Below are 57,671 nucleotides of genomic sequence, written 5' to 3' on the forward strand. Positions count from 1 at the left end.
TACTAAGGCACGTCAATAGCAGTAAATCAGACACAAAACTTCTCAGGAGAACTCGCAGCAAGACACGCGCACAGAGCCTCCGTTCCCAACGCTACAGATTGATTAACCAGATTGATGAAGTAGTGGTACGCAATGCGGTACGCATGAATCATGCTTCAGAGACGGGAGATAACAGAATGGTCGCGCAACTACTTAGATCTATCTGATACCTTGATGATTCGCCTCACGATTTTAGCGCTCCTGGCTAGGCGACGATCGCAGGTTCTCGAATCTTTGTAATCGTTATTGTTCTGCAATACTCCAGCAGGAATTTAGCCACGATCGCTCACAAGACGTTGGTGAAGAAGTTAAAAAAACATGACACGGCTTTCATCGCAATCGATTAACTGGCACATCTTTTCAGTTTTGCGAAACGACCACAGCTATAACAAAGCATCCTTGCTTCTCAGATCATCGGTGAGCTTTTATGCGAATCTTTCTCTGTTTGATCCTGTTAGTTATTTCCTTTGCATTTCCCTTCGCTTCGCATGGACAATCGCCAGAATTTGAATCTTACCTCATCAATGGCAAGTTCCAAGCAGGCGAAACCGCGCTTCTGGCAAAACTACAACAAACGCCCAACGACGATCTCACTCGCTTTAAGGTCGGGGTTCTGCAATTAATGGACGGAACCGAACGACTCATGCAGTCACTCTACCGCTATGGACTGCGTCAAAATACTCTGACTAGCTTTTTCCCGATTTTGCGCTTACCTGTCCCGCCCAACCCCAATCCCCAACCTGTTACCTACGAAGCGACGCGGCAGATTCTTCAGACGTTGCTCAACGACCTTGCAAAAGTTCGATCAACACTTGACCCGATTCAAGACCCAACCATAAAACTTCCGATGCGGATCGGATTGACTCGCATGGACTTTAATGGCGATGGCAAGCTTGACAAGACTGAATCATTTTGGAATGTTCTCACTCGCATCACCGAAATTCGAGCGACCGAGCAAGCTGCCAAAGCGTTCACGATTAACTTTGATGCTGGAGATGTGGCTTGGCTACGGGGATACTGCAACTTGTTAGCGGCGATCGGGGAAACGGTTCTTGCCTACGATGAGCGTCAATTATTTGATGCCACCGCCCATTTAATGTTTACCAAACCCCAAACGCCTTATCCGTTTCTTGCAGATGGTCGAAAAGTGTTTCAGTATGGGGATAATCTTGATCTCGTCGATGTGGTCGCATTCTTTCATTTGATCAATTTTCCATTGCTAGAGCCGCAACGACTGACGACGGCACTACAGCATTTACAAACCACGCTGACACTCAGTCGCGACTCTTGGAAACTGATTGTTGCAGAAAAAGATAACGATCGAGAATGGTTACCGAATCCGAAGCAGAAGGGTGTGATTCCCAATGCTGTTGTGACTCAAGCCATGATCGATAGCTGGATTAGTTTCGTGGGGGAATCGGAAGATCTGTTAGCGGGTAAAAAGCTCGTTCCGTTTTGGCGCTCCCGCGAAATTCGAGGGATCAATCTCAACAAAGCGTTTACGCAGCCGCGCAACTTAGACTTAGTACTCTGGGTACAGGGAACTGCACCTGCGCCTTATCTGGAACTGGGCAAGCAGACCGATGCCAATGTTTGGCAACAACTTCTATCTGTATTTGGTGGACGCTTTTTCGGATTCGCGGCTTGGTTCAACTAGCGAAAACGGTTTTGTCGCAAAGATGGTAGCTTAGGAAAGCTCAATTTTCTCTAACCTTGCTCAAAATGACGACTGCCTCGCTGTTCAAATAGCACCACTTTTTGCCTGAAATCATCTTGCTGAACGTGCGGTGGTATTGTCGCTACTCGTTGAGCTATCGGAATCTGGAGAGATGATAGCAAAAAGAGGAGTTGAAGTAGATCATGCCACAATCAAGATACTGTCCCATGCGTCCACGACTGACTCGAACCTGTTGCTGTAACTGTTCGAGCAATCCACTCTGATTCCAGTATTGTCCCACCAAAAGTGCTTCTGCCAACCAAGTTGGAATCGCAAGATTGGATTGTTCTGTTGCTGTGACTTCTAACAAACCTGCTACAGTATAGCTAACATTGTTTTCTGACATCGGGAACTGCCTCCATGCAGTACGACTCGATGTCTCTTTCTAGCGAATTAGTCGGGCTTTAGAACCCCCTCTGTGTCTTGTTTCCGGCATTTATCCTTGCACTGGTTGCGTATCTCGTGGGCATAGAAGGGAATCCTGAGTTTGAAGCCGAGGGGTCAATAGTACCCTGAAGGGTCTGATTAGGAGCGTGGTTCTGGGGTGTACTGGCAATGATATTGGTGAAGGGTGTAACCCTATCCCGTTTGAGAGATTAGCCATTCATTCTGCCCCAACTCAGGAGGTTCACCTGACTGAGGAGCATTATGGACAAGACCTCGCTAAAGCGGATGCAGCAGGAATCTGGGGCTCAAGCCTTACCTGCTGAATTTGCTCAACTTGAGCAACTGAATCTCCATGCTGCTTGCATTGATGTAGGGTCTGCTGAGCATTGGGTTTGCGTCCCTGCAGCAAGCAGCGAGAACAATGTCCGGGTGCTTTGGCTGCTTTACCCCAGACCTACAAGCAATAGCAACCTGGCTGAAAAGTTGTGGGGTGACAACGGTGGCGATGGAATCGACCGGAGTGCATTGGATTCCAGTCTTTCAGATTCTGGAGTCAGTCGGACTAGAGGTCAAGTTGGTGAATGCACATCATCTCAAAACCGTTCCTGGACGCAAGAGCGATGTGCTCGATTGTCAATGGCTGCAGAAATTACACACCTATGGTCTGTTAGCCGGGTCGTTTCGACCGGATGACCAAGTCTGTGTTTTACGCAGCTATGTTCGCCAACGCGAGCAATTGATTCAAAGTGCTGCAGTGCATATTCAACGCATGCAACACGCCTTGATTCAAATGAATCTGCATTTACATAAGGTGATTAGTATTCCGCCACGTTGATTATGAGGGAGAAATTATCGGGTAAAGACGCTTGAGTTTGGTTCTAGCATCCGTGCTGGTAAATTGCCAATCAATCGTGGCTATGGCGCGACAATAGTATTGGCGCAACCGACAATTACGTTGCCCACCCCAAACTTTCAAAGTTAGAGATCACCTTCTCATTTGCAAACCGGATCAGATCGCATTGCTCAATTCAGCGATTCTGATCCAACGAGATCACACACAAAAAGACACTAGGATTTGTCCCAACAGCAATTCGAGACTTCCTAGTGCCTGCATCAATAAAATATCAACAGGTTCAACTGTACATGAATGCGAAACAATCGGGACATTCCCGACAAACTTCGGCAGCCAAAGCTGGAATTTCACGACGCACCGCCCAGCGAATTGAAAGTGGGGCGCATCGACCGAAACGCGGGCGACCGAGAGATTGGAAGACTCGGCAAGACCCACTTGATGGGCATTGGGAAGCAGACTTACTTCCCATGCTAGAGCGCGAACCGCGCCTCACTCCCATCACCTTGTTTGAAGCGCTGCAAGAGCTACATCCGGGGCAGTATGACGACAAGATCAGAACCGTAGAACGACGGGTAAAAGACTGGAAAGCCCAACACGGGAAACCGAAAGAAGTCATGTTCAAAATCCAGCATTCTCCGGGAGTCATGGGACTATCGGACTTTACGCACCTCAAGGGTGTCACCGTAACCTTCAGAAAGCAGCCCTTTCAGCACATTTTGTATCACTATCGACTGGCGTTTAGCGGCTGGCAATATGTGCAGGTAATTCAGGGTGGGGAGAGCTTTGTGGGCTTATCCCAGGGTTTACAGAATGCGCTGTTTGCCTGTGGAGGAGTGCCCCAGCAACATCGCACCGATAGTCTCAGTGCGGCATATCGCAACACGGGTGGACGCAATCCGCAATTGACGCAAATGTATGCCGCGATCTGTGACCACTACCGGATGCAACCGACTCGAAACAACCCAGGCGTGGCTCATGAAAACGGTTCCATCGAGTCGTCTCATGGGTACTTCAAACGCCGATTGTGTCAGGCGCTGTACCGTCGAGGCAGCTTTGATTTTGAGAGTGTCGCTCAGTATCAGTCGTTCATCGCATCAGTGATAGCAAAGCTCAATGCCAAGTGCCAGCAAAAATTTGAGCTGGAACGTTCCACTTTGCAAAGCTTACCGCAATATCGGACGGCGGATTATGAGGTTTTAAGTAGTCGAGTCAGTGCCCACAGTACCATCAGTGTGCGTTGCATTCTTTACAGTGTGCCGTCTCGACTGATTGGGCAGCAACTGACATTACATCTCTATCACGACCAGATTGCGGGCTTTGTCGGCACGACTCAAGTCGTTGTGTTGCCTCGTCTTCATGTCCATGGCAGTGCAACGATTCGACGGGCGCGCTGCATCAACTATCGCCATATCGTCGAGAGTCTGCGTCGAAAACCCAGAGCATTTCTGCACTGCCAATGGCAGGAAGACTTACTGCCCGATGCCGACTGGCGCGAACTCTGGCAACAGATGAAACGCGGCACTGATCCCGATACTGCTGCTCGTTGGATGGTTGAGGCCTTGTACATTGCAGCCACTCAAGACCGAGAAGTCGAAGTGGCGAACTATCTCAAAACTGAGCTTGCAGCCGGTACATTCACCCTCTCTCGTCTCCAACATCGATTCAATCTGATGAAATCCCTACCTGTTCCCGAAGTTGCTTCAATGCAACACGCACTATCGAGCTATGACCAACTCTTCCAAACACAGAAACAATCCCCAGTCCCAGTTGAGTCCCTACCAAACCCTGACGACGGTGCTCAAACGCCTCAAGTTGAGCCACTTCCTGTCCGATTGGCAGACGGTCGAACATCAAGCCACTCAGGAGAATTGGAGCTACGCTCAATTCCTCTTAGCACTCGCCGAAGGGGAAGCAACCCGTCGCGACCAGGCTCGGATTGCCCGCGCGCTCACCGAAGCGCAATTGCCTTGCGGAAAATCCTGGTCTAATTTTGAGTTCGCTCATGTTCCTAGTCTCAATCCGGCAGTGGTGATGCAATTTGCCGAATCGACCAGTTGGTTGCAAACTGCCTCCAATATCCTCATCTTTGGACCGAGTGGAACTGGGAAAACACATGTCAGTTCGGCACTAGGGCGTTCCATGATAGAGTTGGGCAAATGGGTGAAGTTCCTGCCTGCCACCACGCTCGTTCAGCAACTTCAGCAAGCAAAACTACAACTGCAATTACCTGCTTTTCTTGTCAAACTCGATAAGTACGATCTGCTGATCATTGACGACTTGGGCTATGTCAAAAAGTCAGAGGCGGAAACCTCGGTGCTGTTTGAGTTGATTGCTCATCGCTATGAACGGCGCAGTCTACTGATTACAGCCAATCAACCTTTCAGCCAGTGGGATAGCATCTTTACGGACTCGATGATGACGGTCGCTGCCATAGATCGCTTAGTCCATCACGCGACCATTCTCGAAATGCAAGCCGAGAGTTTTCGCAAACAAGCCGCAATCTCACGCACTCACACGACTTAATTCAGCACTCCTATCCTGAACTCACTTTACCTTGAGGCTCTGCTTAAAAGTGCAGAAGTTCTTCCGTCCAGCCTGGATTTCAACGATTCAGTTTGACAATTTGTGCTGCTTTTTTGTCCCTGTACTACTCAGCTTGAGTCCATCTTCAGTCCATCCGAGTAGTACAGCATTTTTAGTTGTCGTTTGGAAACGTGATCATCTACACCTTACTTTCAACTTGGATGCGAACACTACCTGATTCCATTGATTTGAAGTTGAATTTTGTAGCAAAAAGGAGGAGAAAATTGATGCTCTAAATGTGCCAATGTAATTGACGGGAGACAATTCGTATTCCACACAAGAAACCGAGAGGAGGTGAGCTAAGCGAGGAACAGAAACAAGAAAATCGCAGTTTGAGCCAATCGCGAGTTGTCTGTGAAAATGCGTTTGCAGGCATCAAGCGTTATGGGGCGGCGAGTGCGATTTATCGGAATCGCACACAAGATTTTGATGACCGTTTGATGCTGACTGCTGCCGGACTCTGGAACTTTTACTTGATCGCTGCTTAACCTGATGGCAAAAAGCAGGAATTTCACAACTCTACAACTTATTCCCCAACAACTCTATTTTGGAAGCCAATGTGACCAGTGCGTATTGGGCGCTTCCACGGGGATCCAAAGTGATGGATCTGATGTAACTAAAACACTGGCAATCCGGGGGAAAGCAACTGTCCGACTCGGCGGCATATCCCATGTCGGATGATCCCACTCGTCAATGGTGAGCAAGTGCTGAAAGCCTGGGGGGATGAATTGCTGAATTTCAGCTTGCGAGGCTAACAGGCTCTCCTTGTATGTTTCAGCTAGAGCAACAGAGACCCAGAAGCCGTATTCTGGCTGAACATCATAGTTTGGCTGGATGACCAAGCTAGTCGGATTGGTGTCTTCTCCTCGAATGACGATGCTTAGAATGTTCTGATCATCATCCAATTGGATACATCCTGGCACAAGGAATCGATCATTATCAAACCCCTGCCTGCCGACTACACCTGTACCCACAACTTCAACCGTGGCTGTAAGTCCCTGACCAGCGGGCCACCAAACCACTGAATTAAAAAGCAACAACCATTGATCTGAACTGCGATAGGTCGATAAACGCGATGACACATAGTCAATATTCATGTTGCCAAAACAGGGCATGTCAATGCGCTGAAAAGCGTTATCGAGAAAGCTCAAAATGGAGTCTCTGTTGAACATGGAAGTCGCTTGCCTTTTTAACTACAAGTAGGCATTTCCGCAGGGGCTGAACGGAAGGGATGCCGAGCACAAATGCGGAACCATGCCATAAGTCCTACATAATTATAGGAAGATTGAATTGGCCACCCCGTTCAGATGGGCCTTTCAGCTTTGTAATGCAATCGTCAAGCTCTTCCAGCAGCCAGGTTTTATTTTCCTCGTTTAAATTCGGTAATTCATTTTCTGCAATTGATGCTCTAAGAGTCTGAAAAGTAGCTAGCCCAGCAGCGGCATCAAACCATACCATGTCATCAATTCCATAGGGATTCTCAGTTTCAGAATCAATCTCAGGATCTTCGCCGGTCTCATCATCGTCTCCTCGCATACATATTTCAAGATCAGTACTATCAAAGAAGGACGAAATCTTAGCCACCCCAAGTTTGTCACACAGCGAGTCGAGGTCGTCAGAGTGCCTATACATCAAGGTGTGATCTTCACTGTCTGTTGACATATCACGACCTTCGAGGGTGTGAATCCAAAGCGTCATGCCCATGAATCGCCTGCAATTGTTAAATGAGAATGAGCTAAAACAAAATATAGTGTGAACAGCATAACGGCTCTGGTCAGCGGTTGCCGAGAATTTTGCATTTCTACAAGCAGCTTCAGCCAATCCGCTGCACCAGAATTGCTAGGTTTCGGGGGATGCTCGGTTGTTACGTAGAGCATAGCTCCAACCATTATTGATGTACCCTTTACTTTCTCTGTTTTCTCTTTTTTCGACCTGCTTTTCTGAAAAGTCAATCAACAATTGATTCTCATCCTTATAGGCTGGTGCTTTATAATACTCAGCAGCAAAACGATTAAGTAAATTGTCATTGGTTAAAAACTTCTTTTCTCTATCAATAGCCGTCGATAATATCAAGAGATCATTGATAGTATTACGAACATTACCTTTACAGTTATGCTCAGATACAAACTCTGAAAACAAGCTTAAAGCCTTATCTACTGCTGACTTAGTAAGAGAATAACAGTAGTAATCACTATCAAGGATATACTTCAAACGTCTCAAAAGCCATTTCTGTTTCTGTTTAGCTAAATGGGCGATGCTAATTTTATATATTCCAAGTTTCTTTTCATTGATAATTTCGGAAATCGCTTCATTCCCAAATTCTCGATAAGCTGAAAACTGATTGCCAAAATCAATGATTATCTGATCTGTTCGGCGAGCACCCATCCTCGCCCATTTAGGATTTCCAAAGTGTTCAGGAACACCAAAACCACTTCCTTCTGCATATAAAAGATGAGAATATCTAGCTGGATGAATAATGTAGTAGTCAGGTTGTTCTGAGTTTTTTGGCTGGGCTACTAAAAACTCGTTAGCCGTAATTGATGAGATCGCCAAAACTCCGTCGTGAAGATATTTCTCAACACCCTTGAATCGGTATGACAGTATTTGTGTGTCAACAATCAGATCCACGATTCATTTTTCTCCAAGGACTAGAAACCTAACTATACTATTAGACTGACTATTTTCGGTCTAACGTCATAACATTCCGTCAGGGCGAGTTAGGTTGATGAAAGTCGGCATAACATCCCAAATTAGAGGATTAGACCGACTTTTCTGCCTAATACCGGGATTTGGAATGTTATGCCGACTCACGTTCTGCATATTACCTCTCGGCAGGAGAATTAGAGCGAAATCTTCCGTGTTTCTTCTCAAAGAAAGCTTGTACTATTCTGCCTAAGATCCCGTGCAACCTCATTCACCCGATGGCTGTTGAACGAGAGGACGCAACCACCCAAGAAGCTGTTAGATCGTAATTGCTCAACCAGGTTGACCTCAGCACGGCTTCGACAGAAGATGGTAAGCTTTTGCCATGAAAGAACTGCCCCCTCTCGATGGACTCAGCGATGCAGAAAAAGATGCCCTGATTCAAGGGCTGTGGCAGGAACTGCAAGCATTACGGGCAGAAGTCGAGAAGCTCAAGCAAAAACGGGTGAAGAAAACCTCGCGCAATTCAAGCTTGCCCCCGTCGAAAGGCTTCAAGCCGAATCAGAGCCGTGCTGAGTCAGCTTTCCCCGATGCTTCCGCAACAGGGAGACACCATTCTGGAGGGCGAGAATTGAGCCAACAGCCCGACCAAGTTGTGGTGGCTCAAGCCAAGCGCTGTCCTCACTGTGGCGTTGAAGTTGAATTATCGACACAGCGCATGAGCGGGATGTCTCCCGTCAATTACATTGGCACATTTAGAGCATCAATTTTCTCCTCCTTTTTGCTACAAAATTCAACTTCAAATCAATGGAATCAGGTAGTGTTCGCATCCAAGTTGAAAGTAAGGTGTAGATGATCACGTTTCCAAACGACAACTAAAAATGCTGTACTACTCGGATGGACTGAAGATGGACTCAAGCTGAGTAGTACAGGGACAAAAAAGCAGCACAAATTGTCAAACTGAATCGTTGAAATCCAGGCTGGACGGAAGAACTTCTGCACTTTTAAGCAGAGCCTCAAGGTAAAGTGAGTTCAGGATAGGAGTGCTGAATTAAGTCGTGTGAGTGCGTGAGATTGCGGCTTGTTTGCGAAAACTCTCGGCTTGCATTTCGAGAATGGTCGCGTGATGGACTAAGCGATCTATGGCAGCGACCGTCATCATCGAGTCCGTAAAGATGCTATCCCACTGGCTGAAAGGTTGATTGGCTGTAATCAGTAGACTGCGCCGTTCATAGCGATGAGCAATCAACTCAAACAGCACCGAGGTTTCCGCCTCTGACTTTTTGACATAGCCCAAGTCGTCAATGATCAGCAGATCGTACTTATCGAGTTTGACAAGAAAAGCAGGTAATTGCAGTTGTAGTTTTGCTTGCTGAAGTTGCTGAACGAGCGTGGTGGCAGGCAGGAACTTCACCCATTTGCCCAACTCTATCATGGAACGCCCTAGTGCCGAACTGACATGTGTTTTCCCAGTTCCACTCGGTCCAAAGATGAGGATATTGGAGGCAGTTTGCAACCAACTGGTCGATTCGGCAAATTGCATCACCACTGCCGGATTGAGACTAGGAACATGAGCGAACTCAAAATTAGACCAGGATTTTCCGCAAGGCAATTGCGCTTCGGTGAGCGCGCGGGCAATCCGAGCCTGGTCGCGACGGGTTGCTTCCCCTTCGGCGAGTGCTAAGAGGAATTGAGCGTAGCTCCAATTCTCCTGAGTGGCTTGATGTTCGACCGTCTGCCAATCGGACAGGAAGTGGCTCAACTTGAGGCGTTTGAGCACCGTCGTCAGGGTTTGGTAGGGACTCAACTGGGACTGGGGATTGTTTCTGTGTTTGGAAGAGTTGGTCATAGCTCGATAGTGCGTGTTGCATTGAAGCAACTTCGGGAACAGGTAGGGATTTCATCAGATTGAATCGATGTTGGAGACGAGAGAGGGTGAATGTACCGGCTGCAAGCTCAGTTTTGAGATAGTTCGCCACTTCGACTTCTCGGTCTTGAGTGGCTGCAATGTACAAGGCCTCAACCATCCAACGAGCAGCAGTATCGGGATCAGTGCCGCGTTTCATCTGTTGCCAGAGTTCGCGCCAGTCGGCATCGGGCAGTAAGTCTTCCTGCCATTGGCAGTGCAGAAATGCTCTGGGTTTTCGACGCAGACTCTCGACGATATGGCGATAGTTGATGCAGCGCGCCCGTCGAATCGTTGCACTGCCATGGACATGAAGACGAGGCAACACAACGACTTGAGTCGTGCCGACAAAGCCCGCAATCTGGTCGTGATAGAGATGTAATGTCAGTTGCTGCCCAATCAGTCGAGACGGCACACTGTAAAGAATGCAACGCACACTGATGGTACTGTGGGCACTGACTCGACTACTTAAAACCTCATAATCCGCCGTCCGATATTGCGGTAAGCTTTGCAAAGTGGAACGTTCCAGCTCAAATTTTTGCTGGCACTTGGCATTGAGCTTTGCTATCACCGATTCGATGAACACCTGATACTGAGCGACACTCTCAAAATCAAAGCTGCCTCGACGGTACAGCGCCTGACACAATCGGCGTTTGAAGTACCCATGAGACGACTCGATGGAACCGTTTTCATGAGCCACGCCTGGGTTGTTTCGAGTCGGTTGCATCCGGTAGTGGTCACAGATCGCGGCATACATTTGCGTCAATTGCGGATTGCGGCTACCCGTGTTGCGATATGCCGCACTGAGACTATCGGTGCGATGTTGCTGGGGCACTCCTCCACAGGCAAACAGCGCATTTTGTAAGCCTTGGGATAAGCCCACAAAGCTCTCCCCACCCTGAATTACCTGCACATATTGCCACCCACTAAACGCCAGTCGATAGTGATACAAAATGTGCTGAAACGCTTGTCCTCTGACTGTTACGGTGACACCCTTGAGGTGCGTAAAGTCAGACAGTCCCAGGACTCCCGGAGAATGCTGAATCTTGAACATCACTTCTTTCGGTTTCCCGTGTTGAGCTTTCCAATCTTTGACCCGTCGTTCTACGGTTCTCAGTTTGTCGTCATATTGTCCGGGATATAACTCTTGCAGCGTTTCAAACAACGTGATGGGGTGTAGGCGAGGTTCTCGTTCTAGCATCGGAAGCAAGTCTGCTTCCCAATGCCCATCGAGTGGGTCTTTGCGGGTTTTCCAATCTCTCGGTCGTCCGCGTTTGGGTCGATGCGTCCCATTTTCAATCCGCTGGGCGGTACGTCTTGAAATCCCAGCTTTGGCTGCCGAGGTTTGTCGGGAATGTCCCGATTGTTTCGCGTTCATGTACAGTTGAACCTGTTGATATTTTATTGATACGGGCACTAGGAAGTCTCGAATTGCAAGTTTGGACGCATCCTAGTGTCTTTTCTTTGAAGATCTCGTTGGATCAAGATTGCTGAATCAAGCTGCTCGATCTGATCCGGTTTGCAAATGAGAAGGTGTTCTCTTATTTGGAAAATTTGGGGTGGGCAACGTAATTGTCAGTTGAGCCAATACAATTGTCGCGCCATACGGGATTTACGAGCGGATTGAATTGCCCCCGATGACTCCTCACATCACACGGGTTGAACGCTATGGTGGGACTTGCCCGTGTTGCCAGCAGGGGTATGAAGCGCCAGTTCCCGTTGGGTTGGAACCCGGGTCTCCCTTCAGCAACAGTGTGGCGAGTCTCGTCACCTACCTGCGTTACAGTCATGCCATCAGTTATCAACGACTGAGCCAGTTGATGAGCGAACTTTACGGTCTTAGCTTGTCCGAGGGCGCGATTGCCAATCTGCTGCAACGGGTACAGGTGCAACTCGAACCTGCTGTGACCCAGATTGTCAACCGCTTACGCAGTGCCCGGTTAGTCGGCAGTGATGAGACGGGGGCGCGAGTGAATGGGAAAACCCAGTGGGAATGGGTGTTTCAAAATGACCAGGTGTGTTTGCATGTGATTCGTCCCAGTCGGGGTAAAGCCGTCATTGAGACAGTGATGGCAGGGCATCAACCGCAGATTTGGGTTTCTGATTTGTTTAGTGCCCAAGACGCGCATCCCGCACAAGACTGGCAGGTGTGTCTGGCACATCAACTGCGGGATTGTCAGTATGCAATCGATACAGGCGATGAGTTGTTCGCACCCCGGATGAAGCGGTTATTCCTCAAAGCAATTGCGCTGCAACGGCGACGACACACCCTCGCTGACTCGACGATTCAGCAGTATTGCAGTCGATTGCGCGGGTCGCTGCGGGAGATTTTGAATCTCAATCCTAAATCGGTCGAGGGACAGCAGTTGCTCAACCGCTATCACAAGATTCGCGATCATCTCTTGCTGTTTTTGACCGATGAGACGATTCCACCCACCAATAATGCCAGTGAGCAAGCGTTGCGCTGGAGTGTGGTGTTTCGCAAGGTGACGAACGGTTTCCGCTCTGATTGGGGAGCAGAGCTATTCGCTCAGGTGCGTTCTCTGGTCAATACTGCACAGCGTCAAGGCATTTCTGCTTTTAATGCCATTTCCCGTGCCCTGACCTCACCCCAGACCGATTGGCTACTCGGTTGAGCAATTACTTATGTTCTGCCTTTAGGACTACCGACACTCTTGTGAATTGAAAAGTGGCTCAGACAAAAGCCCAAATCATTGAGCAGGATTTAGCCACCAATCACTTCAACGAAACTAGAAAGACTTCTGTGGGTAGCTTGCCTAGACCTATAGGCAGAAGCTTGCGAACCTGAGCCAGGGAGATATTTACTGGAGTAATGATGTACTATTTTTGGATTGTACTGTTCTTAGGTGTGCAATTATTTTGCTTAGGATTGCTTTGGGTCAGTTGCTTTCCTGGAGCATTAACGGATGTTGAATGGAGCCTCATTTTGCCATTGTATTGGTTGCTGACAACTCCTCTCGGGATTCTCATCCTGCTGCTGGCGTTTGGGTTTGTGATTTGGTCGCGACGGCGTTGGAACAGTCAGATTCGCCCTCCAGCAGAATCATTACCCAAAAGACAACCCAGGCGATTTCTGAAGCAGCTTGTTGTTGTGACCTGTCTTGTTCTGTTTCTTACGTCTATTTTGATCCGGATCAATCTGCCCCAAACGATCGCATTTTCATTGTCTCGTCCTGCCTTTGATGCTTTTATTGCGAATGAAGCGAAGCTAGTCAAACTGTGTCGAGACCCTCTCAAGCCGCAATTAGGGATCTATCGAATCAAAGACTGTGATATCGATTCTCAGGGTGGAATCTATTTACAGACAGGTTGGCATGGATTTCTGTTTAATTCTGCCGCTTATGGATTTGTGCATCGACCCAATCCGCATGGAAGCGAGCGTTTTGGAAAAGATATTTATGAGTATCATCCAGTTGTAGAAGATTGGTATTGGTTTAGGGCATCTCAGGATTGGTAATCATGATGAAATTTAAAGTTGCGATCGCTGTGAGTGTCGTTTTAGTCGGGAGTCAGCTTGCGATGGAGCCTATCAAAGCGACTCCTGTACCCAATGCTAAATCTGCTCCTCCTCTACAGCCTCCAGCGGTGGTACTAGGATTTGCTGGAATCGCTCAACTCGATTGTGTTCAACAACTTGAGGCGGGTGAATATCGCTGTGCGAGGTATTGGGCAGAAGTAACCCATTTGCTCAAATCATCAGTTTATCGGGATGTTGAATCACAATTTCCTCCACACCTTCAGCGTCAACTTGCGATCGCAGATCAATCCTGGGCGAAGTTTCAAACTCAACACTGTCAGCAAATGACCCAACGTTTACGCAATCAGCCAGATTTCCCGCTGGCAATGTCTGTGTGTTTGGCGAAACTGAACAACGATCGCATTTTAGAATTGCAATGGGGAGGGCAGATCATCACCCGCCAATCTCGTGATCCTCGATTTGAATCCTTACTCGATCAACTCAAGCTGAGAAATTCATCAGTGCAACGCCAGTGGGAGGACTATCGAACTCAGCACTGCCAAGTAGAAAAAGCTATATTTCCATTCAATAATCTTAGATTGGCGGAATGTCATCAGCGTCTCAGACAGGCTCGATTGGAGCAACTTGAAGACTTTTTTGCAGCGCCTTCTCGCGGGTTGGATCTTTTTAGAGGTGATGCACTGCCTGGAATTCGGGAGCTAAATTGTGTGGATGGTACGCAGATAGGGTTGAATCGATGCGCAGTCTATTGGTCACAAATGACTCAGTCGCTGCGATCGCGCATTTTACAAGATTGGCTCAGAAGACTCTCTTGGCAGCATGGGCGAGCATTTAAGAATGCTGAGATGGTCTGGCAAGACTATCATAGAGCGCACTGTGATGAGTTGGTTGAACCCGTTAAAGAAGGTTCTATGGCACCGATGGTCTATCATCGCTGTCTTGCAAAGCTGAATAACGATCGCATTGCTGACTTGAAGGGAATCGCTGCTTACGAGCCAGACGAGGATGTGCGATCGCAGCTTACACCTCAGCAAGATAAGATTCAACAGCTTTGGGATCGTTACCAGGCTGAGTATTGTAAATTTGAATCACAGTTTTTTGGCAATCAAACGAGAACGAAACAATGTCCAACTCGTTTGAGTAAAGCGCATTTGCGTCATCTCAAGGAAATGATGAATGTTCGATAGGATGCCTGAAGAATGCGACTTCTATTGTTATTTGCCCTTTTTACTTGCAGCTTGACGCTCGTATTGAGCATCTATCCTGGATTGCTCAATGGATTTGTCGTCTTTGTTGCGATCGCACTTCTCTGGCTGATTCTAATTGGTTGGGTTGTGATATCGACGCTTCAAGCATGGCGCAATCAAAGTTCAATGCGCCCAGTGATTGCAATCGCTCTCATGCTTGCTATTTCCTATGGTCTGCTGAAGTTCTACGTGCCTCGACGGGTTGCTTTTGCACTCTCTCGACCTGCCTTTGAACAGTGGCTTGCGGCGCATCCTGAAAAGCTCCCAGAAGGACGAGAACTGAATTCTAAACTTGGACTCTATCAGGTTGAGGATTACTTTGCTGGTGATGGGGATGACCACTATTTCCGAACGTATCATCATGGAGATGGCTTAGGGCCAGACACTGTTTCCTATGGCTTTGCTTATCAACCCAATCTAGAGCAAAGCCCGTTGGGTGCGGCTGGATACAAGCTCCATCCATTAGAAGGAAAATGGTACTGGTTTATAGCTTCAAACGATTGGTAGTGAGAAGAACGATTGCAATTCCAAGAGTGTAAGCGATCAAATCTCGCCAATCGAAGGTAGATCCGATTGTGAGATGAGCGAGTTCGGAGTTGCGCCACCCGAGAATATCAATGAGATTCAGGAACTGAAGAAACTCGATTAAGTAAGCAAAAATGAGCGTTCCAATTGCAATTTTCCGAAGTGGAACCGCAACAAAAGCATGAACAAAGTAAGCAATCACCATGACGATCAGAACATCTCCTAGCAGCGGTCGAATCCAGTCATCTCGAAAGAAGAGGGCAATCATCACAACTATTGCAAATAGGATTGCAAACAGGGTGAAAGAACTTTGATTGAATCTCAACCAATTGAGCTTGAGGGATAGTTTTGGCATCAATGGTTCACTGGGCATAATTTGCTGAAATCATAACATCGTTTGTTGAAGATGATCTCAAAGTAGACTGATAGCAATATGGACAAAACTAGGGATTTCAATGCTGAATGACGATCGCATAACTCCTCTCTCAATTGCACTTACCCTTTGGGATATGGGTATTGTTTCCGAGCAAAGCCTGATTGCTTGGGCAGACGCTCAGATTTTGGCTCAAGAGAAACCTGCCTATGATTTGCTAGAGATTGCGACTAAAGGTGCGGAAGTATGCCTCAAACAAGGCGTGATTGAAACGGCTCAAATTTCGCTGAACTACTCAGAGGAATTTTTTATTCGAGCTTATTTGTTGGCTCTGGAGTGCGATCGCTCAGCAGAATCTTTCATCATCTGGGCTTCTAGCAACTGCTTCGGGAGTGCAGAAATTCCTGAAGGCTTACTAGCATATCATTTGGAACATCTCTACTATGATTGTGAGGATGTTGATGCTGCGATCGCATTACTGCGGATTGAACTTCCAAAGCTCATGCCTCGCTGTGAATCCTTCGCGGTTCCACTTCTAGAGCAAGTTTCAGGGTTAGAGCTGTGTGTTTAATTTTTAGAGATAAGCATGGGAAAAACGTTTGTTGTAATCGATGGATATACATTAGCGATCGCACAGAACGATTCTGATGTGTTGTTTTCTGGTCGCCACAGTCGCAGAGCCTTGACTCGATATGACGATTCAGCGCTGATTGAGTTTTTGGCGCATCATGCACAGAATGAATCGTTTTGGCAGTGCTTTCAGGCGCATGAAATTTATGAAAATGAGTGCGATTTTTCAGAACTTGGCGGAGCCAATCACTTCTTGATCAGAGATAGCCAGCAACTGATTCGCGATCACAGTTGGAAATTACCGCAAACTTATCAAAATTGGGCGATTTGGGAACTGGTTGATCAGCTTCAAGGTCAGTCTTGCAATGAACCGATTTGTTTGTGGCATCCGGGGAGTTTCTATCGGATGTACTGTATTCCCTATCGCACTGCGTTCAAGATAATGCAGGTTGCTCGAAATTGGGCATGTCTTCCAGCGGTTGAGGGAATTGAAGTTCTGAACGAAATTCAATGGAATGTGCGCTTTGCATCCTCTGCTAGTTCCAATCAACCCTTGCTTATTCCTCAGATTTTAGATGAGCTTGAGGAAACAGCTAGCCTCTATCTCCTGCTCTTTGAAGATCAGGCTCGTTTGTATACGCCGAATCAGGTGGAAGGAATTCGATATGAATTGCTGAATCAAATGTCGATCGCGAACCTACTCGATCGCGAACTCTCTACGGAAATTCTCGGTTGCCTCGCTACTTATCCAAACCTTCAACGCTGTGTAATTCAAGCTGAGAAGCTATGGCGTTATTTAGATTGTGCTTCGGTCAGACAGGACAAAGACAGTTTGAGTTTAGATTGGATGTTTTTTGATCCGCCTTACTCTGAACCAGGATTTCACAAGCTCTGTTTACAGCAGTTGAAACAAGCAAAATTGCAGTATCCCCATACGATTCCTTTTGAGGCGTATGGCAAGCAATATCGACTTGTGACAGGTCGTGTGTATCATCATGCGATGACTTTATTGACTGTTTTAGAAATTGAAACGCCAGCAGATGCGATCGCGTTATTTGCTAATGTCAATGAACCTACTTACCTGGAGTTAGTCGCTTGGGCTGCGCTTGAATCCTGTTCGTCCCCGATAGAAGCTTGGGAAATGGCTGTCGATTGGAGGAATCGGGAAGATGAGCTAGCAACTTTGGCAACCGATCCCTCTTTACCGAAAGCTGAGTTTTTTCTGAATTGTTTATCCTCCCATTTAGCACGACTCTGGCAGAATGGCGATCGTCCTGCTTTGAGAAAGGGATTGCAGAGGTTGCACTATCATTTTTCTAAAGAAATCTGTTTTCTTTACTGTCGAGGTCAGATGCTCCTCTCTGGAACACTGCCATTTCACTATGCAGAATGGTTTGACGGGGGCTTTCTTCGGCTTTATCAATCAGAGCATTGAGCGAAATCTAAACATCAAGGAGGGAAACCTGAGTAGATAACTTACATGGACTGACTCACGATGAAAAATCAACTTTTATGGGCTGTGCTTGCGATAGCAGTTACAACATCAATCCCCTCGGCTTCCATCTCACCCGTCTATTCTGCGATACCTCCTCTATCGGAGCAAAACCTAAAATCGCTCTCGCACTACATCGTGATTGGAACTGTAATGTCAGATCAAAGCAAAGAAATTCCAGCTAATTACGGAACCATCCATGCTCATACCGCAACGATTCAGGTAGAAAGCATAGAGAAAACGAGATCGAGACAAACCCCACTTAAACCTGGACAAACGATCGAGGTTCGTTACGAAAGGCGTGGCAAAACTGGGGGACGGACGGGTTCTCAGCGACAGTCCAAGCCCTTAGAAATAGAGATGAAGGTCAAACTTTTTCTCGTCGAAGGGAAACAAGGCTTTTTTCTTTTAGAACCCAATGGCTGGCAACCCTATTTGCCACAAGCAAAAACACCCGCAACTCAATCTCGATTAGATGAGCAGTTAAAACGTGCAGGCTGGAACCCCGCAGTAACGAGAGCGTTTATCCATCAAATTCGGCTAGCAGCAGAGCAAGCAGATGCAAAAGCCTTCGCGAACCTAGTAAGATTTCCAGTGACAATATCGCAAAAGGTCTATCATGAACCGGAAAGTTTGATCCGTGACTTTCCACAAGTCTTTACAGAAGATGTTTTACAAGAACTCAAGCAAGTCGATGACTCCATGATTTCTGTACAACAGAAGCATGTCATGATTGGAGGTGGAACGATTTGGTTCGATCAAGAAGAAAGCAGTCCCAAAATTGTCTCGATCGCGAATTGGATTACGTTTCAACGTATTCTGGAATACGAATTCACAAAATTAAGACGTTGATGTCTGACCATTTTGCCATGATGTGAAACTAGTTTTAACTATAGAAATTTTTCCGGGACTGCTAGCAACAATCTGTAGTTATTCTAAATTAGGATTCACTGGCTCAAATGTTCTCAAAACTAAGATCGCGATCGCTTCTCTCTATTTTCCCCCTACTAGCCAGCGGAATTTACATCTTGCGTCCTGCCCCGCCTGAGCCTTGTGAGAGCTTGCGAAAATTTGGTGCGATCGAGCAAGCAGGACGCTGCATCATTAACCGTAGCGTCACCCTAGAAGGTAATCTCAAACGACTGCCCGATCGACTCACTATCAAAGGCAACTTGACCATTAGCGGCACGTACATTGAAGACCTTCCTAGTGCAATGATCGTTGAAGGAACCCTTTTCTTATACAAAACTAGCATTGCCAAGCTTCCCCCAGACTTGCAGGTTCAAGGAAGCTTCGATCAATATAGCGGATTTGGTTCTCCAGGCGTTAAATGTAGTGCAATCCCTAAAACTGCTTTCATCAAGGGACATCGGAACTGTCACTAACGCGCGATCGTAGTAGATGACCTTCAGCTTGGATAAAAGCCGCACAAGCTAGGTGAGAACTTATGGCGCTGCTGACCCTTTAGAAGGTGGTGTCGCTGGATATATCTGGGCAGCAGGTGGGAGCGAGAGGGATTGAAGATAGGGTGTTGTCGGATCGAAGTCAGCGATCGGAATCAAAATCAACCCATCATTTGTGATTGCGATGACTCGAAGCCGGTCGGCATCATATTCGATCTCATGAATAATCGATTGGGTTTGATATTCTGCAATGACTCGCCCATCCGTGACATTAATTTGAACGATCGCGAAACCTGCGCCGAATAGTAAGGTATCTGCATCGGGAAATGCTAAACAACTTCGCCACAAACCCTGACTCCGAGGATGCTGGATATAGGGAAAATTGATGCCCCACTGCTGATCGAGATAGGGATCACAAGATGAAAAACAATACTCGACTTCTGGAGCAGCAGGCAATTGTTCCGTCTGGAATGTATGATACTTGATCCGGCAATGATAGCCCGTCCAAACGATCGCATTTGTCCTCGGATGCAACTGCAATTCGCCCCGATGGCAGTCACTTACCTCCATAAATTGCCCAATCAGAGTCAACCGATTCTGCTCTAGATCATCAATGCGATAAATGCTATAAGCGAGATCGATATCCGCAGCTTCAACAACCATTAAGCGGAGTGTGCGATCGAAGATGATTTTGTGGTGACAAACAAAGCTCATGGCTGTTAAATGTAACCATCTATGTTGGGTCAAATGGTAGAGGCAAACTTGTCCATCTTCTCCAACAAGATACAGATAAGTCCCACAAGCAGTAACACTCAGATGGGTTATCTCAGGGTTCTGATCGTTCCTAGAAAGGAATTCATCCTCTAAATCTGGAGAAGAGAGCGGCGGAATTACGATCGACTCGATCAACCGGAAATCCTCCCAAGCGTAGATCTCCAAGTAATTTTGTTCAAGGTGGCATTGAACCACTGCAATTCGTTCTAAATCTGGTAAAAGAACAGCGGATGGGCTTGCAGTCCAATGCTTTGAGATCGAAGAACTGAGTTGCATCTCTCCTATGATTTTAGGCTGAGCAGTAATATCCCACTTCACCAATTGTTTGAGACTGATTTGGGTGATCACTTCCTGCCGTCTGGGATGATGTAATAGGCTTTTTGTGTATTCCACTGCCTTACTCTGGGATTATGACATAGAACGAATGGGAGTTGATTGTATATCGTACGCGCACTCGCTATCTTACATGCAATACTATGTGCCTTTCGCGAATTTGATTGTACCAAGTCAACGACAACACTGAGTGCGAACAATCCCTGACTGCCAAATCGATTGTTGTTTCATGGATCGACTTTTGAACCATTCACTTAATGATACTGAGTACGATTCATAGACGAAAAAATCTCCTGCTAGCTGCTAGCAAGAGATCACTTTATCTCAGGAAATCACTGGACTTTGATACAGCCGTTCTTGATTTCAATCTTAGAATCATCTTTGATTTCGACTTTGCCGCAAGCAGTTTCAATCGTTGCTTCTCGACCACTGCCTTGAATCGTGGCTGCCCCCGTTGTTCTTGCTTCAAATGTAACTTCTTTGTTTGAGCCATCCATGCGAACTTTCATCACATGCTTTTGGGAGTCTTGATTGGAGTACTTGATGTAAACAGTAGCCACTGACGGCATCGCAAAGGCAACAGTTGGCATGAGCGCAAGTGCTGCAAGAATGAACGTTTTTTTCATGGTTTTAGCAAGAATTTTGAATCAGAAGAGATTGGAACAGACAGAGTAATAGGTCTGTGTTTCACTACTCTTCTTGCTTGACTATGGCAAAGCTTTGCTCTGAATTCGGATGAGCAAAACACGGGAATCATAAGGCTTAGCGTGCAATGTATTCTGCTTTAATTCAGTACATTTCCTGAAATCGCTAAAATGCATCTGGAATTGCGAGTCACGAACTGTAGCTAGTTCAAATATAGCTAGGGTAAAAATTGCAAACAATCACCGCGATCTCGAATTCCAAAGACTTTTTTCATCTTCTCTGCTGAACGTAACCTTGACATAGAACCCAAGCGATCGCACTTAGGATCAATAACCCGCCAATCCAAAATGAAATCCGAATGGCAACAATTACCCCAATTGCGCAAGTTCAGGAATTGAAGCAGCCTCTACAGGCTTGCTTTCAGGTGTCGGCTCGTCCTCTTCGATGATTTGCCAAATTCCTTCAATATGTGCCACCCATCGGCAGGGTTGAAATTCGCCGAAACTGACCAGAATTAAATCCTTGACCTTAGCTTGATCCGTTTCGCGAATATAGTAGCGCAAAGGCAAATCGTCTTCGCCCCGATACGTAGAAAGTTCATTTTGAGGATGGACATACCCTTGTGTTTCTACGATCGTCTGAAAATTTGCGTCTCCCAATTGATCCCTGAGTTGCTTGAAATCTTGGCGATCGATTTCAGCTAGCGTAAAATCCCACCGCGAAATTCCCATCGGCACTTTGACAGGACAATTCCAATCCTCACCATCAGGACTGCCATCATAGGCATCCATTCGTCGGGTGAGATCAAAGGGTTTCACAGCGAACGCTGGGCGACGAGAGACTTGCGGTGGATGCGATCGCGCTCCCACTTCAACCCGACAAAGAACTAACCGCAGACCATCCTCATAACCTGTAACAAATTTGACTTGATAATTAAAAATGCGCGTAAACAGCATTCCCTCGCCCGCAGGAGCCGAGTCAGTCCAAATTCGCTCACACCGACTGAGGAAATCGAACTGATTCAATTCTTCAGGCACGATCGATGCAATGAACCAATCCATACAAATCGGGACATTGGTTCGACCCGGTTGGGTATCTGGGTTCCATTGCAAACGCTCAGGCGAACTAGAATATTCACGAATCTGGTAAAACGCCTGAAGCAGTATGACGAGATTGGGATAGCCTTGGGCTTGGATAGCTGCAATTTGTTCAGGCGTGATGCTATCTGGGGAAAGCCCTGCGACATCGAGTTCGACTAGAAAGAAGCGACGCTTGGCAGATAGAGTAGCTTGACTATCGGAGTCATGCTGTCGTGCCAGTTGCACAATGTCGCCCGATCGCTTTTCGAGGCTATCTAATGTCGCTTGCTCAGGAATTGTCACCATGAGATGAAATCCGGGATAGTAATAGGTAATAAATCATACTTCTTCTCAGACCTGCCCAACCTGCCAAGCCAAAGTTAACGCCAGTGTCCCCAGAGCCAGCGTTTGTTTGCAAGCACTCTTGATTGCTGAGGCTACAAATCTTGAAACACAATGCTGGTTTTGAGCGATTGACAGCCATCCCAAAGCAACTCCGATTTGCGAATACGAATGCGAAGACTCTCAAAGATTTCCCAGTCTCAATAAAAACCTCATAATTGTTTTTAGAGAGCAGGCGAAGATAGTCACGCTCGACAAATCAGATAAATTTTGAGAACGTTCCTCAGAATGGATTTTGCTCAACACTAAGCGCCTTATGATGACGGGAACGCTTCCCGAGTAACTTCAATCTCTTCATTGATGAACCTGAAGCAGCCCGATTAAGGTCTCTTTTGCTCCGAGGTCATATAGATTGCGGAGATGATGCGTCACTGCCTCAACGAAACGCGAGGACTGCGGGAGATCGCCAAAAAGTTCAGAAAGCCCGAAGAGACTACTGGGATCGGAACCGCCTGCTTGGGCACGTTGAGTGAGAGCATCTGCCATTGGATCGTCAATTGAAATCGGCTTCTTCTGGTCATCCAGTCCATTTAAGTAGCGGAACCAAGCAGCGATCATCAAACTCAGATAGTCAATGGATTCACCTTGCTGTAGTTTCTCCCGCAGTGGACTGAGCACCCACTTAGGGAGCTTAGCTGAACTATTGAAACACAAGCGTGGAAGCTGATCTCGGATTTTGGGATTTGCAAATCGCTCAATCAATGTCTTTCTATAGGTGTCCAAGTCAATTCCAGGAACAGGCTGGAGCGTCGATGTGACTTCCTCCATCAACTGTTCAACGGCTTGTCGAATGAGCCGATCTGCCATTGCTTCATGAACATAGGAATAGCCCATCAATGTGCCGAGATAGCCGATCAGCAGATGGCTAGCATTGAGCAGGCGAATCTTCATCATCTCGTAAGGATGAACATCATTTGTAAATTGAACGCCCACTGCTTCGAGTTCCGGTCTACCTGCACAGAAGTTATCTTCGATGACCCACTGAAGAAAAGGTTCAGCAACGACTGGAAAAGCATCTTCAATGCCAAACTGATTCCGAACCATTTCAATATCCGCTGGAGTGGTCGCGGGAGTAATGCGATCGACCATACAGTTTGGAAAAGCAACATGGTCAGCAATCCAACGCCCCAACTCTGGATCGTGCAGTTCTGCAAAAGCTGTTAGCATTTTTTTAACAATATTGCCGTTCCCCTGCAAGTTATCGCAAGACAGGACAGTAAAGGGTGCTACTCCCTGTTGACGACGTTGATCTAATGCAGCTGTCAAAAAGCCATAGACCCCGATCGGTTGATCTGGATGTTGTAAATCATGCTGAATTGTTGGGTGATTGACATCAAATTCACCGCTGCCCTCAATGTAGTAGTAGCCTCCTTCTGTAATCGTGAGTGTCACAATGCGACATTGAGGATGGGCTAAGGCATCAATCACAGCTTGCCGATTTTCTGGCGCGAATAGGTACTGTGTAATCGAACCAATGACTCTAGCATTATCGCTTTCGGGCGATCGCTCTACTAAGGTGTATAAGCAATCTTGTGACTTCAATGCATCTCGCATCCGCTGATCGAATTCCAGCAAGCCAACTCCGCAAATGCCCCAATCACTGTTGGGATGCTGGTGAAAGTAATTGTCAAGATAAAGGGCTTGATGGGCGCGATGAAATCCGCCTACCCCAATGTGAATAATTCCATTCTTGATTTGATGGCGATCGTATTGGGAAATGCGAACATCACTCGTTAAACGAGCAAGAGAGGCTTCATTCAGCTTGATGGCTGATTCGGTTTTGATATTGGGGTTCATGGGATTCATCCATTGTTAAGTGGTGACGACGAGCTTTGGGAACAGATTCACCGTTTTGATTAAACAGGTGGCACAGATCGCTATCTACATGAATAAATGCGCGATCGTGCATCCGGCTAGGATTGTCACCATCAGTTTGCACAACCAATGTGTCACCCCCCGCAATTCTGACGTAGAGAAATGTCTCTCCACCCAGTTGTTCCACGACAAGCACTTCACCTGTCAGAGTTGGATCATTGTGATCCAGTCTTAAGTGTTCTGGTCGAATTCCTAAGGTTGCTCCATCTCCAGTAGAGAGGCTTCCAGGTCTAACGGGAATGGTCACGCGAGCACCACCCGGAAGTTGAACTGTTGTCCCGGAGTCATTGACGGCGGATACCGTGACGGGGAGAAAGTTCATTTTCGGTGAACCGATGAATCCAGCCACGAATAGATTTCGAGGATGATGGTAGAGTTCCAGCGGTGATCCTACTTGTTCCACAATCCCGCCCTGCAAGACCACAATCTTATCGGCAAGTGTCATTGCTTCGACCTGATCGTGCGTGACATAAATCATCGTGGATTGCAGGCTATCGTGTAGGCTTGCAAGTTCTAGCCGCATCTGTACTCGCAAAGCTGCATCTAAGTTTGACAAAGGTTCATCAAACAAAAATACCTTGGGATTCCGAACGAGTGCCCGACCGATCGCCACCCGCTGACGTTGCCCCCCCGATAGCTCTTTCGGTTTCCGGTTTAAGAGGGGTTCTAACTGGAGGATGCGAGCAACATCTCGCGCCCGTTCCATTCGTCGCGCTTTTGGCATACCAGAAAGCCGTAGACTGAATGCCATATTTTCTGCCACAGTCATGTGAGGATAGAGCGCATAGGTTTGGAACACCATGGCTAATCCCCGTTTGTCTGGTGGCACATCATTCACCCGTTCTCCATCAATCAACAGATCCCCCGAGGAAATGTCCTCAAGTCCAGCAATCATGCGAAGTAATGTTGATTTCCCACAGCCCGATGGACCCACAAACACCACAAACTCACGATCGTTAATATCCAGATCAATGCCTTTGATGATTTCAACGTCAGTGTACCGTTTATGGATATTTCTTAAAGTAACTGTAGACATGAACTGCTCCTATCGATGATTAAAAACAAGCAGATGCTATTTCACGGCGCCAAAGGTCAGACCTCGAACTAATTGTCGTTGGCTTAACCAACCAAAGATGAGAATGGGTGCGATCGCTAACGTTGATGCAGCAGAAAGCTTTGCCCAGAACAATCCCTGCGGACTGGAGAATGAAGCAATAAACGCAGTAAGTGGAGCTGCATCAGACGTGGTGAGATTCAAGCTCCAGAAGGCTTCGTTCCACGACAGAATGATAGATAGTAGCGCAGTAGAAGCAATTCCCGGCAGTGCCAATGGCAGTAACACGTGGCGAAGTTCTTGTTGAGTACTAGCACCATCCATCCGATCGGCTTCTAGAATTTCTTTGGGGACATCTTTGAAGAAGCTATAGATCATCCAAACGACGATCGGTAAATTGGTCAGCGTGTAAATGATAATCAAAGCGAGACGAGTATCTAGCAGCCCCGCATTCCGACACAGGATATAGATGGGAACTAGAACGCCAACAGACGGTAGCATTTTGGTGGACAACATCCAGGTCAAGGTTCCCTTGGTGCGTTTGGTGGGGAAGAATGCCATCGCATAGGCAGCAGGAATAGCAAGCAGTAGTGCAAGAATCGTTGAGCCGAGGGAAACGGCTACGCTGTTAAACGCATAATTGAAGTAACTTGCCCGATCCTGGATAGTCACATAATTTTCCACGGTTGGCTGGAAGAACAACTGAGGTGGAGTCGCAACCGCAGCAACTTCAGTTTTGAAACTGGTGATAAACATCCAGAAGATTGGGAAGAACAGGAGTAAAGCAGTTAACCAGCCCAGCACTGCCCACAGCCATGTACGAGAATTTTTACGTGCCATTTTAAGTGCCCCAATTAGGTATCCAAATTACGAGCAACACTCCGCAACAAGAAGATTGCTACGATATTTGCCAAAATTACGGCAATCAAACCACCGGCTGAAGCACCACCGACATCAAATTCTAGTAGCGCTTTCAGGAAGATGTAATAGGCTAGGTTTGTTGTTGCTAAACCAGGCCCACCACCCGTCGTTACGAAGATTTCCGCAAAGATGGTGAGGAAGAAAATTGTTTCAATCATTGCGACAACGGCGATCGCACGGCTGAGGTGCGGCAGCATCACGAATCGGAATAGCGCGATCGCATTTGCGCCATCCATCCGAGCAGCTTCTAACTGCTCATGATCAAGCGACTGAATTGCGGTCAATAAGATCAGCAACGCAAAAGGAAGCCACTCCCATGACACAATGATGATGATTGCTAGTAATGGGAAATTGGCAAACCAATCGATCGCGCCTAATCCTAAGCCTCGTGTAATTTGAGCAAACAACCCATTGACCGGATGCATCAGCATATTCTTCCAAATCAATGCACTAACTGTAGGCATGACAAAGAAAGGAGAAATCGCTAGCACCCGCGCAATTCCCTGTCCGGGAAAGTCTTGATCAAACAAGATGGCGAGTAATGTCCCAAGTCCGATCGTAATTGCCAAAACGGCAGCAACTAGCACGATCGTAGTCCCAAGCGAAATCCAAAAACCTGAATCACCGAGGATAAAGGTGAAATTCTCAATCCCAATGAACTTTTGTGCATCTGGATTCAACAGGTTATACCGCTGAAAAGAAAACCAGATGGTCATCACCAGCGGCACAATCATCCATAGCAGCAGCGCAATGACGGAAGGCGCAACAAGCGGTAAGGTTGATGCCTGACGACGAGTTCGTCGTCTGGGTGGCGGTGTTTCGGGGTGACGTTCTACAACAATTGAAGACATAGTTTTAACGATCGCAAATTGAATGGTCTTTGAACCGCATTGGTCAGAAAGTAGGAACAGATCTCAAGCGATTGAGTAACCTTGAAAACTGCTGCTCAATCTGTCCCTACTGGATATAGCCTGTATGTCTCATGAAGCGCTCCGTTGTGCGTTGAGATTGCTGCAATGCTTGATCAACAGAGGTACTACCAGTCAGTGCAGCCGCGATCGTTTGTCCAGTCGATGATCCAATCGCTTGGAATTCTGGAATATCCACATACTGAATGCCTTTATAAGGTGTGGGTTGAGCCGCAGGTCGGGTGACATCAGCAGATTGGATAGAACGCAGCACGATCGAGGCAAAAGGAGCGGCTTTTTGATAGTTAGGATTCTGATAGGTGGAAGTGCGAGTACCCGGTGGTACGGCAACCCAACCATTTTGTTCAGCAACTAGCTGGATATACTCTTTCGAGGTTGCCCAAGCAATAAACCGTTCCGCTGCTTCTGGTGCTTTCGAGGTTTTAGGAACTGCTAAAGCCCAAGCCCAGAGCCAATTTGAACCATTGGGATATTTCTCGATCGGCGCACGAGCAAAGCCTAGCTTGTCATACACCTTAGATTCTTTCGGGTTCGAGAGGAGTCCCGCCGCAACGGTTGCATCAACCCACATTCCGCACTTGCCTGTTGAGAACAAGGCTAAATTTTCATTGAATCCATTAGAGCTTGCTCCAGGTGGACCGTAGTTCCGCATGAGATCTACATAGTAGGTGATTGCTTCTTTCCAAGCGGGTGTATTAATGGTTGGATTCCAGTTCGTGTCAAACCATTGACCTCCATAGGTATTCACGAGCGTTGAAATGAACCCCATATTTTCACCCCAACCCGGTTTCCCCCGTAAGCACACGCCATAAACCCCATTTTTGGGATCATGGATTTTACTTGCCCACTCTTTAATTTGAGGATAGGTGGGCTGTTCAGGAACCGTAATTCCTGCTTTTTCAAATAAATCCTTGCGATAATAAAGCATCGAACTTTCGCCATAGAACGGCACCGCATAGAGTTTGCCGTCATTAGAAAGTCCTTCTCGAATCGGTTTTAACAGGTCGTTGACATCATAGCTAGCAGGCAAATTTAGTGGTCTGAGCCAATCGCGTCTTGCCCAGATCGGAGTCTCATAAGATCCGATCGTCAAAACATCAAATTGCCCACCTTGGCTGGCAACATCAGTCGTGACCCGCTGGCGCAATACATTTTCTTCCAACACGACCCATCTCAGTTGAATGTCGGGGTTCGCTTTCTCAAACTGGCTGGAAAGCTCTTGCATGATCACCATATCGCCGTTATTGACGGTGGCGATCGTGAGTCTTGTTTTTTCTGCCGCTTGCGAACCTGAAGAACAAGCATGTAACAGTTGCGTCAACATCATGCCAATCAGGAACACAACGATGATCTTGGCGAAGCGAGGTGTACGCATCGCTAGCTCCTTATATTAAAGATCGAGCAAGTAATATCGAGTTTATGCTCCACTCTTGGGCAAAAGCTCAATAATAGAAATCATACTGATCTCAGTTCTAAAACTAAATCGTTCATTCGGATTTGAAACAATTCTTGATTAACAAGGAGATAAGACCGTGACGGCAAACGCAACTTATTCGTTTGAGGGAAAAACGATTTTAATCACAGGTGGTGCTGGAGATATTGGAAAAGCAACGGCACAACGCTTTGCAGCCAATGGTGCTGGAGTAGTTTTGCTGGATTTGAATGAAACCAAAATGGCAGAAGTGGTGCAGGAATTAGAGGAGTACAATGTCCCTCTTGGTGCATTTCAGTGTGATGTGACGCTTGCAGACAGTGTGGCAAATGCATTCTCGGATGCTGTGGCGCAGGTTGGACAGATTGACTACATCTTTAACAATGCTGGCTATCAAGGAGTCTTTGCCAAAACGGATGAGTATCCAGCGGATGATTTTCAAAAGGTCATAGATATCAATGTCATTGGCGTTTTTCATGTGCTAAAAGCTGCGGCTCAACATCTCCGGGATTCAGGGGGTGGCGCTATCGTCAATATGGCGAGCCATGCAGGAGTGGATGGTCCTCCGAACATGCTGGCTTATGCAGCTTCCAAGTTTGCCGTGATTGGCATGACTCAAACGACTGCAAAAGATTTAGCAGCTTACGGAATTCGAGTGAATTCTCTCTCACCTTCACTCATTGGACCGGGCGTAATGTGGACACGGCAAACTGAATTGCAGGCAGCCGTGGGTTCTCAGTATTTTGATCTCGATCCCAAAGTTGTAGAACAACAAATGATCAGCTCAGTGCCAATGCGCCGTTTAGGCAGTTTAGAAGAGGTTGCCAACGGGGTTGCTTTTCTCATGAGTGACGAAGCGAGTTATATAACAGGATTTAACCTGGACATTACGGGGGGACAATAGCGATCGCAGAATTTTGAGTAGATTTTTGTGAGAGAAATGTGATAAACCTGACAAAGAGATTTGAGCAAATGCTCTAGCTTTAGATATAGGCTCAAAAATCTCTTTGGGTAGATGCTTTTTTCTGGATGGTGAGATATGGGAGAACCTTTTATTGAGCGACGCGATCGTAAACTGGATCTTGCGGCTCATGCCGCTTGGCTCTATTACATTGGTGGCAACACTCAAGAAGAAGTTGCCAATAAGCTCAATGTCTCCCGTCAGGCTGCTCAACGCCTCGTTGCACTGGCTGTTAGCGAAAAACTGATCAAGTTTCGCCTTGATCATCCTTTAAAGGAGTGTATCGAGCTAGCTGAAATGTTACGGGACAAATTCCAATTGTCTTTGTGTGAAGTAGTGCCCAGTGATACCAGCAAAGTTGACGATCTGAGTGGGATTGGCGTGTGCGCTGCTGATTATTTAGAGACTTATTTACTCGCAAAAGCTCCAACCATTTTGGCATTTTCTTCTGGACGGACATTGCGTGCAATGGTGGAACAGATCCCATCCATGGATCAACCTCAACACAAAATCATCTCTATTATTGGCAACCTGTCCCACTATGGGCGTGCGGGTCGTCATGAAGTTGTTATGCATCTCGCCGATCGCGTCGGTTCTCAAGCCTATCCTGTTCCGACTCCAGTTGTTGCGACCAGCGTTGAAGAACGGCAGCTATTACAGACACAGCGATCGTTTATTACCGTAAAAACCTTAGCAGAGCAGGCGAAAGTAACATTTGTTGGGATTGGTCATATTGTTTGGAATGCTCCACTTCATCAGGACGGCTTTATTAACGATGAAGAAGTTGCGAAATTGATTGAGCTAGGAGCAGTTGGAGAGATTGCAGGTTGGGCATATAACTACGAGGGAGTTTTGCTACAAGAAGGTATCAATAGTCGCGTTGCCAGCGTTCCCTTACAGCAACCCGCTCAGCGTTTGGTCATTGGTGTTGCAGGGAGTGAAAAAAAGGCAGAAGCCATTCTAGCTGCCATGCGTGGCAAGCTGATTACAGGACTCGTCACTGATAAAGCCGTTGCTGAAGCCATTCTTGCCAAAGTGTAAGTGCGGTAGAACATCAGCCCAGGATTGATCAAGAACGACTGTGTGAATTGAAGCCTTATACAGTCGTTCTTAATCACTCTCAAGGCTGGAAATTAGTAGCCTATCCATCGATGTTCCATAAATTTGCCCGTGAGCGCCGATAGATTTGTCTATCTAACCACTCCATGACTGCTTGCTCATCCTCGAAGCGGATAGTGAGATGATGCAGAGGATCATAAGCCTGCCAGTATAGAGTGCCAGAGCTATCCATTTTCTGTCGAACCTTGGGTTCGCTAGAAGGTAATTGCCAGAGATTCGACAAAACCTCCCAAACCCAGCGGAAGCCTGAGGCAGTTAATTGATCAAGTTGTGGCGGAAGTTGTTCAAGCCGTTCGTAGTTTCGTTGCTGTTGAAACGTTCGCATCATTAAGCCTCCTTAACACTACAATCCCACCTTAGATTGTTTGAATCGTGAACAAACACCCTTATGATTGTTTGTCATCTCAACAAACCTGAAGTTGGATAGTTTCTTATGAAAGCAAACCTCAGTAAGAAACCCCTGGCGACGGATGCGAGCTTGCTGAAGCAAATTAACTTTACGCGAATTCTCAGCTTATTACGGTATTTGCCCCGTCTGACTCGTGCTCAGATTGCCCATCGAACTGGCTTGACTCGTTCAACGGTTACTCTCATTACGGCTGAATTAATTGAGGCTGGACTTGTACGTGAGGGAAAATCAACGGCATCTGGAACTGAAGGCGGGCGACCTGGCATCGAGCTAGAACTCAATCCAGAAGGTGCTTTTTTTATTGGAGTTGCGATCGAAGATGAAAGCCTACGAGTGGTTGAACTGAATTTTGCAGCTCAAGTGACCCGACGAGTCGAAATCCCGATTACCGACACGGCTCCAGACATTATTGCTCAGCAGTTAATTGAGTTAATTCAACAGGTCTGGGAAGCAAACCCAGAGAGTAAAGCGCGATCGCGGGGAATTGGTATCACGATTCCAGGGAGCTTAGATCGGCAAGGAATTGTCCTTCGTGCTCCCAGACTAGGCTGGAAGAATATCGACTTACGAACTTATTTGGATCTATATCTGGATGTGCCGCTCTACATTGAAAACGATGCTAATGCAGGTGCTCTCGCTGAGATGTACTTGAGTGGATCGATGCCCAGTCATAGTTTGCTTTACTTATTTCTCAATGTTGGTATTGGCGCTGGCATGGTCTTAAACAATCGCCTAGTCCGTGGAGCGGGAGGCACTGCTAGTGAAGTATCTGAACTGATGATTGACCCGCACGATTCTGATACTCCAGCCGATGTGCGTCCTGGAACCTTTGAAGCTTTGTGCAGCAAGCGAGGTCTATTACACGCCTATTACCGCCGCACTGGAGAAATCATCAATCTTGAAACTCTGCTGTGCTGTTTAGAAGGGGGTGACGCGATCGCTCAAGCTGTCGTGAACGAGTGGGGAAAATATCTGAGTTGGGGAGTTCGAGGATTGGTTGGAGTACTGAATCCAGAACAGATTGTTTTTGGAGGACAACTCGCAGGATTAATCCCCTATGTGCGAGATCAGTTTGATGAAATGTTGCAAGGTTGCTTGCCGGATGGGAGCGGCTATGGTTTTGATCAGGCTGCTCGTTTTCGGCTCAAGATTTCTAGATTTGGAAAGGATTCTACAGCGATCGGGGGTGCAGTCCTGGTTTATCAATCACTGTTTCAAATGCCTGATTTATTACTGCTGCATCATATCGTGTGAATGGCGATTGAATAGTCGTGAATGATTCAACGCACTGCTTTAAGAGCTTCATATAATTGCTGATATTTTTGAAAAGCAGACTCATAAATTAGATTTTTCTGTGGTTGTACAACGTTTTCAGCTTGGGGAAGGATCTGAAATGCAGCTTCTAAATTGGAATACACCCCAACTCCTACCATCGCTAGAATTGCAGCTCCATAGGCAGCACCTTCTTCAGCTTTAGGTGCAATCAATTCTGTCTGCAAAATATCTGCTAGAATCTTGAGCCAAACACTCGATCGTGCTCCTCCTCCGGTTGCCAAGAGTTGCTTCATTGGAGTGATGTTGTGAATTATATCCAAGGCTTCTCGTAGACTGAATGCAACGCCTTCCAGTACAGCCCGGATGAGATCAGCTTGCGAATGGGCTAAAGCTAAATTGACCCAGGCACCCCGAGTTTCTGGATCAAGGTGAGGGCTGCGTTCTCCCGCAAGGTGAGGCAGAAATAAAACACCCCGAGCACCCGGCTGTGAACGTTCCGCCAACTGCATCAGATCCGCGAAGGCAATTTGGGGAGCGATCGTGTCTCGATACCAGCGCAACGAGCCGCCTGCCGCGAGCGTCACACCCAACAAGTGATAGCCGCCATCCGCGTGACAAAACAGATGCACTCGTCCCTCTGGGTCAGGGATGGGATGCTCCAAAGGAGCAAAAATCACGCCCGACGTACCGATACTCAGACTTCCTCGATTCAGATTACTGGCTGAAATTCCCAACCCAATTGCGGCGGCGGCATTATCACCCCCTCCAGCAATGACGGGTAATCCGGCTGGTAGCCCCACGTGTGCTGCGATCTCTGGTTTCAAGCGCCCGGAGATCGCCGTAGACTCCACGACAGGTGGAAACCAGGCTGGATTCATCTCAAGCGCATTCAGAATATCAATGTCCCATTGCCGATTTGCTAGATTCAGACAGCCTGTTCCTGAAGCATCGGAGGGTTCTGTAACCGCTACGCCAGTTAGGACATAGCCCAAATAATCCTTAGGCAGCAAGATTTGCCGAACTTGGGCATAGGCTTGTGGCTCTTCTGTTCGCAACCAGACGAGCTTTGGAAGCTGAAACCCTGTAATTGCAGGATTGCCAGTTCGTTGAATCAATTCTTGACGAGAAATTGTCGATTCGATCGCTTCTACTGCTTTTCCAGTACGCTGGTCGTTCCATAAAATGGCGGGTCTGATCACATGACCTTCTGCATCGAGCGGAACCATCCCGTGCATTTGCCCGGATAACCCGAGCGCGATCGCACGATGTTCACTAAGCTGTTGAGCAATGTCTGATAAAGCCTTCAGGCTAGCTTCTACCCAATCTGCCGGATTTTGCTCTGTCCAACCCGGTTGTGGTGTGAACAGGGGATAACTTTTTGTGGTCTGAGCCATGAGTTGTCCATGCAGATCAACCGCGATCGCACGCACCCCTCCTGTCCCCAGATCTAGACCTATCACTACGTCAGCCAAGCTTCCCTCCCAGTTCTGAATGGTTTAACGGGCTTTCTTCTTATGCAATCAGGCGAGAATCTCCTTTGCGGCTGAAGTAATTTCAGAGGTGAGGAACGGGATGATCATACGCTTGCCTTAAGTGTATTAGAACTTCCGCAAAGCGTTCATACTCTCAGAAAATGACCCTGAAACAAAAAAAGACCCGTCAAATCTGACGAGTCTAGGCGAGATGATTGACCTTAAGACCTTAGTGATGTAGAAAACTTTTTGCTGTCTCACGATGAGAACGTGGTGACTTTGGAGAATAGAATCCTTTGATTTAAACGATCGCGCTTACTTTGAGAAGCACATGCCGTCGGTGGACTCCGACGTGGCAGAGGCTGAAATCGGGGCAAGGGTTGACCCAAATGACGAAGTTGTTTGAGATAGCGCAAACCAAGTTGCAGAAAACTCAAGCCTCGCTCTGGATGGGAATCGAGCCGTTTGCGTTGACCGCAACGCACGAGCAAAAAGCCTAAAACCAAAGCAATCAGCGTTGCCATATCGAGCAGCATGAACAGACGGGTAAGCCCTGTGGCATCGCGTAAATGAGAGCCAATGATGTCAAAGGCAGCAGATTTGTAGTCTTTAATGTGCGGTTCAATTCCGCCAAAGCGATGACCATAGCGCTCAAACGTCTGTAATGAAGGGGGTTGGCTACTGAGGACAGCCCAAGGCTCTTGTCCCCCTGGCAGTGTAGCAGTGGCGAGATGGCAGGGGATGTCTTCGAGAATTGTCACGTTCGGGAACAAGTAAGCCTGCTCGACTGGAGACAGCAATTGAGCAACAGACTGCGATACACCGGGAGCGAGGGTAATCGTGAGATTGCTTTTAGCCCGAATCAACCAGTCCCATGCGTGTCGATTGCACCACCGCATCAGTTCGCCATGCTCAAAGCCACGGTCTGCCAGCAGCGTCACCCGACAATCAGAGGGCAACAGGCTGAAAACTTGCTCTAAGACAGGAAGATAAGCTTCAAAAGCAACTGTTGCACTGCCATGTTCCAAAACCATCTGAGCTAAGGTGAACGAGCGTCCACCCCAAACAAAGCAGACCCCAATCCAACAGAACTGATCCCACAACACACTGGTATCGAGCGTCAGCAGCAAGTCTGTCCCGGCAAAGGCACAGAGCAATTGCTGCAATAATGGAACATAGAAGGTTTCAGCATTGACCTGCGGATTGGTCAGTAAGTAATTCAAGCGAGCATGGTGACTGCGGGCGGTACAACCGCGATGGCTCAAATAGGGCAACCAATGATTCAAGCAGGCGCTCTCGGATTGTAGAATTGCAGCAACCGCTTCGGATACGCCCTCTAAGTGCCGTTGGTCACGCGGTTGAATCCATTGACGGAATTGGTCGATTAGTTCACGATACAGATGGGGCAGTTGCATGAGATTGTTTTTGTGTAGGAACTTAAGCCTCTCACAATTTGCCCCGCCCAAGCCATTCTTGTCTCACATGAGACTCTCGATAAATCAGACGTTTCAGGACTTTTCTACATCACTAAGCCTTAAGACTTTAAAGAATCGGCAATCAATAGCTCTAGCGAAACTTAATTCGTGAATTCTAGATCGGGTTCGCTGCAAAAGTCGAACTCAGCAGCTTCAGAGGGGCCATCTGCATAAACTCCCCGGACTTGCCAAACGCAGTTCGAGTCATCTGTAGCAGGTGCCCACTGCATGGTTGCAGTTTCACCAGGGTCGATCGAGCTGCCCTTAAATTCTCCCCAAGTCTCGCCATCCTCGGATGCTTCCACCTTGAGCAAAGGAGTGCTGCCACTATTGGTGACTTGAAACGTCCAGCCGGATGCTTGAGCAAATGGCATATTCAGCACAAAAACAGAAACAGCGCTGACAAGACCAATCAGAGGTTTGCGATAGCTATAGTTCAGGTTCATTGGATCATATTCCTATTAGGAGATAACCCTACAGTTCCCGGTTCTTAGATTAGAACAATAAGCTTATTGAAAATTTTACAGTTACGAAATTTTACTAGGATACCGTTTTGGTTGCTGTTCAGGGATTTTTTCAGCACCCTGTAAACATACGGAAAGTCTTCAACCAGACTTCTTTGCGTATGGAATAGCTACTGCCGACTTTCACATTAGATCTCAATGAATCACGCCTGCCTTTAAGTGTCTTGGAACTTCTAGAAAGCGTTCATACGTTGTCAAATGAAAGCTTTTCGCGTGCGGATCACTAAAAATGCTTTTATAAAATGTTATGTTTCAACGCGATGCCAGCAATGCTGCTCTAAATCCAGAAAATAGGCTTCAGTGTGATCCACGAGGGTGGGTTTGTCCTGCTGGATTGCCCAAATTTTGCCACCGCTAATGTGAATTTGACCATGGCTCAACACGGCACGATGCTTATGAATCCAGCCTGGAGCTTCTCCACAAGTTTTCACTTTCTCGATCGCAAACGTGGAGCAGTTCAAGCGATAGACTGGGGTTTCGCCGATAGTGCGATCGCCCAGATATCCCAAGTTCTCGATGATGTAGATCCAACCCGCAACCCAAGTAGCAGTGTGGAAATCAGTCGGTGGAAAAACGGTTGTCGGATAGCCATAAATTTGGAAATTGCCTTGTCCATCGTAGACGACGACATCGTTGTAAAAGCGGCTCAAACACCTTTACTGCTATCTTGAGCCACCGACTGAATGTGCAGGAGCTTAAGATAGCAGTAAAGGTTCTAGAAGGTTAAGTTCAGTCTGAAACTGAGAAGGCAAATTACCTGTTGCTGATCCAAGTCAGGTTAGGCAAGACTTATTGCCCACAATTTTAGGTAGACCTTAAGTAAAAGTCTGCACACCTACGAAATTGAGAAATTAAATTCAGATTATCGTGTAGAACGACGGCGCAATCGATCGATCACGACAGCTACAATAATCACTAAACCTTTGACAACAAGCTGCCAGAAGTAAGACATATTGAGGAGCGTTAGCCCATTGTTCAGGACTGCAATAATCAATGCACCAAGCAGCGTTCCTGGGATTGTACCAATCCCACCTGTAAAGCTTGTCCCGCCTAAAATCACAGCCGCGATCGCATCTAACTCATATCCATTTCCGAGCAAACCAGTCGCACTATACAGCCGACTAGAACTCATAATGCCAGCCAACCCTGCTAACAATCCGCTGACACCATAAACAAAGAGCAAGACACGGTTCACCTTAATCCCGGTCAGTCGTGCTGCTCGCTGATTTCCCCCAACCGCATAGATTTGTACCCCTAACACTGTCCGACGCAAGACAAACCAACTTGCTAAAACAGTAAGCAGTGCAATCACAACGAGCCACGGAAAAGGGCCTAAATAACTATTACCAACCCAGGCAAAATTGAGATTACGATTCAAAACCGTAGTGCCATTGGCAACGAGATAAGCCGTCCCTCGTAGCGCAGTCAAACCGCCTAATGTCACGATAAAAGGCGGGAGATCTAGAAACGCAATCAATGCACCGTTGATTAATCCGATGGCTAATCCAGTCAACAAAGCGGCTGGAATGGCAAGCCAGCTCACCGCAGACAATGAGACTAATACACCAACCACCGCTGACACACCTAAAATCGATCCAACAGACAGATCAATTCCTCCGGTCAGAATGACAAAGGTGAGTCCTGTTGCTAAGACAATGTTGATAGATGCTTGACGAAAGATATTGACAACGTTTCCAGCGGTAGGAAAGTTCGGAGTGAGAATCGAGAAGAGAATACAGATGATGACCAAGATTGGCAAAATTCCAGCAATCTGAAGCCAGTTGCCCGTGGATTTTCGCCGATTCGCTGGGCGATCGCTGGGTTCTTTTAAAGGTCGTAGTTCGGTTTGACTCATAGTGCGGCGACCTCCGATGCGCCAGTAGCATAATGCATAATGTTTTCTTGGGTAATTTCTCGATGAGTTGATCCACCAAGCTCACCCACAATTTGTCCTTGGCGCATCACTAGAACGCGATCGCTCAGTCCAATCACTTCAGGTAGTTCACTCGATACCATCAAGACTGCAACGCCTTGTTGTGCTAAATCGCTAATAATCCGATAGATTTCGCTTTTCGCACCAATATCAACGCCGCGAGTCGGTTCATCAAGTAAGAGGACGCGCGGTTTGATCGCTAGCCAGCGCGCCAGTAAAAGCTTCTGTTGGTTGCCACCCGACAGATCCATGGCGCGAATTTCTAGATTGGCTAATCGAATGTTGAAGCTCTCCACTGCAGCATTCGCAATTCCGCCTAGAGTCTTCCAGTTAATTACGCCAGCTTTCGCATCTTGCTTCAGCATATTCAGCGTAATGTTCTGACCGGAACTCATTTCCAGAAATAAGCCTTGATCTTTGCGATCTTCTGGAACGTAGCCGATGCCTGCTGCTATCGCGTCTCCAGGCGTATGAATATCTAGCTTTTTCCCATTGAGAAATACTTCTCCACTGGTCTTCGGATCTGCCCCAAAAATCAAGCGCGATAGTTCGGTTCGTCCTGCTCCAACTAATCCGGCTAATCCGACAATCTCTCCGGCTCGCAGGACTAAATCAGTCGGTTGAACTTTATGACCGTCGCTAATTTGTCTGACTTCTAGCACCACGTTGCCTGGAGTCGTTTGTGGGTGGTGTTCGTAGAAGCCTTCCATCGATCGCCCGACCATCATTTGCACGAGTCGCTCTGGCGTAATTTCAGACCGCTCTAAACTGCCAATGTACTGACCATCTCGCAGGACACTGACTCGATTTGCCAACGCATAGACTTCTTCCATGCGGTGACTAATATAGACGATCGCAATTCCATCCTGTCTCAGTTTGTGAATCACCTCGAATAGGCGCTCTGTTTCTCGCTCAGAGAGTGCAGCCGTTGGCTCATCCATCACGAGAATGCGGCTCTTGTCTTTGAGCGCACGAGCAATTTCGACTTGCTGCTGTTCTGCGATCGACAAACTTGAGACCAGATCATCCGGTGCAAAACTTGCCCCTAGATCTTGGAGGACTTTTGTAGCTTCTCGCAACATGCCTTCTCGATCTAGCAGTTGCCCATGACTGAGTTCGCTGCCCATGAACATATTTTCAGCGACGGTCAAGTTCGGTGCAACGTTTAGCTCTTGATAGATCAGATTAATTCCAGCTCGTTTCGCAACTCCTGGATCAGTAATATGGAGCCGTTGACCATTCACCCAAATCTCGCCTTCATCGGCAATGTAAGCTCCGGCAAGAATCTTCATGAGTGTGCTTTTTCCGGCTCCGTTTTCGCCCATCAGAGCGTGAACTTCACCTGGATACAGCGTAAGATTGACGTTTTGTAGGGCTGGAACGCCATTAAAGCGTTTCGTGATGCCCCGCATCTCTAGCACTGGAGCTATGGTCGGAGCATGATCTGGCATCGTTTCTGGATTGGTTGTCATTACTGCCACCCTTTGTATTGGCTCACGTTGTCTCGCGTAATCAGCTTGACGGGAATCTGAATGTTGGGATCCGCAGGTTTTTTACCGTTTAGAATGTCATTGCCGACTTGCACCGCTTTCTGAGTCATGCCTAATGGATCTTGCGCGGCGGTTGCTACAAACAAGCTGCTTTTATCTTCGATCGCGCTTTTTGCTTCTGGTGCGCCATCGACTCCCACAATAAAGAACTCATTGCGCTTGGCTTGTCGGGACGCTAATTCTGCACCAACTCCACACGGATCATTAATAGCAAAGACTGCATCAATTTTCGGGAACGAGGTCAGTAAGTCCGTCATGACGCGCAACCCACCATCACGGCTCCCTTCAGCATTTTGGTCTTTTGAAAGTAGTTTGATGCCAGGATATTTTGCAAAAACCTTCTCGCAGCCTTCAACGCGATCGAAAACGGATTGCACAGGAGGGCCATTGATAATCACAACATTGCCTTTCCCTTTTAAGCGATCGGCAATGTACTGACAACTGAGTTGTCCCGCTTGCAAGTTGTTCGAGGTAATCGTTGCATCGACTCCTCCATCTGCTCCTGTATCCACTGCAATCACTGCAATGCCAGCTTGTTTTGCTTTCTCAACCGCAGGGGCAATACCTTTACTATCTCCCGCATTCAGAATAATCAAGTTAGTATTTGCAGCAATAAAGTTTTCGATTTGATTGAACTGTTGATTCAAGTCATATCCACTTGAGACGACAGTTGTCCGAACCGCATCGCCTCCAATTTTTCTAGCTTCTTCTTCTGCTCCTCGACCCATCAGCACAAAGAAAGGATTGCTCAAATCTCCCACTGTAACGGCGACTGATTTCAGCTTTGAATCACTCTGATTCGTCTGCTGTGTAGAAGAACAAGCTAGTAAAAGCCCCCCGACTAGACCCAATACGCCGATCGTACTTAAACTACGACGTAGCGCAACTTTCTTCACGCCTGTTTCACTCCCAAAAAGTAATTGAAGAGAATCAACTGAATCTAACTCTGCGGATTGGATGTAGCTTGCAGCGCTAGATTCAGTTGATTCTCTATGTTTCATCGTGCGCTGAAGCTGAAATATTCCACATCTATCGAATAGTTTATGCCTCAAGATAGAGCACTTAAGATGAACTGCTCAAATTATCTCCCTGTAAGGCTTTTCAGAAGTGTGCTGTTGAGGTTCGGCATGAATAGTTCATAAAATGTAACCTAACATACAAACGATTGTATCCCTTCAGTGGCAGCGTGATGGCTCAATCCGATTTGTTCAACAAGGGCGGGAATCTATTGGAAAACATTGCAGCTTGAGTGCGATCGCGAACATTCAACTGGCTCAGAATGTGAATAATAGGTTCTTCTATAGTTCACTTTGAGATATATGGTGCAGCTGCGATTTCATCATTGCTTGCTTTGCACACTAACCTCAACCTCTATCCGATTCGTTCGGTCTAACTCTATCAGTTTTACAAATTTTTTACTATGAACTACAAATTCGCTGTCGCAGCGATCGTACCTTCGATCAGCTTTACTATTTTGCTGAGCACATCTGTCTCAGCAGCAGGCACCGAGCGAGCCGCAAGCGCAAACATTTCTAACGGGTCGTCAGTCAGTCTGAGTCAAAGTCGCCTGGGTAGGGAGAATTGATAGAGAGAAGTAATCTGCACTGCTTAGTTCTGCTTTCGTTTACTGAATTCGATAGATGAAGAAAATTGAGGAATCGCCTATGCTAATGCGATCATCAATTCCGTTTGTTTTTTATCAAATTTTCATCCCTCAAAAGGCACATAACTTATCTACACGGAGGAAAGAGATTTCAACCATGCTGACTCGATACTCACCCTATATTTATGCAATCTTGCGAATCATTGTAGGATTGTCCTTTCTGCTGCATGGAACTCAGAAAATATTCGGGATTCCAAGTGGTAAAGCTCCGGTTCCGATCACATCATTAATTGGCATAGCCGGAGTACTCGAAGTTCTTTGCGGTCTACTCGTTGCCTTGGGACTCTGGGGAAGCTATGCTGCATTTCTTGCGAGTGGTGAGATGGCAGCCGCTTACTTTATCGCACATGCTTCCAAAGGATTTCTCCCGATCGTCAATGGTGGTGAGCTTGCAGTTCTCTACTGTTTCATTTTCCTCTACATGGCAGCTCATGGTTCAGGAATCTGGAGTGTGGACGCATTTCTCAATAAAACAGGCAACCAATTATCATCTCCCACTCAGTTAAGAAACTAAGAGGTTTGTGTGCTGTCAGCACAATAGCAATCCAGTCACTTGTTCAACGACTGCAATTTCAGCTGCCGTTAAACAAATGACTGGCGGGTTACTAAATTATTCAGATTTGAGTGATGCCATATCGATCGAGAAACGATACTTGACATCGGACTTGAGCAGTCGATCGTAAGCTTCATTGACTTTTTGAATCGGGATAACTTCAACATCGGCTGTGATGTTGTGTTCGCCGCAAAAGTCGAGCATCTCTTGAGTTTCGGCAATCCCACCGATGTTGGAGCCAGAAAGATTGCGCCGACCCATGATCAGGCTGAATGCTGCGACCTCCAGAGGCTTCGGAGGCGCACCAACTAGGGTAATATTGCCATCGAGCCGAAGTAGATTGAGATAGGCGTTAATGTCGTGATTGGCGGCGACCGTATCGAGAATGAAGTCGAAACTGTTCACATGCTGCTGCATCTCGTCCAAGTTGCGGGAGACGACCACTTCATCAGCACCAAGCCGGAGCGCATCTTCCTTTTTGTCAGGTGAAGTTGTGAAGACGACGACGTGCGCTCCAAGTGCATGAGCAAACTTCACGCCCATGTGTCCTAGTCCGCCAAGACCAACCACTCCTACTTTTTTGCCTTTAGTCACGCCATGGTGGCGCAGGGGCGAATAGGTGGTGATACCAGCACAAAGCAGGGGCGCAACTCCAGCAAGATCGAGATTCGAGGGGACACGCAGCACGAAGCGTTGATCGACGACGATGCTATCCGAATAGCCGCCGTAGGTGACACCATCAAGGTGCTTGTCCGGAGAGTTATACGTAAGAGTCATGTTCGGGCAGAACTGCTCTAAACCTGCTTTGCATTGGGGACAAGTGCCATCCGAATCGACCATACAGCCCACTCCTGCAAGATCGCCAGGTTTAAATTTGGTGACTGCTGAGCCGACTTGAGTGATACGACCAACGATCTCATGACCCGGAACGATCGGATAAACCGTAGGCGCGACGCTCCACTCATTGCGCACCATGTGCAGGTCAGAATGACAAACGCCACAGAAAAGAATTTCGATTTGTACGTCCTGTTCGGTTAGATCGCGACGCTCGATCGTATCGGAAGCCAGGGGCGAGGTTGCACTGGCGGCGGAGTACGCTTTCGCGTTAGACATGAATGATTCTCCTAGATTACAAAATCTTTATCGATGCGGTTTCGGTTGCCCCCAATCGTAGAGATTTAACCCTGCTCATTTGCTCTATCCGTAGAGATAAGAGTTTTTGAAACAAGGTTAAGCTGTATGCCGTTTGGGTGGTCGATCTACAAAGGTTTAGTTCAGGAGAAACTGAGTTGAGAGTGCAAGGTATTCTGTGAGACTATACGAACCTAGAACATGACCGAACCTTCTCTTAGATTCCTAATCATCGCCCTTCCACGCTTCAATGATGTCATCGACGGTCTTCCCCAAAATCCGAGACAGGGGAATCAATTGATGACTTTCAATCTCTTCTCCACCATAAATCTCGCGCAGTTCTGCTCGCGATAATCGATAAGAATCACAGAACTTGGCAAACTCATCATCTGTCAGATCCAAATCGATCTGACGTTCTTTTAGCAAGACCGCAATCAATGCACTGCCTTGGAGTGGGCGCTCTGCTTTTGCAAGATAGCGCTTTACCAACTCACCTACGCTTTCTGAAGACCCACCCGATCGCGCAACCAACTCATAACACGCTAATTGCAATGCCTTTTGAAGCACCTCCGCCTCATTGAGTGATTTGGCAATCTCAGTTGCACAATCTGGGCGACAAAATCCTACCACTTCTCCCTCAAAAGAAAGCGGTACATAAGCAGATTTGGTAGAGCATTCCCACGGTAGGGGAGGTTTTACTTTTGGCATAGTGACACCGCAACGAAAATCTCTGCTTAAGATTCCCGTTCGCTCGTGACATCACTCAGGCAAATCAAACAAAACTGTCGTAATGTAGCGATCTGCCCAAGCTTCCCCGAATGCCTTCTCCAAAACTCGCCGAGTCTTGTCATTCTTTTGCTGCTGAGAACAGTAATAGTGCTGACCTGCCAAAATTTCTGCCTTTCGCTCCGGAGTGGGCGCAGTCGCGATCGCTCTTTGACAATGAATCTTCAAATATGCCTTCACCTGATCGAGAAACGCATTCTCCTCTTCCGCACTGCCCGGACGCACCAATAAACAAAAATCCGAGAAAATATCCCCCCACTCTGGAACTGCCCGACGTTGCACAAATTTCGTTTCGGGAACTGCTTTCAACTCGGTCTGATATTCAAGGGGCAACTGGCGATCGTGACTCAATGCCGAGAGATCCGCGATCGCCAAACTCACCTGCCCGGTCTTTCCACCGACTAAATCCGCACCAAACATTGGCAGCACATACTCTGGGCGAGGAAACATGACACAGTGCAAGATATCGAGCGAAGAACCCAATTTCGCTAGCTCTAAATGCAACTTCCGAAATTGAGGAGTCTGAAAACACTTATTTTCAATCACCAATTTCTCCCCTTCCATGCGTCCCTCTACATACCCCAAATCTTCAGGGAGGTGATAAGGCGAAAGGTCTAAATGCTCATGCCAAATTTGCTCGATCGCATCCGCTAAATTTCGGATTAAGGGATGTTGCTGTTGACGCAGCGAAGGATTTGAAATTGAAGACATATTAAATCAGAGATAAAGGATAGGGGCAGAGCGATGAACTTTTGCTCAAATTCCTAGCTATATAAGGATATCAGCTTGCGGTTGGTAAATTATCAAAGCTATAACGGCTCTAGAATTCGGTGAAATTATGGCAGGGCAAATCCTGGGCGATCGTTATCAAGTTGAACGAGAATTAGGGAAACATGCAGGACGCTGGACGTTACTTGCACACGATCTCCATGCCAAAGAACGGGTTGTGGTGAAATTATTGTGTTCGGATGAAGACTTGCGTCCGGATGACCTGAAACTGTTCGATCGAGAAGTCGAAACTTTAAAGTCTCTTTCTCATCCTTGTATTCCAAAGTATTTGGGCTACTTCCAACATCGTCTGCCTGGAGGTCGAGCACTGGCGCTCGTTCAAACTTACGTAGCTGGTAAATCTTTGGCAGATTGTCTCAAACGAGGTCGCACCTTTACCGAAGCAGAAGCCAGACAGATTGCGAAGTCAGTGCTCTATATCTTGATCTATCTGCAAGGTCGTAATCCCTCGATCGTGCATCGGGATATCAAACCGAGCAACATTTTACTTGGCGATCGCCGAGTGCACCTTGTCGATTTTGGCTCGGTGAAAACGATTTTGAATCGGCAAGACGGGACTTCAGCATTCACTTTGGTGAATACACACGACTTCACACCGCCAGAGCAATATACAGGTCGATCGGTAACGGCTTCTGATCTATATAGTTTGGGTTTGACGATTATGACAGCCCTGACAGGACTTCAACCCTCACAGCTTCCGCGTAAAGGTAGTCGCTTTGATTTGGAAGCGGTGGTTGATGTCAGCCCAGTCTTTGTCGATTGGTTGCAATGGATGACGGAAACTACACTGGAACGACGGCTTCAGTCGGCAATAGTGGCATTGCAAGCGTTGGATGCAGGTCAGGTCAGGAATGCGGTCGCGTTGTAGGAGTTTACGACGTTAGTTTTGCAGAGTAGTGAGATAGGGAGTGGTGAAATAGGGAGCGGCAACTATAATTTCAGATTTTTCTCGGTTCTTCTATCTCCCCGATGCTCAACCCGTTAAGCTGAAAATTTTGGGCATTGCGGCTCCGCTCAACGCAGCTTGCATATTTCAGGTGAACACTCCAAGGTTTTCCATTCGCCTTGGAGGTTTGAAATTAACTCTCGACGAGAGATGGAGTGGATTGGAGTTGTTCCAATGCTTGCAATTCCTCTTCTTCTTGGGACTTCAATTCATCTAGCTCTTGCCAAACTCGTTGCATCAAGGAATCTAATCCCATATGCGCTGCCGCTGAGATTCGATAAACCGATGTGCCGCTGAGTTGTTCAAGTTGAGACGCGATCGCTTGAACTTCCTCACTCTCTGGATCAACGGTGTCTAATTTGTTAATCGCAAGAATTTGCAGGCGATCGCTTAATCCGCGACCATAGGCATCTAACTCACCTTGAATGGTTTGATAATCTGCGATGGGATCTTCTGCAGTCACATCGACGAGATGCAACAGCAATCGAGTCCGCTCCACATGGCGCAGAAAATCATGCCCTAATCCGATTCCCATATGTGCCCCTTCGATCAGCCCTGGAATATCGGCAAAAACAGTTCCATCCCCACTGGGTTTACGAACCACGCCTAAGTTTGGAACGAGCGTTGTGAAAGGATAATTTGCAATTTTGGGACGTGCAGCAGAGAGCGCTGAGATCAACGTCGATTTACCTGCATTGGGTAAGCCGATAATGCCAACTTCTGCTAAAAGTTTGAGTTCGAGTCGTAGCGATCGCAGTTCTCCGGGTTGTCCTGGAAACGCATTCTCTGGCGCACGGTTGCGATTACTGAGAAAACAATGATTTCCGAGTCCACCTTTTCCGCCTTCGGCAACTTTCAGCGTTTGACCATGCGTGGTTAGATCCCCGATCAGTTCGTCTGTTTCGAGGTCATAAATCATCGTGCCACACGGAACTTCGATAATGCGATCGCGTCCTGAAGCGCCAGTGCAATTACTCGTTCCGCCTTTTTGCCCGTTATCGGCTTTGAACAATCGCATATAGCGAAAGTCTAAAAGCGTTTGTAAATTCTCATCGGCTTGTAACACGATCGAGCCACCGCGTCCGCCGTTGCCGCCGTTTGGGCCTCCAGCCGGGACGTACTTCTCACGACGAAAAGACACCATTCCATCGCCGCCATCGCCTGCCTGAACTTGAATTTCTGCTTGATCAATAAACTGCATGGGTGGGTTGCGTCTGAATGTGAGTGAGGCTTGATTATATCAATTTGATTGCAACTCCTGCGCACCAAACGATTCTATAATCCGTCAAAATGGCAATAGGGAACACATCGCGCAAAAACTGGCATGGATATCAAACACGGATTCGTAGATACGATCGGCAACACTCCCTTAATTCGGCTCAATAGCTTCAGTGATGAAACAGGCTGTGAAATTCTAGGAAAAGCGGAATTCCTCAATCCAGGCGGCTCTGTGAAAGATCGCGCTGCACTCTACATTATTGAAGATGCGGAAAGACAAGGACTTCTAAAGCCTGGCGGAACGGTTGTTGAAGGAACCGCAGGCAATACAGGGATTGGACTTGCCCATATTTGCAACGCGAAAGGCTATAAGTGTTTGATCATTATTCCAGAGACGCAATCTCAGGAGAAAATCGATTTATTGCGAACCTTGGGCGCAGAAGTCCGAACGGTTCCGGCCGTGCCTTATAAAGATCCGAATAACTATGTGCGCCTGTCCGGAAGAATTGCGTCAGAAATGGAGAATGCGGTCTGGGCAAATCAGTTTGATAACCTGGCAAATCGTCGCGCTCATTATGAAACCACTGCGGCTGAGATCTGGGCACAGACAGATGGAAAAGTTGATGTCTGGACGACTGCGACCGGAACGGGTGGAACCTATGCCGGGGTCGCACTCTACCTCAAAGAAAAGAATCCTCAAATTAAATGTGTACTGGCTGATCCAATGGGAAGTGCGCTCTATAGCTATGTCAAAACGGGTGAGACGGTTTCCGAAGGCAGTTCTGTGACTGAAGGAATTGGCAACAGTCGCGTGACTGCCAATATGCAAGGTGCGCCTGCGGATGATGCAATTCAAATCGACGATCGAGAAGCCCTGAGAGTGCTGTATCAACTGCTCGAAAAAGATGGTCTATTCCTCGGTGGGTCTGTGGGGATCAATGTTGGGGCGGCAGTTGCACTCGCAAAACAAATGGGTCCCGGACATAAGATCGTGACGATTCTCTGTGATGGGGGCAGTCGATATCAATCTAAATTGTTCAATCGGGAGTGGTTAGCGACCAAAGGACTTCTACCCGATTCTGAGTCATGTTAACGGTGCGGATTTGTCAGCATCAGTCTTGCCGAAAACAGGGCGCAGCGAAGGTCATTCAAGCCTTTCAATCGCTTGCGCCTGTTGGGGTGAACATCGAGCCTTCTAGCTGTCTCGGTCAGTGTGGCAATGGCGTGATGGTGCTCGTTTTACCCGATCAGATTTGGTACGATCGCGTCCGACCGGAAGAAGTGAAAGCGATCGTCGATCGACATTTAATTCGAGGCGAACCGATCCGAGCTATGCTTTATCGCAAATTTCACCCCACGCAAATTTGATCAGGATTAATGCTCATCCGCAGGCCTGGCTAGAAGCACAGAGGAGTAGACCGATTCTTTTCGTCATTTAGGCTTGACTCTACGCTTTGGACAAATTAAGAATCGATCTACAACAATCAAACTTACAATCCCAACAAATCATCCAATTCGTCGATCGCATCACATCCAACGGCCTGACTGTCTCGATCGACGATCGGTTGGGGTGCATGAATCACCGTTGTGCCTAATCGCCCGTAGAGATAATCATCTGCATACTTGCGAAATACAGCCTCGATCGCAGCCCGAGAATTTTTCAATCCCCATTCTTCTGCAATCAATTCTGCTTTTTCAATCACATCTTTGCTCAGTCTTACTTTGTTGTCATACATAGCTGCCATCCTTCTGCGATCGGAAACAATCCACGAACATTTGCGAACTGCGGATCCGGCATCACCGCAAACAATTTTCGTCCTGCAAGCCGTTCTGCAATCAAATGAGAACTGCCACCTGTGACTAAAAATCGAGTCACGCGCGGCATATAAGGGGTGTACTGTGCCTTAATCGTTTGGAAAATTCCCTTAAACCAGGGATCTAAATACTCTTCTAACCACAATGACCAAGAGAGTCCTGTGTCGGCATAGACATGCCCGGACTTGAAGCCATCCATGACGATCGCCGGATCAACGGTTGTACCCAAGCCATCAATCAATCGGCGATCGAAGCTAATTGACGTTGCGAGTTCATAAGAACCGCCGCGATCCATCACGTTTTCATCAATTACATCGCCTTCCGCATCGACGAGCCGTGTTAACCAGGTTCCGCCACCGATGTCTACGACGATCGTATAGCCATTGTCAGGAATGAGTCCTAACTGTTGCGCATAACGATATGATCCGATTCCTTCTCGTTCTACTTCAACGTGTTCAACTGTAACTTTAAATGGAATCCCATTGCGCTTGAATTCATGGACTCCCATCAATTGAGCTTTGATCTCTGCTGCATTGCGGTTTGGATCAGGAGTAGACGCATAGACATGCAGTGGAAACTGGCTCAGTTGTTCATCGCGTTCCGGTTCTAGGCAAGCATACAGATGCAACCGCGACAAATCGACCTTGTTTTCTACAACAGTTTGTTGCTGGCGGCGATACTTATACGCTTGTGTGCCAAAATGATATCGCGTTCCATCGGGTAACTCGATCAAGGGAGAGTGATCCGAGAAACGAACGGGATCGCGTCCTTGAGGGAGTTGAAACCTCACAGAGCGAATCGCTCTTGGATGTCCTGCACCGTTCCAAAACTTGAGATCATAGTTTCCAGCATCTAGAGCGATCGTGCGATGTGAAACTCCAATGGTCTCTTTGGGAGGTCTGCTGCGTGTACCTAATCCGTTCATGGCGTTTTCCTCAACGAGATTTGGGTAATACAAATGTTTTTAGTACTTAGGTACTATAGTCAGTTTGAATCTCTGTGTCAACCTGGGGACGGAAAGTTTTTTCAGATCAAAGTTGAAACCATAGCTTGATATGCGTTCAAGCTATGGTTTCAATCAGTTCAATTTTTCAATCAAGCATCGATTTCAAAACGTTGTGTTACGCGTTCCCATCAGTTTGCTTTTTCAATCAAGGATTTCAAACTTGCGCGATCGCGATTTGCTGCCAATTGGGCGGGAACTGCTGAAACTGCTCCCCACTGATTTGCAAAAGTATTCACTAGCGACTCTTGCCCTGCCCGGAACCCTTCTAAGTTGGCGCCTCCGCCATTCATCACGACAAACCAAACCACTCCTTTCTGGCTCGTCGGCAATGCTCCTGCGAGCGCACTAACTTCATTCAAACTTCCGGATTTTGTAACTAATCCTTTGGGCAGCTTTCGCTGATCCAAAATTCCAGCATCCTCACCCACGATCGCAAAAATATCTCCCACGGTCATTTGACTGGGTTTGAGATATTGCTCGATCGCGAGAAACATCGCACATACTGCGCGCGGCGAAATCCGATTTTCTGGAGAGAGTCCTGAACCGTTGACGAGAATCACTTCTTGTTGAGGGACACCTGCTGCCTGTGCAGACTTCAAAGCAACCACTTTTGCTCCACCAACCGCAAGTGCGACCATCTCTGCCATCGCATTGTTGCTATAGCGATTCATCTTTTTCAGCAGTTCCGGCAAAGGTAGAGAACGATGCCGAATTAAGGTTTGAGCGATTGAGGGATTGGCTGCAACTTTCACATTGCCCGCGATCGCAATTTGCGGTTTTGGAGTTCCAGCGGGTAAGGTGGCATATTGTTCGGCAACTTCACCTGTCCAAGTATTCGCATTCAGAGCTTGCTTAAACAACTCACCGGATGTGTTTAATTCTGGATTGAAGTTCATAAAGAAGCGACCCGACACAATCAGATTGCCTGTGACTTTTTTGATGCCGAGTTGTGAAAGCGCATTGGCAACTGCGATCGCTTCTTCCCAGACAAAGAGAGGATTACCATTGCCCTGAAGAATCAGATCGCCATTGAGAACGCCGTCTTTGAGCGTGCCATTGGTTCCAATGACCGTTTCAAACCGATGATCAATTCCGAAAGTCTGAAGGGCTGCAAGAGAGGTGGCAACTTTCGTTAAAGAGGCAGCAGACAGAGGGATAGTTCCTTGATTCTGCGCTAATAACGTATTGCCGGATTGCATCCAGATGCCTTGAACCGTTTGCGGATAGCCTTGAGCAGAGATCTGGCTCAAATACTTTTGAACGATCGCGCTAGTGTTGAGATCGACTGGAGAAGTTGGAGAAACTGATAAAGGCGCAGTCGGAGGAGCGGGCGGAAATGTCAGCGTACGGCGGGCTTCTTCCGGTGTCGGATTTGGAGATGCAGTCGGAGAATCTGCGGTTTTCGGAGCTGTGCAACTCGTCACAAGCAGCAAACTAACGAAGCACACGAAAGAAGAGTAGCGCATGGAACATTTTGCCAAAATAGTCGGAATCAAGCTTAACGCAATCTTTCAACAATTTTGGAATGGTGTGACAGCAAAAATCGGGGATTTATCCAACCCCCGATGATTCACTCACTCTAGAGGCTATCGTGGAATTAACCGTTGCCGCCCCCCAACACCAGGATTAAAAATCGCAGCCAATTCGGATTCCGGGAATTGTTCCAATGCATTCTCTAGCTCAGTTTCTGTAAACTGATAGCCTCGATCGCTAGCAATTTTCACAAACGTCTGCGGATCGCTTGTTGCCTGCAATCGGGTTTTCAATGCCTGATCATTGCGAACCGATTTGAAGAACTCAGCAGCATGAAGTTGCGACATATGAAATTCCTCTCAGATTGAAGTGTGAAGAGACTGGAACGTAGCGCTAAGATCTCTAACTCTCAGAATAGAGGAACCTGAGAAAAGTAGGATTAAATTGATATCAAAGTTGATTACCCTGTAAATAAGTATTAATCTTGCTGTTGGCTTTATCGTTTCATACCTTCACCTGTGAAAGTTATCTTGTTCGATTTTGATGGCACGATCGTCGATAGTGTCGAAGTTGGAATTGCGATCACGAATCGATTAGCGGCTGAGTTTCGCTTTCCGCCGTTTGATGAAGAAACCTTAGAAGAACTCAAGCAACTCGGATCGCGAGAAGCCCTACGCCGATCCCGAATTCCGGTTTGGAAACTCCCATTTTTGATTCGACGTTTTACGCAAGAACTCAATCGAGAAATTTCCTCTTTACAGCTTTTCCCAGAAATGAGAGAAACGCTTTTACACTTGAAAGAGCATGGACATTTATTAGGAATTGTTTCGACAAATTCAGTTAGAAATATTCAGGAATTTCTCAGAATCCAAGAATTAACTTCGACATTCGATTTTGTTTCGGCAAGCTATGCTTTGTTTGGCAAAAGTCGCCTGATTCTTAAGATTTTGCGCCAGCATCAATTCCATCCGTCTCAGGTCTATTACGTGGGGGATGAAACCCGTGATATCGAAGCGGCAAGAAAAAGTGGAGTGTGCGCGATCGCGGCAACTTGGGGATTGAATTCTACTGAGATTTTACAAGCGAATCATCCTGATTTTTTGATTCAGTCTCCTCAAGAATTAGTTCCTTTAATCGTTGACAGATTCTAATTCTGAGGCATTCAGCTTTGTCTCCGTATCATTGCTTACTTAAATGGATTGACATTCTTTAGCTCATCTTAAAGAACGCCCCGTTTCGAGAATGCCTTCTTAAGATAGAAGTATCCGCACAGTCGCCTTTACTAATTTAGAGACGTGTGAAATAAAAACCCTGATCTCAGGGAGGAAACTGGAATGGTCGATGCTCAACCTCTGCTCGATCGCGATTTGACCCTCGATCGAGACTGCACTACTCTCTCTCGTCATGTTCTGGAACAACTGCAAAGTTTTTCAGCCGATGCTCAGGATTTGAGTGCGATCATGTCGCGAATTGCGCTTGCTGGAAAACTCATCGCTCGTCGCCTCAGTCGCGCCGGGTTGATGGAAGGCGTTTTAGGATTTACGGGCAGTACAAATATTCAAGGCGAGTCTGTCAAGAAAATGGATCTCTATGCCAATGAGGTCTTTATCTCTGTGTTTAAGCAGAGTGGGCTAGTCTGTCGCCTGGCTTCAGAAGAGATGGACGAACCCTATTACATTCCAGAGAACTGCCCTTTGGGTCGATATACGTTGCTATATGACCCGATCGATGGCTCCTCGAATGTCGATATCAATATCAATGTTGGCTCTATTTTTGCGATTCGACAGCAAGAAGGAGACGACGCAGACGGAACAGCACAGGATTTGTTAAGTCACGGTCGCAAACAGATCGCCGCAGGCTACATTCTGTACGGCCCGAGCACGATGCTGGTTTATTCGATCGGCAAAGGGGTGCATTCCTTCGTGCTTGACCCAAGTTTGGGAGAGTTTATCTTAGCGGATGAAAATATCCGAATTCCTGAACATGGCGCAATCTACAGCGTCAATGAAGGGAATTTCTGGCAGTGGGAAGAGTCCTACCGGGATTTTATTCGCTACGTGCATCGGCATGAAGGCTATACCGCACGCTATGGCGGCGCGTTGATTGGTGATTTTCACCGCATTTTGTATCAAGGTGGTGTATTCCTTTATCCCGGTACAGTCAAAAAGCCAGAAGGCAAGCTGCGATTGCTTTACGAAGCTTCGCCGTTAGCATTTTTGGCAGAACAAGCAGGTGGGCGGGCAAGCACTGGAACCCAGGAAATTCTAGATGTTGTTCCTGATAAGTTACACGACAGGGTTCCATTGATCATTGGAAGCACCGAAGATGTTGCGCTGGTTGAATCCTTTGTTCAAGAGCGCATCCGAGAAAAGACAATTTTAGGTTCGTACAAATAGGAGCAGACCCCATGGTAACGGTAAACCACATTCTCGAAATCAAAGATTACGGTCAAAGTATCTGGATGGATAACTTGGCGCGCGATCTGATTCAATCCGGCGAACTTAAGCGCATGATTGAAGAGCGTGGATTACGCGGACTAACCTCGAATCCAGCGATTTTCGAGAAAGCGATTAAAGGAAACAAAATTTACGATGCGGATATCGAAGCAGGGATTCGTGCGGGTAAGCCGTTGCTCGAACTCTATGAGTCGCTGATTTTTGATGACATTCGCAATGCCTGTGACATCTTTCTGCCTGTGTATGAAGAGTCCGGCGGTTTGGATGGCTATGTGAGTATCGAAGTTCCGCCCAATATTGCCAACGATACCGAGAAGACGATTCAAGAAGCGCGTCGATACTACAAAGAAATTGGTCGTCCCAATGTGATGATCAAGATTCCTGGTACGTCAGCCGGATTGCCTGCGGTGGAAGCGGTGATTGCAGATGGGATCAATGTCAACGTGACGCTATTGTTCTCGGTTCAAAGCTATGTCAACACGGCTTGGGCATACATTCGAGGCTTAGAAAAACGCGTTGAAAAAGGCGAAGACATCAGCAAAATTGCTTCAGTTGCTAGTTTCTTCTTAAGCCGGATTGATAGTAGTATCGATGCTCAAATCGATGAAAAATTAGCAAAAGGTGTAGATACTGCTGAACAAGAAGCGAAGCTACGTGCTGTGAAGGGAAAAATTGCGATCGCGAACGCCAAAATTGCTTACCAAGAGTACAAGACGATCATTAATGATCCCCGTTGGCTCGCTCTGAAAGAAAAAGGTGCGAATGTTCAACGCCTGCTCTGGGCAAGTACCGGAACGAAGAATCCAGAGTACAGCGATGTGATGTACGTCGATGAACTGGTTGGTCCGGATACCGTAAATACGTTGCCGCCAGCCACGATCGAAGCCTGTGCAGATCATTGTGACGTGGCTTCTCGTATCGATACTGGCGTTGAAGAAGCTTACAACTTGATTGAAAGCTTGAACGATCCCGATATCAATATCAATCTTGCCGGAGTGATGACGGAGCTTTTAGAAGATGGCATTGCGAAGTTTGTGCAGCCGTTTGAATCGTTGATGGCTTCGCTGCAAGAAAAGGTCGATCGACTAGCTGCGGTCTAAGCTTAGTCTTGGATAACGCCCCCAATCCATAGAAATCGCGGCGGACAGACAAAACCGCACAGATGGTCTATCCCATCTCCATAACTGTAAGTGTTCTTATCTGTTCGTCGCGACTTCAACTAACAGGCTCTCAGCTACTCTCTTCATTAGCTCTGCACTCCGAAATTCACTCCCCTGATTTCCCCTCCCAATATGGTTACTCTCTTACAGAATCCTCTGCGCGTTGGACTTCAACAGCAACGAATGCCCGAACCGAACATCATTGTGTTCTTCGGTGCCTCCGGCGATTTGACGAAACGCAAACTTGTTCCGGCTCTCTATCACCTCAAGCGAGAGCGGAGACTGCCTCCAGAATTAACGATCGTCGGGGTTGCCCGTCGGGAATGGAGCGATGATTACTTCCGCGAACAAATGCGAGAAGGCGTTGAAGAATTCTCCGATGGCGTTGGCTCCGATGCGCTGTGGCAAGACTTCGCGCAAGGACTGTTCTACTGTCCCGGTGACATTGATAACCCAGACAGCTATCAAAAACTCAAACAACGTCTGGAAGAAATCGACAAAATTCGAGGCACAAGAGGCAATCGAGTCTTTTACCTCTCGGTTGCACCGAAATTCTTCCCGGAAGCCATTCAGCAACTCGGTAAAGCTGGAATGCTCAAAGACGCGCAGAAAACACGCCTCGTGATTGAAAAACCCTTTGGGCGGGATCTCAGTTCGGCGCAAGCGCTCAACCGCGTGGTGAATGAAGTCTGTCAAGAACATCAGGTTTATCGGATCGATCACTATCTCGGCAAAGAAACGGTTCAAAACTTATTAGTCTTCAGATTTGGCAATGCGATCTTTGAGCCGTTGTGGAATCGCCAATTTATCGATCACGTTCAAATTACCGTTGCTGAAACTGTGGGCGTTGAAGATCGAGCGGGTTATTACGAATCTTCTGGCGCTCTGCGAGACATGGTGCAGAACCATTTGATGCAGCTCTTCTGTCTGACAGCAATGGAGCCACCGAACTCACTCGATGCCGATAGCATTCGGACTGAGAAAGTGAAAGTGATTCAAGCGACTCACCTCGCGGATGTGGCTCGCTTAGAACACTCCGCTGTGCGGGGACAGTATTCTTCAGGCTGGATGAAAGGCAAGCAGGTGCCAGGATATCGAGAAGAACCGGGAGTCGATCCGAATTCGCTCGTTCCGACGTATGTCGCGATGAAATTCATGGTCGATAACTGGCGATGGCAAGGGGTTCCTTTCTATCTCCGCACTGGAAAACGCCTACCGAAGAAAGTCAGCGAAATCGCCATTCAGTTCCGGGATGTTCCCTATTTGATCTTTCAGTCGGCAGCGAAGCAGGCAAATGCGAATGTTCTCGTCATGCGGCTGCAACCGAATGAAGGAATTGGCATGCGGTTTGAAGTCAAAATGCCGGGTGCGGATCTGAGAACGCGATCGGTAGAAATGGACTTCAGCTATGGGTCTTCGTTCGGCGTAACCGGAGGAGAAGCCTACGATCGCTTACTGCTCGACTGCATGATGGGCGATCAAACGCTGTTCACTCGTTCTGACGAAGTAGAAGCCGCGTGGCGCGTTGTCACCCCTGCTCTAACCGCTTGGGAAGCCCGCACTGATCCGAGCCTGATGCCTCAGTATGAAGCTGGAACCTGGGAACCTTCTGAAGCTGAGCAGTTGATTAACCGTGATGGTCGTCGTTGGCGAAGACTCTAGAGAAATTGGAGTTTAGAGATTGGATGAGCGATCGAACTGCCCAGACTCTAAACTCCAGATTCTTCAGAAGCTTGCCTGAGGTTGGATAGCTGATCGCTTGACTCAGCCTCCAAACTCTAAACTCCAAACTCCAAACTCTAAAACTCCGCAGTGTTATGGCTCCTAAATCTGCTCCACTCGTTTCACTCCAAGCTCCTAAGGATGTCTCGCTCAATGAGATCGAACAAGAGCTAAATCAAATTTGGCAAGGGTATCGAGAAGTTGGTGGTGATAATTCAGGTATGGTTGCCACCCGGGCTACAACGTTTACCTTAGTCGTTTATGAACCAGAAGAAACCCAGCGATTGTTGGCGATGATGGGCTTTTATACTGGTCCCGTGGACGGGATTGACGGTCCGAGAACCGAAGCTGCCATTCGGGTTGCACAGGCAGCTTATGGGCTGGAAGTGAACGGATATTCCAGTCCTGAACTGTTAGCGAAGCTGCGCGAGGACCTAGCCAAGCGAAAGGGAGAAATTCCGACTCAGAACTCAGAAGCCCCTCGCTATGTATCAGATGCAGCAGGCTCTGGAATTGCCGATGTCGTTGCGAGCCAAAATCCTTGTCGAATTATTTCGCTGTTTCCTTTTGCGGGAGAAGATGAAGGCGTTTCGGCTCAGGTTTCGGCTTACTGTCCAATCAATAAAGCCAATCAGGCGGCTCTCGTCTGTTGTGAGTATGTTTCGTTGAAAGGAACAGAAGCCGCTTTGAATCGAGCCAGTGACTTAGCAACTTCTTTACTGATTAGCGAATTGCCCCGGATTGTTTGGTGGAAGGGCGCACCGCATCTTGATCAACCGCTCTTTCAACGGTTGTCGAAGCTTTCCAATCAGATTATTTTTGATTCCAGTCGGTTTGCTGCGGATGCTGAAGCAGAACTCTTAAAGCTTGCGAACTTACGTGAAGAGGGTGTGTTTGTCACTGACCTCAATTGGCGACGGTTAGCTGCTTGGCAGGAACTTGCAGCAGAAGCATTTGATGCTCCGGAGCGGCGGGATGCAATTTGGGAAGTCGATCAAGTTGTCATTGATTACGAAAAAGGCAATTCTGCACAAGCATTGATGTATCTCGGTTGGTTAGCCAGTCGTTTGGAGTGGGAGCCGGTCTCGCGCGAAAAAGAAAATGACATTTATGATTTGCAGCGCGTCTTCTTTATGGCGGCGAACGGGCGCAAAATTGAGGCGGAACTTGCGGGGATTCCGACCGCAGACGTGGGAGAAGTGAAAGGCGATATGGTGAGCTTGAAACTGTCTTCGACGAATTTGCGCGCGGATTGCTGCACAGTGTTGTGTTCTCAGACGACTGGATGTATGCGAATGGAAGCAGGAGGGGGCGCCCAGGCGTGCCGGATCAATCAAGTGACCCCACTGAATGATCAGAAGGCTGAAACGTTGTTGAGTGAACAGCTTCAGCGGGTCGGGCAGGATGTGCTGTACGAGGAAAGTATGGCTGTGACTGCAAAAATCATTCAGTTGTAACCGTTCAGTTGTCACCAAAGTCGTCAACGAATGCCTGATCTTCGAGTTTTCGGAGATCTTTTTTTGTCAGAAGTTCTATCGCGGTGGAGAATCGATC

The 57,671-nt window shown here is 47.3% G+C and carries 53 protein-coding genes and 4 pseudogenes; 27 read left to right on the forward strand and 30 right to left on the reverse strand.

What is annotated here, in order from left to right:
* Positions 1-466 precede the first annotated feature (466 nt).
* The 6 genes and pseudogenes from ACMUEV_RS20630 to ACMUEV_RS20655 all read left to right on the forward strand — a co-directional run bounded on the left by ACMUEV_RS20630 (position 467) and on the right by ACMUEV_RS20655 (position 6,067).
* Positions 467-1,696 (forward strand): hypothetical protein, encoded by a 1,230-nt coding sequence (locus tag ACMUEV_RS20630; RefSeq protein ID WP_190652907.1) that lies wholly within the window; start codon positions 467-469, stop codon positions 1,694-1,696.
* 101 nt (positions 1,697-1,797) lie between these two features.
* Positions 1,798-1,910 (forward strand): annotated as a pseudogene (locus tag ACMUEV_RS20635) (IS6 family transposase); the annotation flags it as partial.
* A 518-nt stretch (positions 1,911-2,428) separates the two neighbouring features.
* Positions 2,429-2,963: pseudogene (locus tag ACMUEV_RS20640) on the forward strand (IS110 family transposase); the annotation flags it as partial.
* 323 nt (positions 2,964-3,286) lie between these two features.
* A pseudogene (gene istA, locus ACMUEV_RS20645) lies at positions 3,287-4,342 on the forward strand (IS21 family transposase); the annotation flags it as partial.
* Between the two features lie 379 nt (positions 4,343-4,721).
* Positions 4,722-5,519, forward strand: coding sequence for an IS21-like element helper ATPase IstB (istB, locus tag ACMUEV_RS20650; RefSeq protein ID WP_415354657.1), 798 nt, complete (start codon positions 4,722-4,724; stop codon positions 5,517-5,519).
* 329 nt (positions 5,520-5,848) lie between these two features.
* The gene (locus ACMUEV_RS20655) at positions 5,849-6,067 is read left to right on the forward strand and encodes a transposase family protein (protein WP_415354793.1); all 219 of its coding nucleotides are present in this window, start codon (positions 5,849-5,851) and stop codon (positions 6,065-6,067) included.
* 54 nt (positions 6,068-6,121) lie between these two features.
* On the opposite strand, the gene ACMUEV_RS20660 is transcribed toward ACMUEV_RS20655, so the two are convergent.
* The 3 genes from ACMUEV_RS20660 to ACMUEV_RS20670 form a co-directional block, all read right to left on the reverse strand.
* The gene (locus ACMUEV_RS20660; protein WP_415354672.1) at positions 6,122-6,751 is read right to left on the reverse strand and encodes a DUF7003 family protein; all 630 of its coding nucleotides are present in this window, start codon (positions 6,749-6,751) and stop codon (positions 6,122-6,124) included.
* Between the two features lie 94 nt (positions 6,752-6,845).
* A complete protein-coding gene (locus ACMUEV_RS20665) occupies positions 6,846-7,400 on the reverse strand; it encodes a hypothetical protein (protein ID WP_415354673.1) in 555 nt (184 codons plus the stop codon).
* Positions 7,401-7,418: 18 nt separating this feature from the next.
* Positions 7,419-8,207, reverse strand: coding sequence for a hypothetical protein (locus ACMUEV_RS20670; RefSeq protein ID WP_415354674.1), 789 nt, complete (start codon positions 8,205-8,207; stop codon positions 7,419-7,421).
* A gap of 400 nt (positions 8,208-8,607) precedes the next feature.
* On the opposite strand from ACMUEV_RS20670, the gene ACMUEV_RS20675 reads away from it, so the two are divergent.
* Positions 8,608-9,078: a DUF6444 domain-containing protein gene (locus ACMUEV_RS20675; protein WP_415354675.1), complete on the forward strand. Its 471-nt coding sequence runs from the start codon at positions 8,608-8,610 to the stop codon at positions 9,076-9,078.
* A 195-nt stretch (positions 9,079-9,273) separates the two neighbouring features.
* Here the strand turns inward: ACMUEV_RS20675 and istB (ACMUEV_RS20680) are convergent, their stop codons facing one another.
* The gene (gene istB, locus ACMUEV_RS20680; protein ID WP_415354657.1) at positions 9,274-10,071 is read right to left on the reverse strand and encodes an IS21-like element helper ATPase IstB; all 798 of its coding nucleotides are present in this window, start codon (positions 10,069-10,071) and stop codon (positions 9,274-9,276) included.
* A 379-nt stretch (positions 10,072-10,450) separates the two neighbouring features.
* A pseudogene (gene istA / locus ACMUEV_RS20685) lies at positions 10,451-11,506 on the reverse strand (IS21 family transposase); the annotation flags it as partial.
* A 244-nt stretch (positions 11,507-11,750) separates the two neighbouring features.
* Here istA (ACMUEV_RS20685) and tnpC point away from each other — a divergent pair.
* The 4 genes from tnpC to ACMUEV_RS20705 all read left to right on the forward strand — a co-directional run bounded on the left by tnpC (position 11,751) and on the right by ACMUEV_RS20705 (position 15,381).
* On the forward strand, positions 11,751-12,764 hold the full coding sequence (gene tnpC / locus ACMUEV_RS20690) for an IS66 family transposase (protein WP_347277606.1): 1,014 nt from the start codon (positions 11,751-11,753) through the stop codon (positions 12,762-12,764).
* A gap of 197 nt (positions 12,765-12,961) precedes the next feature.
* Positions 12,962-13,606, forward strand: coding sequence for a hypothetical protein (locus ACMUEV_RS20695; RefSeq protein ID WP_190651363.1), 645 nt, complete (start codon positions 12,962-12,964; stop codon positions 13,604-13,606).
* A 2-nt stretch (positions 13,607-13,608) separates the two neighbouring features.
* Positions 13,609-14,814: a lysozyme inhibitor LprI family protein gene (locus ACMUEV_RS20700; protein WP_190651365.1), complete on the forward strand. Its 1,206-nt coding sequence runs from the start codon at positions 13,609-13,611 to the stop codon at positions 14,812-14,814.
* 12 nt (positions 14,815-14,826) lie between these two features.
* Positions 14,827-15,381 carry a hypothetical protein gene (locus ACMUEV_RS20705; protein WP_190651367.1) on the forward strand — a complete coding sequence of 185 codons (555 nt, stop codon included), beginning with the start codon at positions 14,827-14,829 and terminating at the stop codon, positions 15,379-15,381.
* On the opposite strand, the gene ACMUEV_RS20710 is transcribed toward ACMUEV_RS20705, so the two are convergent.
* A complete protein-coding gene (locus tag ACMUEV_RS20710; protein ID WP_242044433.1) occupies positions 15,359-15,667 on the reverse strand; it encodes a DUF2809 domain-containing protein in 309 nt (102 codons plus the stop codon). The two genes, ACMUEV_RS20705 and ACMUEV_RS20710, sit on opposite strands and share 23 nt — an antisense overlap.
* Before the next feature lie 241 nt (positions 15,668-15,908).
* On the opposite strand from ACMUEV_RS20710, the gene ACMUEV_RS20715 reads away from it, so the two are divergent.
* From ACMUEV_RS20715 to ACMUEV_RS20730, 4 genes are all read left to right on the forward strand, one after another.
* A complete protein-coding gene (locus ACMUEV_RS20715; RefSeq protein ID WP_242044435.1) occupies positions 15,909-16,343 on the forward strand; it encodes a hypothetical protein in 435 nt (144 codons plus the stop codon).
* Between the two features lie 15 nt (positions 16,344-16,358).
* The gene (locus ACMUEV_RS20720) at positions 16,359-17,777 is read left to right on the forward strand and encodes a hypothetical protein (protein ID WP_190651372.1); all 1,419 of its coding nucleotides are present in this window, start codon (positions 16,359-16,361) and stop codon (positions 17,775-17,777) included.
* 210 nt (positions 17,778-17,987) lie between these two features.
* Complete coding sequence (locus ACMUEV_RS20725; RefSeq protein WP_348251649.1) at positions 17,988-18,686, forward strand: hypothetical protein; 699 nt, start codon at positions 17,988-17,990, stop codon at positions 18,684-18,686.
* A gap of 107 nt (positions 18,687-18,793) precedes the next feature.
* Positions 18,794-19,219 (forward strand): hypothetical protein, encoded by a 426-nt coding sequence (locus ACMUEV_RS20730; RefSeq protein WP_190651376.1) that lies wholly within the window; start codon positions 18,794-18,796, stop codon positions 19,217-19,219.
* Between the two features lie 60 nt (positions 19,220-19,279).
* Here ACMUEV_RS20730 and ACMUEV_RS20735 read toward each other — a convergent pair whose 3' ends face one another.
* From ACMUEV_RS20735 to ACMUEV_RS20770, 8 genes are all read right to left on the reverse strand, one after another.
* A complete protein-coding gene (locus ACMUEV_RS20735; protein ID WP_190651378.1) occupies positions 19,280-20,404 on the reverse strand; it encodes a hypothetical protein in 1,125 nt (374 codons plus the stop codon).
* A 272-nt stretch (positions 20,405-20,676) separates the two neighbouring features.
* Positions 20,677-20,970: a hypothetical protein gene (locus ACMUEV_RS20740; protein WP_190651380.1), complete on the reverse strand. Its 294-nt coding sequence runs from the start codon at positions 20,968-20,970 to the stop codon at positions 20,677-20,679.
* A gap of 387 nt (positions 20,971-21,357) precedes the next feature.
* A complete protein-coding gene (locus ACMUEV_RS20745; RefSeq protein ID WP_190651381.1) occupies positions 21,358-22,374 on the reverse strand; it encodes a hypothetical protein in 1,017 nt (338 codons plus the stop codon).
* 390 nt (positions 22,375-22,764) lie between these two features.
* Positions 22,765-24,267: a mannitol dehydrogenase family protein gene (locus tag ACMUEV_RS20750; RefSeq protein ID WP_190651383.1), complete on the reverse strand. Its 1,503-nt coding sequence runs from the start codon at positions 24,265-24,267 to the stop codon at positions 22,765-22,767.
* Complete coding sequence (locus ACMUEV_RS20755) at positions 24,224-25,381, reverse strand: ABC transporter ATP-binding protein (protein ID WP_190651384.1); 1,158 nt, start codon at positions 25,379-25,381, stop codon at positions 24,224-24,226. Before ACMUEV_RS20755 ends, ACMUEV_RS20750 begins: the two co-directional genes overlap by 44 nt.
* A 36-nt stretch (positions 25,382-25,417) precedes the next feature.
* The gene (locus ACMUEV_RS20760) at positions 25,418-26,239 is read right to left on the reverse strand and encodes a carbohydrate ABC transporter permease (RefSeq protein WP_017287272.1); all 822 of its coding nucleotides are present in this window, start codon (positions 26,237-26,239) and stop codon (positions 25,418-25,420) included.
* 14 nt (positions 26,240-26,253) lie between these two features.
* The gene (locus tag ACMUEV_RS20765) at positions 26,254-27,171 is read right to left on the reverse strand and encodes a carbohydrate ABC transporter permease (RefSeq protein ID WP_017287273.1); all 918 of its coding nucleotides are present in this window, start codon (positions 27,169-27,171) and stop codon (positions 26,254-26,256) included.
* Between the two features lie 106 nt (positions 27,172-27,277).
* Entirely contained in the window at positions 27,278-28,624 is a 1,347-nt protein-coding gene (locus tag ACMUEV_RS20770; RefSeq protein ID WP_017287274.1) for an ABC transporter substrate-binding protein, read from the reverse strand.
* A gap of 157 nt (positions 28,625-28,781) precedes the next feature.
* Between ACMUEV_RS20770 and ACMUEV_RS20775 the strand changes: the two genes are divergently transcribed.
* Positions 28,782-29,585 (forward strand): SDR family oxidoreductase, encoded by an 804-nt coding sequence (locus ACMUEV_RS20775; RefSeq protein WP_190651386.1) that lies wholly within the window; start codon positions 28,782-28,784, stop codon positions 29,583-29,585.
* A 135-nt stretch (positions 29,586-29,720) separates the two neighbouring features.
* Positions 29,721-30,683: a sugar-binding transcriptional regulator gene (locus ACMUEV_RS20780; protein ID WP_190651389.1), complete on the forward strand. Its 963-nt coding sequence runs from the start codon at positions 29,721-29,723 to the stop codon at positions 30,681-30,683.
* A 100-nt stretch (positions 30,684-30,783) separates the two neighbouring features.
* On the opposite strand, the gene ACMUEV_RS20785 is transcribed toward ACMUEV_RS20780, so the two are convergent.
* A complete protein-coding gene (locus tag ACMUEV_RS20785) occupies positions 30,784-31,089 on the reverse strand; it encodes a hypothetical protein (RefSeq protein ID WP_348251650.1) in 306 nt (101 codons plus the stop codon).
* Between the two features lie 105 nt (positions 31,090-31,194).
* On the opposite strand from ACMUEV_RS20785, the gene ACMUEV_RS20790 reads away from it, so the two are divergent.
* Positions 31,195-32,424 carry an ROK family transcriptional regulator gene (locus tag ACMUEV_RS20790; protein WP_190651393.1) on the forward strand — a complete coding sequence of 410 codons (1,230 nt, stop codon included), beginning with the start codon at positions 31,195-31,197 and terminating at the stop codon, positions 32,422-32,424.
* 26 nt (positions 32,425-32,450) lie between these two features.
* Here ACMUEV_RS20790 and xylB read toward each other — a convergent pair whose 3' ends face one another.
* The 7 genes from xylB to ACMUEV_RS20825 all read right to left on the reverse strand — a co-directional run bounded on the left by xylB (position 32,451) and on the right by ACMUEV_RS20825 (position 40,400).
* The gene (gene xylB, locus ACMUEV_RS20795) at positions 32,451-33,917 is read right to left on the reverse strand and encodes a xylulokinase (protein WP_190651395.1); all 1,467 of its coding nucleotides are present in this window, start codon (positions 33,915-33,917) and stop codon (positions 32,451-32,453) included.
* 257 nt (positions 33,918-34,174) lie between these two features.
* Positions 34,175-35,332, reverse strand: coding sequence for a transposase (locus ACMUEV_RS20800; protein WP_415354608.1), 1,158 nt, complete (start codon positions 35,330-35,332; stop codon positions 34,175-34,177).
* 161 nt (positions 35,333-35,493) lie between these two features.
* Entirely contained in the window at positions 35,494-35,838 is a 345-nt protein-coding gene (locus ACMUEV_RS20805) for a hypothetical protein (protein WP_017287281.1), read from the reverse strand.
* A gap of 323 nt (positions 35,839-36,161) precedes the next feature.
* Complete coding sequence (locus ACMUEV_RS20810; protein WP_190651591.1) at positions 36,162-36,566, reverse strand: hypothetical protein; 405 nt, start codon at positions 36,564-36,566, stop codon at positions 36,162-36,164.
* Positions 36,567-36,778: 212 nt separating this feature from the next.
* Positions 36,779-37,771 carry an ABC transporter permease subunit gene (locus ACMUEV_RS20815; protein ID WP_190651593.1) on the reverse strand — a complete coding sequence of 331 codons (993 nt, stop codon included), beginning with the start codon at positions 37,769-37,771 and terminating at the stop codon, positions 36,779-36,781.
* Positions 37,768-39,321, reverse strand: a complete 1,554-nt coding sequence (locus ACMUEV_RS20820; RefSeq protein ID WP_190651595.1) for a sugar ABC transporter ATP-binding protein — start codon at positions 39,319-39,321, stop codon at positions 37,768-37,770. The genes ACMUEV_RS20815 and ACMUEV_RS20820 overlap by 4 nt, the downstream gene beginning before the upstream one ends.
* Entirely contained in the window at positions 39,321-40,400 is a 1,080-nt protein-coding gene (locus ACMUEV_RS20825) for an ABC transporter substrate-binding protein (protein ID WP_199329511.1), read from the reverse strand. The genes ACMUEV_RS20820 and ACMUEV_RS20825 overlap by 1 nt, the downstream gene beginning before the upstream one ends.
* Positions 40,401-41,159: 759 nt before the next feature.
* On the opposite strand from ACMUEV_RS20825, the gene ACMUEV_RS20830 reads away from it, so the two are divergent.
* A complete protein-coding gene (locus ACMUEV_RS20830) occupies positions 41,160-41,576 on the forward strand; it encodes a DoxX family protein (RefSeq protein WP_036045594.1) in 417 nt (138 codons plus the stop codon).
* A 96-nt stretch (positions 41,577-41,672) separates the two neighbouring features.
* On the opposite strand, the gene ACMUEV_RS20835 is transcribed toward ACMUEV_RS20830, so the two are convergent.
* The 3 genes from ACMUEV_RS20835 to ACMUEV_RS20845 form a co-directional block, all read right to left on the reverse strand.
* Positions 41,673-42,728, reverse strand: coding sequence for an NAD(P)-dependent alcohol dehydrogenase (locus ACMUEV_RS20835; RefSeq protein ID WP_017287288.1), 1,056 nt, complete (start codon positions 42,726-42,728; stop codon positions 41,673-41,675).
* Positions 42,729-42,971: 243 nt separating this feature from the next.
* Complete coding sequence (locus ACMUEV_RS20840; protein WP_190651597.1) at positions 42,972-43,454, reverse strand: hypothetical protein; 483 nt, start codon at positions 43,452-43,454, stop codon at positions 42,972-42,974.
* 51 nt (positions 43,455-43,505) lie between these two features.
* The gene (locus tag ACMUEV_RS20845) at positions 43,506-44,243 is read right to left on the reverse strand and encodes a phycocyanobilin:ferredoxin oxidoreductase (protein ID WP_017287290.1); all 738 of its coding nucleotides are present in this window, start codon (positions 44,241-44,243) and stop codon (positions 43,506-43,508) included.
* A 127-nt stretch (positions 44,244-44,370) separates the two neighbouring features.
* Between ACMUEV_RS20845 and ACMUEV_RS20850 the strand changes: the two genes are divergently transcribed.
* The gene (locus ACMUEV_RS20850; RefSeq protein ID WP_017287291.1) at positions 44,371-45,189 is read left to right on the forward strand and encodes a serine/threonine protein kinase; all 819 of its coding nucleotides are present in this window, start codon (positions 44,371-44,373) and stop codon (positions 45,187-45,189) included.
* A gap of 211 nt (positions 45,190-45,400) precedes the next feature.
* On the opposite strand, the gene obgE is transcribed toward ACMUEV_RS20850, so the two are convergent.
* Entirely contained in the window at positions 45,401-46,468 is a 1,068-nt protein-coding gene (gene obgE, locus ACMUEV_RS20855) for a GTPase ObgE (RefSeq protein WP_017287292.1), read from the reverse strand.
* A 123-nt stretch (positions 46,469-46,591) separates the two neighbouring features.
* On the opposite strand from obgE, the gene ACMUEV_RS20860 reads away from it, so the two are divergent.
* Together ACMUEV_RS20860 and ACMUEV_RS20865 are read left to right on the forward strand one after the other, a co-directional pair.
* Entirely contained in the window at positions 46,592-47,578 is a 987-nt protein-coding gene (locus ACMUEV_RS20860; protein WP_190651599.1) for a cysteine synthase A, read from the forward strand.
* A complete protein-coding gene (locus ACMUEV_RS20865) occupies positions 47,572-47,853 on the forward strand; it encodes a (2Fe-2S) ferredoxin domain-containing protein (RefSeq protein ID WP_190651602.1) in 282 nt (93 codons plus the stop codon). Before ACMUEV_RS20860 ends, ACMUEV_RS20865 begins: the two co-directional genes overlap by 7 nt.
* A 122-nt stretch (positions 47,854-47,975) precedes the next feature.
* On the opposite strand, the gene ACMUEV_RS20870 is transcribed toward ACMUEV_RS20865, so the two are convergent.
* From ACMUEV_RS20870 to ACMUEV_RS20885, 4 genes are all read right to left on the reverse strand, one after another.
* Positions 47,976-48,221 (reverse strand): hypothetical protein, encoded by a 246-nt coding sequence (locus ACMUEV_RS20870; RefSeq protein ID WP_190651603.1) that lies wholly within the window; start codon positions 48,219-48,221, stop codon positions 47,976-47,978.
* Entirely contained in the window at positions 48,203-49,225 is a 1,023-nt protein-coding gene (locus ACMUEV_RS20875; RefSeq protein ID WP_017287296.1) for a ParM/StbA family protein, read from the reverse strand. Before ACMUEV_RS20875 ends, ACMUEV_RS20870 begins: the two co-directional genes overlap by 19 nt.
* A 209-nt stretch (positions 49,226-49,434) precedes the next feature.
* Complete coding sequence (locus tag ACMUEV_RS20880) at positions 49,435-50,730, reverse strand: D-alanyl-D-alanine carboxypeptidase (RefSeq protein ID WP_347277607.1); 1,296 nt, start codon at positions 50,728-50,730, stop codon at positions 49,435-49,437.
* Between the two features lie 162 nt (positions 50,731-50,892).
* Positions 50,893-51,126 carry a Nif11-like leader peptide family natural product precursor gene (locus ACMUEV_RS20885; protein ID WP_017287299.1) on the reverse strand — a complete coding sequence of 78 codons (234 nt, stop codon included), beginning with the start codon at positions 51,124-51,126 and terminating at the stop codon, positions 50,893-50,895.
* A 171-nt stretch (positions 51,127-51,297) separates the two neighbouring features.
* Here ACMUEV_RS20885 and ACMUEV_RS20890 point away from each other — a divergent pair, with 171 nt between their 5' ends.
* The 5 genes from ACMUEV_RS20890 (at position 51,298) to opcA (ending at position 57,574) form a co-directional block, all read left to right on the forward strand.
* Complete coding sequence (locus tag ACMUEV_RS20890; RefSeq protein WP_287454946.1) at positions 51,298-51,930, forward strand: HAD-IA family hydrolase; 633 nt, start codon at positions 51,298-51,300, stop codon at positions 51,928-51,930.
* A gap of 183 nt (positions 51,931-52,113) precedes the next feature.
* Positions 52,114-53,175, forward strand: a complete 1,062-nt coding sequence (gene fbp, locus ACMUEV_RS20895; protein WP_017287301.1) for a class 1 fructose-bisphosphatase — start codon at positions 52,114-52,116, stop codon at positions 53,173-53,175.
* 11 nt (positions 53,176-53,186) lie between these two features.
* The gene (gene tal / locus ACMUEV_RS20900) at positions 53,187-54,335 is read left to right on the forward strand and encodes a transaldolase (RefSeq protein WP_190651607.1); all 1,149 of its coding nucleotides are present in this window, start codon (positions 53,187-53,189) and stop codon (positions 54,333-54,335) included.
* 192 nt (positions 54,336-54,527) lie between these two features.
* The gene (gene zwf / locus ACMUEV_RS20905; RefSeq protein ID WP_017287303.1) at positions 54,528-56,057 is read left to right on the forward strand and encodes a glucose-6-phosphate dehydrogenase; all 1,530 of its coding nucleotides are present in this window, start codon (positions 54,528-54,530) and stop codon (positions 56,055-56,057) included.
* Between the two features lie 155 nt (positions 56,058-56,212).
* A complete protein-coding gene (opcA, locus tag ACMUEV_RS20910) occupies positions 56,213-57,574 on the forward strand; it encodes a glucose-6-phosphate dehydrogenase assembly protein OpcA (RefSeq protein WP_017287304.1) in 1,362 nt (453 codons plus the stop codon).
* Positions 57,575-57,671 lie beyond the last annotated feature (97 nt).

This window comes from Leptolyngbya sp. FACHB-1624, assembly GCF_047649235.1.
Taxonomy (GTDB): Bacteria; Cyanobacteriota; Cyanobacteriia; order Leptolyngbyales; family Leptolyngbyaceae; genus Leptolyngbya; species Leptolyngbya boryana.

Excerpts from the sequence above, each read along its gene's own strand:
- ACMUEV_RS20780 (WP_190651389.1), top strand. The coding sequence starts at position 29,721 with ATGGGAGAACCTTTTATTGAGCGACGCGATCGTAAACTGGATCTTGCG.
- ACMUEV_RS20700 (WP_190651365.1), top strand. The coding sequence starts at position 13,609 with ATGATGAAATTTAAAGTTGCGATCGCTGTGAGTGTCGTTTTAGTCGGG.
- ACMUEV_RS20815 (WP_190651593.1), bottom strand. The coding sequence starts at position 37,771 with ATGAGTCAAACCGAACTACGACCTTTAAAAGAACCCAGCGATCGCCCA.
- ACMUEV_RS20630 (WP_190652907.1), top strand. The coding sequence starts at position 467 with ATGCGAATCTTTCTCTGTTTGATCCTGTTAGTTATTTCCTTTGCATTT.
- ACMUEV_RS20885 (WP_017287299.1), bottom strand. The coding sequence starts at position 51,126 with ATGTCGCAACTTCATGCTGCTGAGTTCTTCAAATCGGTTCGCAATGAT.
- ACMUEV_RS20825 (WP_199329511.1), bottom strand. The coding sequence starts at position 40,400 with ATGAAACATAGAGAATCAACTGAATCTAGCGCTGCAAGCTACATCCAA.
- ACMUEV_RS20875 (WP_017287296.1), bottom strand. The coding sequence starts at position 49,225 with ATGAACGGATTAGGTACACGCAGCAGACCTCCCAAAGAGACCATTGGA.
- ACMUEV_RS20840 (WP_190651597.1), bottom strand. The coding sequence starts at position 43,454 with ATGCCAAAAGTAAAACCTCCCCTACCGTGGGAATGCTCTACCAAATCT.
- ACMUEV_RS20860 (WP_190651599.1), top strand. The coding sequence starts at position 46,592 with ATGGATATCAAACACGGATTCGTAGATACGATCGGCAACACTCCCTTA.
- ACMUEV_RS20710 (WP_242044433.1), bottom strand. The coding sequence starts at position 15,667 with ATGATTGCCCTCTTCTTTCGAGATGACTGGATTCGACCGCTGCTAGGA.
- ACMUEV_RS20770 (WP_017287274.1), bottom strand. The coding sequence starts at position 28,624 with ATGCGTACACCTCGCTTCGCCAAGATCATCGTTGTGTTCCTGATTGGC.
- ACMUEV_RS20660 (WP_415354672.1), bottom strand. The coding sequence starts at position 6,751 with ATGTTCAACAGAGACTCCATTTTGAGCTTTCTCGATAACGCTTTTCAG.
- ACMUEV_RS20845 (WP_017287290.1), bottom strand. The coding sequence starts at position 44,243 with ATGTCTTCAATTTCAAATCCTTCGCTGCGTCAACAGCAACATCCCTTA.
- ACMUEV_RS20790 (WP_190651393.1), top strand. The coding sequence starts at position 31,195 with ATGAAAGCAAACCTCAGTAAGAAACCCCTGGCGACGGATGCGAGCTTG.
- ACMUEV_RS20755 (WP_190651384.1), bottom strand. The coding sequence starts at position 25,381 with ATGTCTACAGTTACTTTAAGAAATATCCATAAACGGTACACTGACGTT.
- ACMUEV_RS20760 (WP_017287272.1), bottom strand. The coding sequence starts at position 26,239 with ATGGCACGTAAAAATTCTCGTACATGGCTGTGGGCAGTGCTGGGCTGG.
- ACMUEV_RS20750 (WP_190651383.1), bottom strand. The coding sequence starts at position 24,267 with ATGAACCCCAATATCAAAACCGAATCAGCCATCAAGCTGAATGAAGCC.
- ACMUEV_RS20730 (WP_190651376.1), top strand. The coding sequence starts at position 18,794 with ATGTTCTCAAAACTAAGATCGCGATCGCTTCTCTCTATTTTCCCCCTA.
- ACMUEV_RS20805 (WP_017287281.1), bottom strand. The coding sequence starts at position 35,838 with ATGAACCTGAACTATAGCTATCGCAAACCTCTGATTGGTCTTGTCAGC.
- istB (WP_415354657.1), top strand. The coding sequence starts at position 4,722 with ATGACCAACTCTTCCAAACACAGAAACAATCCCCAGTCCCAGTTGAGT.
- tal (WP_190651607.1), top strand. The coding sequence starts at position 53,187 with ATGGTAACGGTAAACCACATTCTCGAAATCAAAGATTACGGTCAAAGT.
- ACMUEV_RS20695 (WP_190651363.1), top strand. The coding sequence starts at position 12,962 with ATGATGTACTATTTTTGGATTGTACTGTTCTTAGGTGTGCAATTATTT.
- obgE (WP_017287292.1), bottom strand. The coding sequence starts at position 46,468 with ATGCAGTTTATTGATCAAGCAGAAATTCAAGTTCAGGCAGGCGATGGC.
- ACMUEV_RS20745 (WP_190651381.1), bottom strand. The coding sequence starts at position 22,374 with ATGGTGACAATTCCTGAGCAAGCGACATTAGATAGCCTCGAAAAGCGA.
- ACMUEV_RS20725 (WP_348251649.1), top strand. The coding sequence starts at position 17,988 with ATGTCAGATCAAAGCAAAGAAATTCCAGCTAATTACGGAACCATCCAT.
- ACMUEV_RS20785 (WP_348251650.1), bottom strand. The coding sequence starts at position 31,089 with ATGATGCGAACGTTTCAACAGCAACGAAACTACGAACGGCTTGAACAA.
- istB (WP_415354657.1), bottom strand. The coding sequence starts at position 10,071 with ATGACCAACTCTTCCAAACACAGAAACAATCCCCAGTCCCAGTTGAGT.
- ACMUEV_RS20870 (WP_190651603.1), bottom strand. The coding sequence starts at position 48,221 with ATGTATGACAACAAAGTAAGACTGAGCAAAGATGTGATTGAAAAAGCA.
- ACMUEV_RS20850 (WP_017287291.1), top strand. The coding sequence starts at position 44,371 with ATGGCAGGGCAAATCCTGGGCGATCGTTATCAAGTTGAACGAGAATTA.
- ACMUEV_RS20675 (WP_415354675.1), top strand. The coding sequence starts at position 8,608 with ATGAAAGAACTGCCCCCTCTCGATGGACTCAGCGATGCAGAAAAAGAT.
- ACMUEV_RS20740 (WP_190651380.1), bottom strand. The coding sequence starts at position 20,970 with ATGAAAAAAACGTTCATTCTTGCAGCACTTGCGCTCATGCCAACTGTT.
- opcA (WP_017287304.1), top strand. The coding sequence starts at position 56,213 with ATGGCTCCTAAATCTGCTCCACTCGTTTCACTCCAAGCTCCTAAGGAT.
- ACMUEV_RS20720 (WP_190651372.1), top strand. The coding sequence starts at position 16,359 with ATGGGAAAAACGTTTGTTGTAATCGATGGATATACATTAGCGATCGCA.
- ACMUEV_RS20765 (WP_017287273.1), bottom strand. The coding sequence starts at position 27,171 with ATGTCTTCAATTGTTGTAGAACGTCACCCCGAAACACCGCCACCCAGA.
- ACMUEV_RS20715 (WP_242044435.1), top strand. The coding sequence starts at position 15,909 with ATGGGTATTGTTTCCGAGCAAAGCCTGATTGCTTGGGCAGACGCTCAG.
- ACMUEV_RS20705 (WP_190651367.1), top strand. The coding sequence starts at position 14,827 with ATGCGACTTCTATTGTTATTTGCCCTTTTTACTTGCAGCTTGACGCTC.
- ACMUEV_RS20800 (WP_415354608.1), bottom strand. The coding sequence starts at position 35,332 with ATGCAACTGCCCCATCTGTATCGTGAACTAATCGACCAATTCCGTCAA.
- ACMUEV_RS20830 (WP_036045594.1), top strand. The coding sequence starts at position 41,160 with ATGCTGACTCGATACTCACCCTATATTTATGCAATCTTGCGAATCATT.
- ACMUEV_RS20835 (WP_017287288.1), bottom strand. The coding sequence starts at position 42,728 with ATGTCTAACGCGAAAGCGTACTCCGCCGCCAGTGCAACCTCGCCCCTG.
- ACMUEV_RS20820 (WP_190651595.1), bottom strand. The coding sequence starts at position 39,321 with ATGACAACCAATCCAGAAACGATGCCAGATCATGCTCCGACCATAGCT.
- zwf (WP_017287303.1), top strand. The coding sequence starts at position 54,528 with ATGGTTACTCTCTTACAGAATCCTCTGCGCGTTGGACTTCAACAGCAA.
- ACMUEV_RS20865 (WP_190651602.1), top strand. The coding sequence starts at position 47,572 with ATGTTAACGGTGCGGATTTGTCAGCATCAGTCTTGCCGAAAACAGGGC.
- fbp (WP_017287301.1), top strand. The coding sequence starts at position 52,114 with ATGGTCGATGCTCAACCTCTGCTCGATCGCGATTTGACCCTCGATCGA.